This window comes from Paraglaciecola sp. (genome assembly GCF_039964565.1).
Classification (GTDB): Bacteria; Pseudomonadota; Gammaproteobacteria; order Enterobacterales; family Alteromonadaceae; genus Paraglaciecola.
The window spans coordinates 173,014-230,684 of sequence record NZ_JBDVXF010000028.1 but is presented as its reverse complement, the minus strand read 5'-3'; the positions used below and the strand labels follow the sequence as shown (position 1 = coordinate 230,684).

Sequence of the window (57,671 nt, the reverse complement as noted above, 5' to 3'; positions counted from 1 at the left end):
AATCAATCTATCAGAGTTTTCGATGAGCAACCCGGCAATGCAATAAGTAATAGACTTGAGGAAGATATTCGAAATCTATTTACTAAAGAACACGACAAAAAAATGCAAGAAGATCAAACGCGACAAATTGAAGTAATTTTGTCTGACAGCAATGGTAGTTACACAATTTGCCTCTACCTTAGAAAAGGCAATAATAGGGTAACAGGTAATAAATATTTCAATACCGTCGACATAGTGCTTGATCTATGTTGGATGGTTTCAAAACATATCAATTCTTTCACTGAAACTAGAGCTATTACAAAAGTGCCGTTCTCACGCCCTAATTTGGAGGACCCTACTAGGCACGTCAGAAAACAGCAATCAGATCACCCCATTAAGAAAGAGCAGCCAGCATCGCAGCCTTCAGAACCTGAGGACAGTGCGCCGACGATACAAGAGTCACCTGCTGCGACCGCAGAAAAACAACAAACAGATGTGGTTGACGCACTCGAAAAACTGGTTAAATTACACGCTCAGGGGCATTTAACAGATGAAGAATTTAGTTTAGCGAAAAGTAATTTATTGCAGTAAATTTCGCCTGCCGTTACCTTGTAATGGTAGCGAGCTCTTGTTGGGTATCAATATCAAGAGCGGCCTCTGGAATATCGACACTCACAATTTTATCTTTATTTTGCCGAAGAATGGATTTGGCCCCCTTCTCCCCACTTAATTCACTTAACTGATAGAAAAAATCTTGAGGAAAGATACAAGGCGCACCAAGATTGCCAGCGTATTTTGCCGCAACAATATTTTTTGGAAATAGTTTTGATTTAGCTAGCAACCCTAAAATCATAGGTCGAGTGACTAATACTTGATCGGCTAAGCCAACCAACACATGTGTGGTATCCGTTGCGAGTAGAGATATACCTTGCGCTAACGTATGCCCCATACCTCTTTTCCAAGTAGTAATTTCTTGTTTATTAATACTTTTGGGCAGCGCTTCTGTAATCACAGACGCGTTAGCGCCCAACAGTACATGCCCATCAGATATATCAGGGATCCAACTGCCATTTTGACGATACTGCGATAAACAATGACAAATCATAGGTTGTCCGTATATATCAGCGAGTTGCTTAATGCCCGAAAATCGTTTGCTTTCACCTGCTGCCAACAGAATAAGCTCAATTTTCATTGGTTTAAAATGCCACTAATAGACAAGCCGTCGGCTTTCTCCAAAACGGCATGTGCCTCTGCTAACATCGACAAGGCAATGGATTCAGGTAATTCTCCGCCTAGTCTTAACCCAACTGGGTTGGCTAAGGGTTTAGATAAATCGCTTCTCGACAACTCAGCAATAGCTAATACTCGGTCGGTACGATGGGTAGGACCTAATAATCCTACGTATTTGGCGCTGCTACCTTGCACCAAGCGCAAAGCAGCTGCATCTAACTTAATATTATGAGTCAGTATAAGTGCAACATCGATTTGACCGAGCCAAGAAGCCGAATCGAGTTGTGCGATAGGTTGACGAATAATCTCAGTAGCTTTTGTGAAATATTCAGGCTTAGCATAACCAACCCGAGGGTCAACTAGCAATACTTGCCAGCCTAGTTCACAGGCCATCGCAACCAAAGGTCTTGCATCGACTCCCGCTCCGAATACTGCTATTAATGGCGCTGGGTTAAGTCTGTGTACAAAAAGCTGAGGGCTCTCTTTGCTGGAGGAACTGCCTGTGTCAGTATGACTTTTTCCAATCACGCGTACTTCATTAACCGGCAACCCTTCATCAACTTGTTGAACGTATTCAACTTCTTGTCTAGCTTCTAAATAGTGATTTAATTCTTCGAGCTTCAGGTAATCGTTTTTTGCATGAACCGGTTGCAATAAAATTCGCACCATTCCTCCGCAGCCAATACCTAATTGCCAAGCCAGATCTTCTTCTTCGCGCATATCGTACTCTATAATACGGCTACGTTGATTTTCCCAGCATCGCCTTGCTTGGCGCATAATATCTGACTCTAAGCAACCTCCACTTAATAAGCCAAAGTATTGCCCAAGGTCATTGATCAACATCATGGCACCTGCTTTTCGATAGGAAGAACCGTCTGTTTCTATAATCGTAGCCAATACCCATAATTGCTTATCTCGATTAGCGGTCCAGTGCCTTAATAACTGGCTTATCCTATTAGACATCTGAGTTATTCTGCCGATTCTTTCGTAAAGGGTACTTTAGGTTTTCGAATATCAATCACCAGAGTTTCAGAAATTTTATCTTGAATAGCTTGTCGATTAGGATCCCAAAAGACCTGTAGAAATCCAGTCAAACCCGTCGCTAATCCGGCAGCATATCCACCATAACGACCGAAACTTTCCCACAGGTTCAAAGGTTTATTGTCCAGTTTAATCACTTTCATCCCGAGTAACCTTTTACCCGGTGTTTGTCCACGCCACCATGCAGTGAATATACTAAAATAAAAAGCCGCCCAACCTAAACCAAGACCTAATTCTTCAATCCACTCTTTTAGACGTGCGAACAACCCTTTTGGTTTTTCGATGTTTGTGCCGTCAGAAGTTGAATCCCCTGCTTCTACGACTGCTGGCTCTAGCTCTACAACTGCTGGTTCTGTTAACTCGGCTGCGATCCCTGCATTTGTTTGTACTAATGTTTGTGTATCTAAAAATTGCTTCAAATACGCTTTAAGCTGCTGTTCTTCGTCACTGTTAATAGAATCCGCCACACCAGAAGTAAAGCCCTCGACTATCTCATCTATAGTATTTTTGTCTAATCCTAAGGTAACCACATCTTCTATTAAATCTTCACCTAAACTTTGCATACATTGCAAAGCAGGTTCACATTCACCTTCCCGAATTTGTTGTTTTGTTGCTTTAGCATCCATTAGGTATTTTGCTGTTAACGCGATGAGTTCAATGCTGTCTTCGATATTATCATTTTCGATAATGGCAGAAGGGCTATTCTCAACATCGTCAGCAGCACTGTTGTCATTAAATTTATCAAACAGACTTGTGGCCACTACAAACAACAACATAGCGACCAATAACCGCAATAAAATGCGCACAGCATTAAAACGTTTTTTAGTTTTTAAGCGATTTCCAGCTTTGAAAAAGGTCCATGCGGCGATAGTAGCCAAGACCAAACTGCTGACTTGAGTGAGTAGGCTTACCAAAAACAAATCGATTAACATGCCAAATCCTCTACGAAATGGCCCTGCTAACGGTGTGCCCAATAGATCATCTGCCACAAAGAACGCGTAGGGTGTCACAATTTGTCGCGTTTCTTTGCGACTTAAATGACTGTTTGCTTTGTTAGCGTCTGAGGATCCTGCCTCTTTTTCTGCGGATAATTGCGGGTCCAATTGTTCAATTTTTAAGTCGCTGTGTTTTTCCATTATCGGTTATTTTATCCGCTTCTTTTAGTTAGGCTTTTAATCCCCTCTCCTATTCCATCTAACGTGAGGGGAAACATTCTTTCAGTCATCAATTCTTTCATTATGCTAATAGAAGCATAATAACTCCAATATTGACTGAGTTGTGGATTAAGCCATATTGCATGTTCGAAGTGATTAAGTAAACGTTGCATCCAAACCGAACCTGCTTCTTCATTCCAATGTTCTACACTGCCCCCCGGATAGGTAATCTCATACGGCCCCATAGTGGCATCACCTACAAATATTAATTTGTAGTCTGCACCATATTTGTGAATGATATTCGCAATAGGAATGACCTCACGATCGCGCCTCTTGTTATCTTTCCACACACCTTCATAAACACAATTGTGAAAATAGAAATATTCGAGATGTTTAAACTCAGTGTGAACCGCTGAAAACAACTCTTCACATTCTTTAATGTGCGCGTCCATCGAACCACCCACATCAAAAAACATTAAGACTTTTACAGCGTTGTGACGCTCTTGAACCATGTGAATATCAAGTAAACCTGCATTCTTAGCGGTTGAGCCTATAGTAGTAGGTATGTCCAATTCTTCAGTTGCACCGGTACGCGCAAATTTACGCAATTTTCTAAGCGCAACTTTTATATTACGGGTGCCTAGCTCAACATCTCCCGCAAGATTCTTGAACTCGCGTTTATCCCAAACCTTAGCCGCAGAAAAATTCCTGTTTCCTTGCTGCCCTATGCGTACGCCTTCTGGGTTGTAACCATTAGCGCCAAAGGGAGAGGTACCTCCCGTGCCAATCCATTTATTACCACCTTGATGGCGTTTTTCTTGTTCGGCTAAGCGCTCCTTGAGGGTTTTCATCAGTTCTTCAAGACCACCCAAAGCTTTAATTTGCGCTTTTTCCTCCTCGCTGAAATGACGGTCCAATGCGTTTTTTAGCCATTCTTCTGGAATATCTTTACCAAATAAATCAATACTTTGTACACCTTCAAAATAGTCAGCGAAGGCTCGATCAAATTTATCGTACTGGCTCTCGTCTTTAACCATTGTCAATTTTGACAATATATAAAAATCATCAACACTCGCAAAAATCACCCCTTTTTCAAGGGCGCTTAGCAAATCCAGTAGCTCTCTTAGACTAACTGAAAGGCGGTATTCTCTTAGCTTGAAAAAGAAATCAACTAACATTAACGGCGCGCCATAAAGACCAATTTTTCAAACAAATGAATATCTTGTTCATTTTTTAACAGTGCACCATAAAGCGGCGGTATACTTTGTTTACCATCTTTATTTTGCAACGCTTCAGCTGGAATATCTTCGGCAACCAATAATTTTAACCAATCAATTAATTCCGAAGTAGAGGGTTTTTTACGTAAACCAGGAACGTCACGCAAGTCAAAGAATGATTGTAATGCTTGATTGAGTAACACTTTTTTAATTTCAGGGAAATGTACATCTACAATCTGGCGCATTTCATCAGCATCGGGAAACTGAATATAGTGGAAGAAACAACGGCGTAAGAAAGCATCTGGCAGCTCTTTTTCGTTGTTAGATGTAATAATAACAATGGGTCGTTGCTTGGCTTTAACTAGCTGTTGAGTCTCATACACAAAAAACTCCATTTTATCGAGTTCCAACAATAGATCGTTTGGAAACTCAATATCCGCTTTGTCTATTTCATCAATCAATAAAATGGTACGTTTATCAGTATCAAACGCCTGCCATAATTTACCTTTAACTATATAGTTGCCGATATCATGGACTTTTTCATCACCTAACTGCGAGTCTCGCAATCGCGAAACTGCATCATATTCATACAATCCCTGCTGTGCTTTAGTCGTTGATTTAATGTGCCACTGAATCAAATTTGCGTCTAAACTTTTTGCCAATTCCTCAGCTAGCATGGTTTTGCCCGTACCAGGCTCTCCCTTAATTAACAAAGGTTTTTCCAAGGTGATTGCCGCGTTCACAGCAAGTTGCAACTCTCGACTAGCAATATATTTCTCTGTTCCACTAAACGCCATTTAAAACCTCAAAACAAATTAACAAATGATTAACCATAAGATATAGCGAAAAAGCACTTTAAATAAAGCCTCCCACCCTTACCTCTAGGTATGAATGTCATTATGATAAAACAGTTTTAGGGGCTTTATGTATCAATAATATTTATAGGGCCAGTTGTTGTTTTAGCTATATATAAGAACAACACCCCACAGAATTACTAATTGACGGTGAACTAATCAGGGTTACACTGTAAAAATAGAAATAATAAGCAAGGAAATCACTATGCAAGTATACGACGATAATTCACTCGCCATTGGCAAAACACCGTTAGTCAAACTCAACCGCGTTACAGGCGGTAACGTTTACGCAAAAATTGAGTCAAGAAATCCAAGTTTTAGTGTTAAATGCCGTATAGGCGCCAATATGATTTGGGACGCTGAAAAGAAAGGACTGCTTAAACCAGGTAATGAAATTGTTGAGGCGACGAGTGGCAATACCGGAATTGCACTAGCATTTGTGGCGGCCTCTAGAGGCTATAAAATCACGCTAACCATGCCTAGTTCTATGAGTCTAGAGCGTCGTAAGTTACTCAAAGCTATGGGGGCTAACTTAGTCTTAACTGAGGCACCCAAAGGTATGAAAGGAGCTATCGCTGCGGCCAATGAAATCGTAGCATCGGATCCGTCGAAGTATATTCCAATGCATCAATTCGAAAACCCTGCCAACCCAGAAATTCATGAAAAAACCACAGGCCCTGAAATTTGGAATGATACAGACGGAAAAATCGACATTTTTGTTGCCGGTGTAGGCACAGGTGGCACGATTACAGGAACGAGTCGTTACATTAAAAATACACAGGGTAAAGCGATTACCACAGTAGCTGTAGAGCCAACCGATTCTCCTGTAATTACTCAAGCCAAAGCGGGAACTGAACTGACTCCTGGACCTCACAAAATACAAGGTATAGGTGCCGGCTTTATCCCCGGAAATCTAGATTTGGATATAGTTGATGCTGTTGAGCAAGTGAGCAACGAAGAATGTATGGCGATGACACACCGCCTGATGAAAGAAGAAGGTATTTTAGCGGGTATTTCTTCTGGAGCGGCTGTGGTGGCGGCGAAACGTTGGGCTGAGAAACCAGAAAACGCAAACAAGAACATTGTAGTTATTTTAGCCAGCGCGTCAGAACGTTATTTAAGCAGCCCTTTGTTTGCTGGTGAATTTTCTGATTCAGAAAATATCCAATAACGATTAGTTTTATTGGTTGAAGATCTAGTAATTAGATAAAAATGGGAGGCTTATGCCTCCCTTTTCTTTAGATGAGGCAATAAACAGGATAAGATTATAATTATTACGATATTTCAATGAAAAATACGGGACCTAACATGCTACGGAATTTCTGCTTTTTACTAGTATTTGCAATGCTTTTTAGTGCATGTGATAAAACACCTCCTAAACAAGGCGGCGGTAAATTTGGAATGTTAGATAAAGGCAACCCTGAATTTGCTGCCATTGAATTTTTCGATCACATATATCACAGCAAAGGAATCGAAGGGGCGATTAGTTTAAGCACCCCAAAAATGGAGCGACTCTTACGTTCCTACCATACTAACAAAGGTGTCCAAAAACATATATTGAATATGCGATTTGATAGCGTCACAATTCAGCCTAGGTCTCGCAGTGCGGGTAGAAATGAGTTCGCAAAAGATGCCGAAATATCATTATTTTTTGAAGGTGAATTAGATGGCGAGGTTTTAAAAGATATGCGTCTTGTGCAATTAGTCAAAATAGGAAAAGACTGGAAGGTTGATGTAGTGAGTTTAAACTAAAGCGCACTACACCAACTTATTTTTACGGCTAACCACTAAAACCCAACAGCCACACCTTCTCTTCTAGGGTCTGCACCACCTATTAACACTTCATCCCTTAACTGAATGCCGTGGATCCCGCTATTTAGATCTAAGACTCTAACCTTGTGCCCCATTTTTTCTAAAGCGGGCTTTATCGCTTCTATTTCTGTGCCTTTTTCAAGTGCGGTATAATCGTTTCTATTGGTTACTTTAGGTAAATTAATGGCTTGTTGAATATCGAGTCCCCAATCCAATACTCCCATAATAGTTTGCGCCACATAGCTCACAATACGACTCCCTCCAGGTGAACCTAATACGAGTCTAAGCTGCCCTTCGGCATCAAAAACCATAGTAGGGCTCATTGCACTACGGGGGCGTTTTCCTGGCTCAACTCTATTTAATACAAGCTCTTTACCTCTGTAGGGCTTAAAAGAAAAATCCGTCAATTGATTATTCAACAAAAAACCGTCAACCATCACGCCCGATCCGAAAGCAAACTCTATACTGGTCGTCATTGACACAGCATTACCCTCTTTATCAATAATACTAAAATGACTCGTATTGGGCTGTTCGAAGGTTTGACCTTTAGAAAAATTCATAACAGGAAACGGTTTACCCGCACTTACCCTACCCATATCCGAAACAAGATTTATGTTTCGAGCGCGGTCTGCTAGATAGCGTTTACTTAATAACGCACCAAACGGGAGTTGGCTAAAATCACTGTCGGCAATGTACATTTCTCTATCGGCATACGTTAACCTAGATGCTTGAGTAAATAGGTGCACTGCCGGCACGGAGCCTACCGAATATTGCCCAAGATTATAGGGTTCAAGTGTACGTAAAATCTGCAATACACTTATCCCACCCGAGCTCGGTGGTGCCATACCACAGACTTTATAACTGCGATAACTGCCACATACAGGAGATCGTTTGATGGCTTGATATTCGCTAATATCTTGGGCTGTCAACTTACCAGGATTGATAATCGAGAATTGTGCAGCCTTGGCGATGTTGCTCGCTATACTACCCTTGTAGAAACTATCGGCACCCTGTTGCGCTATCGTTGTTAAGGTTTTGGCTAAAGCCGGATTCTTTTTGATGGTACCTTTTGTTAGCGCTTTTCCACTAGGGTAAAAATACACCGACGAGGTCCTAAACTGATTTAAACCCGGATGTATTTCACGGGCTAACAATGATGCAAGACGATGCGAGACAGTAAAACCATTTTCTGATAATGAGATACTATCGTTAAATAATTCAGACCAAGCCAGTTTTCCAAATTCTTTGTGTGCCATATCTAGCGCTTTCAATACCCCAGGCACGCCTACTGATTGTCCGCCAACCACGGCGTCTATCCATTTAACTGGTTTGCCATTTTTAAGAAATAAATCCATTCTTGCTGCTGATGGTGCAGTTTCCCGACCATCAAAACTGTGTAATTTCTTGGTTTTATTATCCCAGTACAATAAAAACGCGCCGCCACCAATGCCTGATGACTGAGGCTCAACTAGCGTTAACATGGCCTGAATCGCTATGGCTGCATCAATTGCACTTCCACCTTTAACTAAAACGTTTTTTCCTGCCCAAGATGCATAGGGATTGGCAGCTACCACCATAAACTCTTCGGATTCAAATGCGCTTTTTTGTTGCAGTCCCGTTGCCGCCTCAGGCTCTCTATCTTCACGTTTTTGTTTACCTTCAACAGATAAACTTAAGGAAAGGGTTAAACAAAGTACAAAGAGTTGTTTTATTGCAAGCACAACGGTTCCAATCAAAAATCAATAGGCAAGAACACTAACGAGGCGAGGATAGTTTTGCAAATAGATATCGCGATTAGTAAGTCATACTTTTGTCTAATAAGCACAAAACGCCAATAACTGGCACTAACTTATTGAGTGGAAATTAGTTAATATAGGTTATCAACAACTCATAAAAACCCCACTTTGAACCTACCTATTCAGCCAAAATTTAGATACGCACCACTGTTAATTGCCTTCATTAGTATTATTCTATTCATGATGGAGCCCACGAGCAGCGATTGGTTAGCTTATGATCGGCAGCAACTTGATAATTTTCAGTGGTGGCGGCTTTTAAGTGGTCACTTTCTGCACACCAACAACGTACATTTGTTGTTAAACCTTATTGGGTTGTCTTTATTGTGGGCCTTGCATGGTCAGTACTATGCAACTCTTAGGTATCTTTTAATATTTGTATCGTTGTGCCTAGGGACTTCAGCTGGACTATATTTATTTTCGCCACAAATGCAGTGGTATGTGGGGCTTTCTGGTGTGCTCCATGGCATGTTTATATTGGGTGCATATTTTGACATCCGCAACAAACTACGAAGTGGCTGGATATTATTAGCTGGGGTATGGCTTAAAGTCATGCATGAACAGATCTACGGAGCCAGTCAAGACGTTGCAAAGTTGATTTCAGCGAATGTAGCGATAGACGCTCATTTGTTCGGCGCCATCTCCGGTAGCCTAATAATTGTGTACTATTTATTACGAAACTTTCAAAGCAAACAGCATGAAAAGCTCAAATGAGTTGATTGGCCAGTGTTTATGTAAAAAGGTCAAAATCACTGCAACTAATGTTGTACTTCATATGAATGCTTGTCATTGTTCGATGTGCAGCAAGTAGTCCGGTAGCCCTTTGTTATCTGTTGATTGTGGCCAAACGTCATTTTACAAGGACAGAACTATATCACCACTTATGGCTCGTCAGAATGGGCTCAACTAGGATTTTGTCAACAATGCGGTACGCATTAATTTTATAAGTTAAAACAGATTATTAGGAATGTTCGAATCGAACCCAAACTATGACTGCTGAGGAAGTGTTCGCTGCCTATAGCAACAAAGATTGAATCAAGTGCGCCCTATGGGATAATCAAAGATCCATAGGGCGTAGCTTGTATTTACAAGTTAGTTTCAAACAATTTGTATATTCTTCTGTACTCGTCTAACCATGAACTAGGTTGCACAAAACCGTGTGATTCAACCGGATAGATTGCCGTCTCAAAATTCTGTTTTTCTAATTCAATTAAACGCTGAACTAATCTCACTACATCCACAAAAAACACGTTACTGTCTATCATTGGAGCATTAATAAGCAACGGCTTTTGTAATCCTTCAGCAAAATAGATAGGTGAACTCCTTTCATAAGCTATGGGATCGACATCAGGGGTGTTGAGTATGTTGGAAGTGTAGCCGAAGTTATAGTGTGCCCAATCACTAACAGGTCGCAATGCCGCCCCCGCTTGGAATAGTTCCGGCTCTTTAAACAGTGCCATAAAAGTCATGAAGCCCCCATAAGAACCACCGTAGGTTCCCACTCTTTGAGCATCTACATCTAGGTTGTTCACTAACCAGTTAACACCATCTTGTAGATCTTGAATTTCTGGTGTACCCATTTGCCGGTAAATAGCTGTGCGCCAATCTCTGCCATAACCAGCAGAAGCTCGATAATCCATATCAAGCACAACATAGCCTTGCTGAGCCAACAGGTTATGGAACATAAACTCTCTAAAATATCCCGACCAACCTAAATGTGAGTTTTGTAAGTACCCCGCCCCATGATTAAACACTACTGCTTTATATTTCTTACCGGGCTGTTTATTTTTGGGAGCATACACCCGTGAATATATAGGTTGGTTTGTGTGTGACGATTTAATTGGCACAATATCAGGCGCTAACCAATCGATATCTAAAAATTCCTGACTTGTTGTGTGTGTCAGTTGCTGTACTGACGGCGCAGAGACTGATTGCAAATATAATTCTGGAGGGCGGACCAAACTAGAATGAGTTAACAATAATGACTGTTCATCTGGGCTCAATTGATAATCTGTCATACCGTTTAGATTGGTTACTGATTCCAAACTGACGTTATCTAAATTGACACGGTATATTTCGTAAATGCCTGGGTGTTTTTTGTTTCCCTTAAAATACATATATTGGTCGTCTGAGGTTAACGTTAACGAATCGACCTCAAAACTCCCAAAAGTCACTTGTTTCGCCGAAGCATCTAATGGCTTAACATAAAGATGAGAATATCCACTTTCTTCAGACAAGTAATACAGATCGGTACTAGTGTTTAACCACCCAAAACTATTAAATCTATAATTGATCCAGGCGTCATCATGCAAACGATGTTGGTTGACTAATGTAGCCTCACTTAAACTAACGGTATTAAGCCACCTATCTTTGTTATCCCAAGCTTCAAGCATGATTGCAACGTTTTCACCACTGCTATGCCATTGGATAGCGCCATTTGCACCATTTAGAAGTTTTAACTCCCTTGGCAAACGATTAGCTTCATAAGTCTCCCCTTTCGCCTCAGCGTTTTCTCGCTTCACTGCCTCCAATACGTCTTCATTATAACCCGGCAAGCTGTTATAGCTTAGTTTACGTTTATCACGACTTTCTAAATTCACTAACCAAAGATTCTGATTAATAGGCTTTGTATCGGCGACTCTAGGGCGTACATCAACTGTCGCGATCCTGCCGTTTTCGTTAATGTAATTCGGCATGATGTCATCGGCTTGACGCACACTTGAAGCGGCGCGCTCCGCTAATACCAACCATTTCCCATTCGGAGATAGACTCACTGATACCAATTCGTGGCCGTGAGGGAAATAAAACTCACTCGGGGCAACCGTGGTATTTTGTCGCGCCAGCTTTTGCGCATTTTCGAAGCGTGATTTTTTTTGTTGACGTTTTAAGGCCACCACTTCAATTAACTGTTGCTGTTGCTGAGCAATGTAGTCTTCGGGCAGTTCTAATGCTGTTGGTTCATCAGTAAATTGCCAGCTTACCAACTGTTCATACAAGCCAAGTTCAGGGTGAATCGCATAAATTGCGTTACCACTTTGGAAACTTAAACGCCCATCGGTTAAAAATTTTAAATTATAAGGCTGTCGATTGTCTTTCGTCAGTTGTTTTAGCTCATTACGACTGAGGTTCTTAATAAAAATATTACCTTCAAATACCCAAGCAGCAGTATCTTTTTTTGGATTCAACACCCTATTTTTATAGGCATGTAAATGTAATTGCGACAGTTCAACTTTGGTGCCATTTCCTGGTTCATCTAAGTGTTTTTGCCAAAGAATGTTCTGAAGCGAAGCTTGTTGTTTTTGTTGATAAAAAACACTTTGGTTGTTATCAGACCAATATGCAGAGGTAGGTTGACGTCCTATCCAATCAGGGTCAGCCATAATTTGTTGTAACGTTAATAACTTTGATTGGTGCTTTGCTGCAACCGTCGCAGCTTTAATTATTTGTGCTTTTACCGGTTCTATTTCTGCGGTTTGTATAGACGGGGTTTGGGTTGCAGAACATGCCGCTAGGAGACAAACAACACCGGCGAATATTAGTTTTTTTCTATTCAGTTTTGACACACACTAAGCCTTACACAATGTTTAAATGGAAATCTCTGGAGTATTAGACCGTACTCATGGGACATTTGGCAAAAATAAAAACTCAATAAATCATGAATGTAATGAATAGTTGAGTAATATAAAATTTACATTTTCGCTATTATGAACAACAACGGGTTAATTGTCATACGATGAGAACAACCGTAACTTCAACATCATATTCGCTGTTTCGACAGCACATTCAATCCCTTGCTTGCATTACAATAGTCACAAATAAAAACGGCAACTAAATAGTTGCCGTTTTTATTTCAAATTCTAAATGCCCGTTAGCTTAGATACCCGCCATCGACCACTACAGTTGTGCCAGTCGTATAACTAGAAGCATCTGAAACAAGGTACAAAACCGTTCCTGCCATTTCATCTGGCTGCGCGGTTCTGCCTAATGGGATTTGCATTAGTGCGGTTTTTAGTATTTTATCATTGCCGGTTAATGCAGAAGCAAATTTAGTTTCGGTCAACCCCGGTAATAAGGCATTCACTCTTATGTTTAAGCCGCCACATTCTTTGGCAAAAGCTTTAGTCATGCTGATAACCGCAGCCTTAGTAATGGAATAAATCCCTTGTCCCATACCGGGCGATATACCATTAACAGATGCAGTATTTAAGATAACTCCACCGCCCTGCTCTTTCATCATTTTACCGGCTGCTGTAGACATGAAAAAGTAACCGCGAATATTTACATCAACAGTCTTATCGTAAGCTGCTAAATCAGTATCTAATATATGACCAAAATAAGGATTGGCGGCCGCATTATTGACTAATATGTCTAGGCGACCATATTGCTTGGAAATTTGTTCGAAAACATTATCGATTTGCGCCATTTCACCTACATGACAAGCGATAGCAACAGCATCACCACCGTCATCACGAATACTTTGAGCAACGGCTTCGCAACCGTCAATCTTACGGCTAGATACTATCACTCTGGCGCCATAAGCAGCTAACAATCGCGCAATAGACTCACCAATACCACGGCTTGCTCCTGTTACTAATGCCACTCTACCGGTTAAATCAAAAATATCTTTTTTCATACATCTCTCTCTTTGAATTCGTCTCAAACTTTTAAATATTAATCAGCGTCTACTTTAAGCACTAATTTGCCCATGTTTTCGCCATTAAATAACATCAATAAGGTTTCAGGGAAATGTTCAATACCTTTGACAACATGCTCTTTAGCAACGAGTTTCCCTGCAGCGATCCAGCCAGCCATTTCGGAGGCAGCTTTCGAATAGTTAGCCACATTATCAAACACCACAATGCCTTCCATTCTGGCCCTGTTCACCAATAAGGCCAGATAATTAGAGGGACCTTTAACTGGTGTTGTATTGTTGTATTGACTGATAGCGCCACAAATCACTATGCGCGCCTTCATGCGTATTTGCGTTAACACATCGTCGAGAATATCGCCGCCAACGTTATCGAAATAAACATCTACACCTTTTGGGCACGCAGTTTTAAGGGATTTTTTGACATCTTCATTTTTATAATCAATGGCAGCATCGAAGCCCAACTCGTCAACTAAATACGCACATTTATCCGCGCCTCCAGCAATTCCGACAACCTTACAGCCTTTTATCTTAGCGATTTGCCCCACTATAGATCCAACCGCTCCTGCTGCACCAGACACCACTACAGTTTCTCCTGCTTTAGGTAAACCGGTATCGAGTAGACCAAAGTATGCTGTCATTCCAGGCATCCCTAAGACACCTAAATATCGCTCTAATGGTGCTAAACTAGGATCAATTTTGTGAAGCCCTTCAGTACCTACGACTGCATACTTTTGTACACCACAATGACCGTAGACGTAATCGCCTTCCGAAAATTCCTTACTCGTTGACTTAAGTATCTTACCAACTGTACTGGCTCGCATTACCGCACCAATTTGTACCGGCTCTATATAGGACTTACCATCGTTCATCCAGCCACGCATTGCCGGATCCAGTGAAATATACTCTACTTGTACTAAAACTTGATCGTCAGCTAACTCAGCCACTTCAGTTTCAACAAAATCCCAGTTTTGGGGAGTCGGTGTTCCAACAGGCCGTGATGCTAATAAAAACTGTTTATTTTTCATATCTCTTCCGTATTTAATTAATTTCTAACAAGATAAAGGGCAACTTAACTAGAACCATTGTGCTTGCATTTCACTGCAGCTGTCGTCCATCTCATTAAGTAGTGCGATATCTCGCTGAACCAATGGTAGCTCCCAACGTACAAAATATTTGGCAGCCTGCACTTTACCAAGATAGAACGCCTTATCATCTTCAGTTAAGGTCGCATCTTGCAGCGCTTTTTCAGCCACATTGGCTTGGCGGATCCACATCCAGCTCATTACTACTTGACCAAATATATTCATGAAACAAGTAGCGTTGGCTAACAAAGTAGGTAATTTATCAGACCTTAGATGTTGTCCAAGCATAGGTAATAACGTTTGCATTTGTTGAATATAAGGCAGCAATTCAGCGACCAATTGCTGACTGTGTTTACCTTTTACTTGCGCAAAATCGGCTTCCATTCGTTGTTGCAGCAGTTTTAAACCTGAACCATTGGCTTGCCAAAGTTTACGGGTTAATAAATCCAACGCTTGAATACCGTTGGTGCCTTCGTGAATCGGGTTCAGTCTATTATCGCGCCAGCATTGTTCAACTGGATATTCGCGGGTATAACCCGAACCACCTAACACTTGTATTGCTAAATCATTGGCTTTAGGCCCAAATTCAGACGGCCAAGCTTTAACAATAGGAGTTAACAAATCTAATAACTCACTGGCTTGCCTTTTTTCATCTTCTGAACTCAGCGTGTGAGAATCATCGACTAAGCGCGCAGCGTAAAAACACAGCGCCATAGCCCCTTCAACATAAGATTTTTGTGCCAACAACATGCGTTTCACGTCACCATGTTCGATAATATTGGCGGGTTTATCAGTGGGTTTGTTATTCGGCGCTACGCGACCTTGGGTTCGTTCTTTCGCATATTCGAGTGAATATTGATAACCACTGTAACCGACCATTGCGGCACCAAATCCTACCCCCAAGCGCGCTTCATTCATCATTAAGAACATGTAGCGCAGACCCTGATGTTCTTCGCCAATTAAATAACCGTGACAATCTTGATTTTCACCAAAACTCAAAGCGGTAGAAGTGGTTCCCCTGTATCCCATTTTATGAATAAGCCCAGCTAAGGCTACATCATTTCTCTGTGCCGGATTGCCCGCTTCATCGAGGCGAAACTTGGGCACCACAAATAAAGAAATACCTTTAACGCCAGCCGGTGCTCCTTGGATTTTCGCCAACACTAAATGCACTATGTTGTCTGACAATTCGTGATCGCCAGCTGAGATAAAAATCTTATTTCCTTTGAGTCGATAGTTGCCATCTTCATGTTTAATCGCAGTGGTATGAATATCAGCCAAAGACGACCCAGCATGAGGCTCAGTTAACGCCATAGTACCGGTAAACTCACCTGTTAACATTTTTGGCATAAATGCGTCTTTAAGCTGCTGTGATGCAAAATTGCGAATTACGTTCGCTGCCGCAATGGTCAAAAAAGGATAACCGGTACTTGAAGGGTTGGCAGCCATAAAATAACCGGCACAGGCGGTCATAATCGTTTCTGGTAATTGCATCCCGCCTTCGTCAAAGTCAAAGCGCCCAGCTATCAATCCTGACTCAACATAGGCATCAAATGCTTCTTTGACCTCGGGGATCATGTGAACTTTTTTACCGTCAAAAGTCGGTTCATTCGCATCGGCTTTGGCATTATGAGTAGCAAATTTCTCTGTCGCTATTTTATTTGCTATGTCCATAACTGCATCGAAGGTTTCGCGGTTATGTTCGGTAAATCTTTCGCGTCCAAAAAGGCTTTCTGTATCCAATAATTCGTATAATTGAAACGATAATTCTTTACGTTTAACAAGTTCGTTGTTCATATAGCTTAACCTTCACCAGTAATTACAGTTAAAGACTGTAAATGAAATAAATTATAACCATAGATTGACAAAAATATTACTTCGCTATTATTGTCATATATGACATATTAATGGTCATTTAAGACAGATATCACGAGTGGTTATTTATGCCCAATCATTGCACTTATTCACTGTGTTTAAAGTAACCATTTTAGGCTTTGATCAGGCCTACGCAAGTGCCATTACTGGTGCATTAGACCTATTCGCTCTGGCTGGAGTAACCTGGCAGCGTATGCAAGGCCAACAACCTTCGCCTTTCTTCGATGTGCAACTTGCTTCAATAAAAAAGCGACCTGTCCGTTGTATTAACCAACTGCTTATTAATAGCCATGTGGCTATCGAAGATGTTGCTCACACCGACCTTCTATTGATCCCCACTATTGGAGGTGAAATCGTTAATGTCATCAACCACAATCGAGGATTATTGGCACATATTCAAAAGCATTTCGAAAATCACTCCGACATTGCTAGTAATTGCAGTGGTGCATTTTTATTAGCCGAAGCTGGCTTATTGGATGGTAAAGAAGCCACCACCCATTGGGGATACGCAAGCCTGTTTAAATCTCGCTATCCTGAGGTTAATTTATGTGCGGAAAAGATGATCACCTCGGCGCAAAATATCTACTGTTCTGGTGGAGGCATGGCGTGGTTCGATCTAGCGTTAATGTTAATTGAACGTTATTGTGGCCACGACGTAGCCACCACCACAGCTAAAGCCCATGTCATCGACATTTATCGCGGCGAACAAGTTGCCTACGCCAATATTCTTGCAAAAAAATATCATCAAGACCCAGATGTATTAACCGTGCAAGAATGGTTAGAAGCGAATTACAATCAGAAAATTGCAGTAAGTGATCTACCTGCCTTGGTTAACTTATCTTTAAGAACCTTTAATCGACGTTTTAAAAAAGCCACTGAACATAATCCACTAGAATATTTGCAAACACTAAGAATTGAAGCTGCCAAAAAGCAATTTGAAACGACTCACGATAGCGTTGAACGAATTATTACTCAGGTGGGTTATGACGACCTCAGTTCTTTTACTAGGCTATTTAAAAAACATACCGGTTTGTCTCCCAGTCAATATGCTAAAAAATTCAAACGGTTATAACGCCTAACAAAAAGTTGCATGTTTTTTGCTCTATAATTAATACTGCGGTTGCTGATTGTAATAATGAGTCAGTAAACTCGCCTAAGCGTATTGGTACAACTAACATTGACCAATAAAAACATTAAATATCAATAGGTTGTTAAATTTGCGATATTTTTAGTGATTATTAGTTGAATGCATCAATATGAAACAACGCTGCACATTTTTTGAACATTTAGGTTAGTGGCAACCTAAATCGATAGTTTAATTTACACATTAGTTTTACAGGAGAAAGACCATGGCTTTTAAAAAACAATATTTGAAATCTAAAGCAGAGTGCAAAGTGACATTCAAATTGTCAAAAGAGCAGGCCCATGCCGCTAAATCTGTGCGTTTAGTAGGCGATTTTAACGAGTGGGATCTTTCAACGACACCGATGAAGAAGTTAAAAAATGGTGACTTTACTACCACTATCAATTTGCCTAAAGATTCAGAATATCAATTTCGATATTTATTAGATGATAAAGAGTGGGAAAATGACTGGGACGCAGATGCCTATATACCGTCAACGGTTGCGTTTGCAGATAATTCAGTGGTACAGGTTTAACTCATTAAATGTTTAAGGTGGTACCGTAAACGATATCACCTTTCTCATTTGTTTTATGTATCTCAACCGTTTTGGTGCCAGCGTTTTTTTGCTAGAGCTGCCGAGAGTAATAAAACTCGAATATATATGGAGTTAGAGGTAAAGTTTTATTTCTGAGAATTAGACGACCTAACAGTGCTTAACATGTGGTTGTATCATTCCCCCCACTTCAATCACTTACTTAGCCGTATAAATCGATGTATTCAACAATCGTTAATTTTTAAGATACTTATCAAGTGATTTCTGAAGTTGTCCGTCGAACTTATCGTATTTCCCACACCCATTGCTTCGACTCCAGCGCGATGCACCCTTATATATTTTATCATCAAGTGCCGTTTGAGTAATTGTAAAACAAGAATCGCCTAATAAAATGGTGGTCTCATCTGGCCCAAATTCTGAAAGCACCACTATATCTGAACCAACAGGTGCAAATGAGGTACTCAGTTGTTTCAATTTTTGATTGGTGCTTAAAGGACCGGTTCTACTGAGCAATGGTTTAGGCTTTTTAAATTCTCTTAGGGCAGATCCCGAAAGTTTGTTAAATTCCTTTTCATTTAAATTTTTAATGTAACTAGACTCGCCAATTCTTATATTGTCTGACGGGGATACTATTTCCTTTTCTGCTCGAGTCAACTTCTCATTAGTTAACCTAGTATTCGTTGCCAAACCTTTCTTTTTTGAAATTTTAGTCTGAGTGTTTATCTGCTTAGTTACATCTGTTCTAGGACGTTGAACGCTTGTTACCTCGGATAAACTGCTCGACGAGGTTTGTACAGGAAGTGACGCAGATTTTAACTTTCTATTGAACACGTAACTTTTTATAGGTTTATGTTCAAATTGGTTGCGTTGATTAGGTGATGTAAATATTGAAAAATAAAAAAAGAGTAGGCCATGAATTAGAAGAGATAACGCTACAAAGCCTATTTTCCTTAGCACAATTAAATTCCATAAACTAAAAATACAATCCTTAAGGTTGTGAACTCCGCTTTCTTAGAAAGTTCCCATTACAGCATGTAATTAAACAGTCTTCAGAAGTGGGGGTTAACCTTGGTAGTTTGCTATTCAGAGCAGTCGAGAGAACTTTTACACTGCTGATTACTCTACATCCATTAATCGAATGGAAAGATCAAGGACGTATATGAAAACTAATATGAAAAGTAGTGTGGTTAACCTAACAGTATCCGCAGTTATGTTGTCGTTGGTGGGTTGTATGAGCATGCCCACAGCAACTATGTATAAAATGTCTCAGCTATCAATATTGGGGATCAATCCGAATGAAATAAGCGTCGCTATTCGAACCAACGAACTAATAGAATTACAAAATGGAGCCGTCGAAATAGGATTAACAACTCAATCGAAGGGGTTCATAGATGGAAGTACAAAAAGTGAAAACCATGAAAAATTATCGTCGTTTGATTACAAGTATAAATTTCCAGTCCAGGTGTTAGATATGACTAGTGTGACCGGTTCCCCCTTATTATATAAAGGCATGCAAGATGGGGAGCGTATTACCATATTGAAACTTTCTAAAGACGATGCAGACCTGATGACTGATGCTATAAACCGAGTAAAAAATTATAAATCGCAGGGTGTGAAAGTAACTGGCGGGATTTCGATAGGTACCAATAGTCATTGCTTTAAAAACCTCGATAAATTTGAAGAGCTCGAAGTAGATTTATTTTTAAAAACAGACGTAAAAGATGGCTTTATGCTATTTCTAGATGACATAGATATTATCGAAGAAGCTAAAGAACTTAAGATTAACTTCACCACTAACCATCCATGCCAACCGGCTCAATAAGTTGACTTAAACCAACTAGGTTTATTAACCATTCGATTACGATAATTATCCGCGTACAAAAAAGCCATGACGTTTCAGTCATGGCTTTAACCAGTATTTATCTATGTCACTTATGTCGCTTATAAAGCGGCTTCTAGCTCAGGCAATACTTCAAACAAATCACCTACTATACCGTAATCAGCCACTTGGAATATTGGCGCTTCTTCGTCCTTGTTGATTGCAACAATGACTTTTGAGTCTTTCATTCCGGCTAAATGCTGAATCGCACCAGAAATACCCACAGCGATATATAGGTTAGGTGCTACAATTTTACCTGTTTGTCCTACTTGCATATCGTTAGGAACAAAACCTGCGTCTACCGCTGCTCTTGAGGCGCCCATCGCAGCCCCGAGTTTGTCTGCAATACCGTCAAGAAGTTTAAAGTTCTCGCCATTTTGCATACCACGACCACCTGAAATGATAACTTCAGCTGCAGTTAATTCAGGTCTTTCGGATTCTGTTAATTCAGCAGAAACAAAGGAAGATTTATCCAATGCTTTTTGTACATCGCAAGCTTCAACTGGTGCTGAATTGCTTTCTCCAGCCGCATCAAATGCTGCAGTTCGTACCGTAATAACTTTAATGCTATCGCTAGATTGCACAGTAGCAATGGCATTACCTGCATAGATCGGGCGGACAAAAGTATCTGCGCTTTCTACCTTGATAATGTCAGAAATCTGCGCGACATCTAATAACGCGGCCACTCTAGGCATAAAGTTTTTACCGGTTGTAGTGGCGGCTGCCAATACATGGCTGGCATCTTTACCTAACTCAGTGACTAAATCAGCGATGTTTTCAGCCATTTGTTGAGCATAATCAGCACTGTCGGCTAACAATACTTTAGCCACACCGTCTATTTTAGCGGCTTGCTCTGCAACAGCTCCACACCCAGATCCAGCAACTAATAAGTGTATTTCGTCACCTAACTGTGCTGCGGCATGCATAAGTTTATGAGTTTCAGTTTTTAGCTGTTCGTTGTCATGTTCTGCGTATACTAAAATAGCCATTAGATCACCTTCGCTTCATTTTTCAATTTGTCTACTAGTTCAGCAACATCTGCCACTATAATTCCACCTTTACGCTGCGCAGGCGGCTCTACTTTTAAGACCTTCACATTTGATGTTAACTCAACGCCAAAATCAGCAGCCGATTTAACGTCAAGCGGCTTACGCTTAGCTTTCATAATGTTGGGCAAAGAAGCATAACGAGGTTCGTTTAATCTTAAATCTGTTGTTACCACGGCCGGCAAACTTAATTCAACAGTCTGCAAACCACCGTCAATTTCACGAGTCACTTTGACTTTACCTGCGTCAACTAAGACTTCTGAAGCAAATGTGCCCTGAGGCATGCCAGTTAAAGCCGCTAACATTTGACCTGTTTGGTTATTATCTGAGTCGATAGATTGTTTACCCAAAATCACTAGGTCAGGCGATTCTTCTTCTACTACTTTTTGCAATAACTTAGCAATTTGTAATGAATCAAGTGTTAAATCCGTATCAATTTGGATACCGCGATCAGCACCTAATGCCAATGACGTACGAATCTGTTCTTGACAACTTTTATTGCCAACAGATACCACTACAATTTCTGTAGCCACACCCTTTTCTTTTAAGCGAACCGCTTCTTCTACCGCAATTTCACAAAAAGGATTAATCGACATTTTGGCGTTAGTTAAATCAACGGCACTATTGTCTGCCTTAACCCTGACTTTTACATTGTAATCAATGGCACGTTTTACTGGCACGAGTATTTTCATTTTCACCTCTACTTACAGACTTTCAGGTATCAAGTTTATAATTCGAGTTAACTAGCGACTCAAATCTGGTTGGCGACAATTTACTTTGTGTTGACGTTAACGTCAACTTCGATGTCCTTTTGTCATAGATCATTTTTAGCAGCTCTTTTAAGGGGTATTATATGTCATAGTATAGTCCTAACAATCACTTAATTATTTCTATCTCTTAGCCTTAGAATTAAATTAAACCATTGTTATATATGATTATTTTACGTTTTCACCAAAAAGTGAATCACTTATATTTGGTTGTTAGAAAACCTATCAATGGTCATTTAAAAGGCTTTTTCTGGTACAAAAGCAGTCATATTCCGACTAAAAATTGGTTATGAATAAGCTTTACGAATATTTATTTTATGAATAGTTAAACACATTTTTGTGAATAGTTAATACAAAAAGAGGACAAACAAGTGGAACGAGAATCGATGGAGTTTGATGTTGTTATAGTCGGTGCTGGCCCTGCTGGTCTATCAACTGCTTGTCGGTTGATGCAAATTGCTCAGGAAAAAGACCAAGAGTTAATGGTTTGTGTGGTTGAAAAGGGTTCTGAGGTGGGTGCACATATTTTGTCTGGTGCGGTATTTGAGCCTCGTGCGTTAAACGAATTATTCCCAGATTGGAAAGAAAAAGGTGCACCACTGAATACCCCGGTCACCGCAGACGATATTTATTGGTTAAATAATGAAACCAAAGGAACGAAAATTCCGAGTTTTATGTCTCCAAAAACTATGCACAACGATGGCAATTATATTGTCAGCATGGGCAATGTTTGCCGCTGGTTAGCAGAACAAGCAGAAGCGTTAGGCGTTGAGATATTTCCAGGTTTTGCTGCGTCAGAGGTGCTGTATAATGAAGACGGTAGTGTTGCCGGTGTAATAACTGGTGATATGGGATTAGATGAAGAAGGCAAGCCGAAAGACTCCTTTATGCCCGGCATGGAATTAAAGGCCAAATATACAGTATTCGCAGAGGGGTGCCGTGGACACCTTGGAAAACAACTAATCGAAAAGTTTGCCCTAGACAAAGGTCAGTCTCCACAACACTATGGTATTGGTTTTAAAGAGATTTGGGATATCGATCCTGAAAAACATCAAGAAGGTTTAGTGGTGCACACTGCTGGATGGCCAATTACCGACGCCACTGGCGGTTCTTATCTTTACCATGGCGAAAATAATCAAGTACTAGTTGGACTTATATTAGACCTCAACTATAGCAACACTCATTTAAGTCCATTTGACGAATTCCAAAGGCTCAAACATCATCCGGTATTTAAGCAATACCTCGAAGGGGGTAAACGAGTCTCCTATGGCGCACGAGCCATTGCCAAAGGCGGTTTTAACTCTTTACCAAAAATGACCTTTCCGGGTGGTTTATTAGTAGGCTGCGACGCAGGTACTTTGAACTTCGCCAAAATCAAAGGTAATCACACTGCCATGAAGTCGGGGCTGCTTGCTGCTGAAACCATTATGGAAGCGCTAACGGAAGTGGATGCCGCACCTTCTCAAGAATTAGTGAATTACACTCAAAAATTTAAAGAGTCATGGCTATATGACGAGTTGTTTAGATCTCGAAACTTTGGCCCTGCCCTACATAAATTTGGTACTTTTATGGGCGGCGCGTACAACACTCTGGAGCAAAACTGGTTTAGAGGTAATTTACCATTTAATTTCAAAGATGACGTTGCCGATCACGTGTTACTCAAGAAGGCCGAAGATTGCGTCAAAATCGATTATCCAAAACCCGACGGTGTCTTAAGTTTTGATAAATTGTCTTCAGTATTTTTGTCTAATACTAACCATGAAGAAGAACAGCCCTGTCACTTAAAATTAAAAGACAGTTCGATTCCGATTCAGGTAAATTTACCCCAATATGATGAACCAGCACAAAGGTATTGTCCGGCGGGTGTTTACGAAATAATTGAAACAGAACAAGGTGATAAACAATTGCAAATTAACGCCCAAAATTGTGTGCATTGCAAAACTTGTGATATCAAAGACCCAACCCAAAATATTACCTGGGTAGTGCCAGAAGGGGCCGGTGGTCCTAACTATCCAAATATGTAATTGTAACCATGGTAGCGAGTTTATGCTCGTTACCACTTAAGTATCGAGTAAGGAATTGAAGTTACTTTATGAACAAAGTGAATTACCAAATACATTCTGATTCAGAACACAAACCTTGGCTAATGTTGATTCATGGGTTATTTGGGAGTTTGGATAACTTGTCTGCACTTCGCAGACAATTCACCGATACCTATCAAGTGATATCGATCGATTTGCCCGACCACGGAAAGTCGGCTTTTACCCCACAGATTAGTTTTGAGTTGTATGCCAATCGGATCTCAGAACTCCTCAATGACTTAGAAATTAAGCACCTCACTCTAGTTGGTCACTCATTAGGTGGCAAAGTAGCGATGCAGCTGGCCCTAAATCAAACAGAAAAGGTCAGTCGATTAGTGGTATTGGATATTGCACCAGTTAAGTATTCAGCTAGGCATAACAATGTTTTTGCAGGGTTAAACAACGTTGATCTTAAACAGATTACTAGTCGTAAAGAAGCTGATAGTGCTCTATCACAATATGTCGAAGATGGTGCAACAAGGCAATTTTTATTAAAAAGCTTGTACAACCAGGACCAAAGTTGGGGTTGGCGCTTTAATCTAAAACAATTGCAACATGACTATGCAATGATATCGGCGGCAATAACTTCTGATACTCAATTTCTAGGTCCGGTATTATTTATTAAAGGCGAACATTCGGACTACATTTTGCCTCAACATAAACAAGCGGTTTTACAGTTGTTTCCTAACAGCGAGTACAAAATGGTCAGTGGTACAGGCCATTGGCTTCACGCAGAAAAACCTGAGTTATGTGGCAAAATAATAAGCGCATTTTTATCTAAATGAGAATACCTGCTATTTGGACAATTCTCATAGTTAAGACTCTATGTTAATATGCGCCAGATTTTTAAGTGAGTAGAATAAAACCCATGTTAAGTGAGCATTACGAACAAATAGAAGCCTTAGGTTTAAACCTTGCCATTGTTGGTCTGTTTTTACTCATGGCTTATGTAGTTCATGACATACTTAAAAAGAATAACGTGCCACTCATTGGCAAAGTGGTTGTGTACTTTGTCCTGTTTTTAGGTGCAGCAGGATTTATATTTAAGGGCATTATGCAATGGGTTCTCGAAAGCTAATATAACCTTTAGCTTTGGTTAAACCCGATTGAATTTATATATAGAGGAATAAGTAATAATGGCAAGTGTGGGGCTATTTTTCGGCAGCGACACTGGCAATACAGAACATATTGCTAAGATGATCCAAAAAGAACTAGGCAAAAATCTAATCGATGTAAAAGACATTGCCAAAAGCAGTAAAGAAGATATTGCTGAATATGATCTGTTACTTTTCGGTATTCCGACTTGGTACTATGGCGAAGCACAGTGTGATTGGGATGACTTTTTCCCTGAACTAGAACAGATCGACTTTGAAGATAAATTAGTCGCAATTTTTGGCTGCGGTGACCAAGAAGATTATGCCGAATATTTCTTAGATGCGATGGGTATGGTGCGAGACATAGTTGAAGCTAAGGGTGCTATTTTGGTAGGCCAATGGCCGACAGAGGGCTATGATTTTGAAGCATCAAAAGGCATGGCCGATGACAATCATTTTGTGGGATTGGGAATTGATGAAGACCGTCAACCTGAACTCACTGAACAACGAGTCAAGCAGTGGTGCAAACAAATTCACGATGAACTTTGTTTAGCTGAACTAGCCTAATGAGCAAAAGGAGCTATGGCTCCTTTTTTATTAACTAACAGGGTAAATAGCTTTTAAATCAAAATAGGTACCCTATAATGACATCACAGTTTTATTATTAAGTAAGCTAATGGATCAAAATAAAGAATTGAAAAAAGCGGGGTTAAAGATCACCCTTCCTCGCTTAAAAATCTTAGAGATATTACAACTCCCTGAAAACCAACACATCAGTGCCGAAGACGTATATAAAATTCTCATTGAGCATGATGAAGATATTGGATTAGCTACAGTTTATCGGGTACTCAACCAATTTGACGACGCTGGTATTTTAAACCGTCACCATTTTGAAGGTGGTAAGTCTGTATTCGAGATTAGCCATAAAGAGCATCATGATCATTTGGTGTGTTTAAAATGTGGCAAGGTAATTGAGTTTGAAGATGAGGTGATCGAAAAGCGCCAAGAAGAAGTCGCCGAACGTCATAATATAAAACTGACTCATCACAGTTTATATCTATACGGCGAATGTAAAGAAAACTGCGACGCCGATTAGACTCTTTGCGTTGATTATTACAAACATAAAGCCGCTATTTATGCGGCGTTTTTTTTTGCTAATTACTCTACCGACTGACTTGGCATTAGTGATTTTTGATGAGCCAGAAATCCTACAACTAACATAAACTGCGCTGCGTAATAGGTGCTCATTATCCAGAATGTCTCAAATGGAACCGCAAAAATGAATTTATTAACGGCGATAAAGGAGTCTGAAATAATAAACACTACTGCACCCAAAACCGCCCATTGCATAGGTAACTTTGATTGAATTGCTAACAATCCCATAGTAGCAATAGCCAACAAATAAACGATTACTGGTAGCAGCAACTCGCCTAGTTGTGGCATCAGTAGCCAAATCATAAACACCATATACACAACCATGACTACACTTAATGGCCAACGATTCGTGATCCCATTCCAAGTTCGGCTAAACAAAAAGCCATAGCTAAGTTGAGCCACTAAAAATGCAGCCACACCATAGATAAACTCATCTACTGCAAGTAAAAGATCGCCACAGCCACTAAATATTAATGCAAACAATAGGACAGAACGGGACTGGCTTGGTGCTGTTCGTGACACAGCAATGGCTAACAATAAAATTGGGATCACTTTAAGCAGCCATAAAAAGTTTTCTACAAAGTTAACACTAACCAGATACGCCAACGAAAAACTCATAAAAGCAAGACGCATATTTTTAGACATATTTATTCGCTTCTTTAATTATTATTTTAATTAAAAGTCACACGACACAGACGTCTGACAACCATCAATATTGCCAAGCCCTACTAAAATGTCGAGTTACTTGAGTATTCATGATAACAAAATCGACATCTTGATAACCCAATAAGTGAGAGTTTAAGTCGTTGATAAGTTTGCATGATTTTTACCAACTTCGCGCCTAAGTTATAGTGATTCACAGACATTTTCATTAACTAAAAATTAAGGTAATTATGAATTTTGCAGAATTCGCAGCGTCTCGTAAGAGCGTTCGAGGCTTTACAGATAAAGCCGTCTCTAAAGAAGTGGTCGATGCAGTCATCAATGCCGCTAAGTGGGCACCTTCTTCGTACAATACTCAAACATGGCGTATACATGCAGTGACAGGCGATGTGCTCGATAAAATTCGCGATGATAATACTAAAAATACATTAGCCGGAAAACCTCATGTTCGTGACTTTCCATATAAAGAGGACTATGAAGGTATAAATAAGCAACGTCAGATCGATGTTGCTATTCAATTATTTGAAGTAATGGGAATTACAAGAGAAGACAAAGAAAAACGTATGGAATGGATGATGCGAGGTTTTCGTCAGTTTGACGCCCCTGTCTCTCTAGTCCTAACTTATGATAAATCCTTAGAGCCTGCAGGGATTACGCAATTTGGATTAGGCTCTTTGGCTTACGGCATCGTACTTGCCGCTTGGGATTTAGGATTGGGATGTGTCATAAACGGTCAAGGCATTATGCAATCTGATGTTGTGCATAAACACGCCAATATACCCGATAACGAAGCAATCATGATTTGTATCGCTATGGGGTATCCAGATCCTAACTTTGCCGCAAATGCGGTACGTTCAGTGCGGGCAGATAACGAAGAGTTTGTGAGTTACCACGGATTTTAAATGTCTCCGTTTAGAACAATAAAATAGACTGTATTCGCAAGTATTGCGGTTAACTTAATAAAAGCATAACCGCAATTATTTCGAAACACTTCTACCGCACTACTCTCTCTATAATTTACCCCTTTGATAGTAATATTTTCTTGTAAATCGGAGCATGGACGAGGAAAGCCAAGTCCAAATTCGTAAAAATATATTTACATTTCTACTCATTTAACAACAAATTCGACCTAACTTAAAAATCCCTATGGCGGGAATTTTTTAATGAAATACTCTAAGCTGCTGCCTTTAAATTTTCTAGTGAACGCGCCTAAATACCAGTTAGCAGTAACCACTAAAAGACACTAAATAGAGGGATTAATAATGGCAGACTTATTTGAAAACCCAGCGGGTTTAGACGGATTTGAATTTATCGAATTTTCTTCTCCAGAGAAAGGGCAATTAGAAAAAGTGTTTTCAGCAATGGGGTTTACCCATATTGCCAACCACCGTACCAAAGATGCACAGCTATGGCGTCAAGGCGGAATTAATTTGATCGCTAATTATGAGCCAAAATCTGCCGCTTGGTATTTTGCTCGCGAACACGGGCCATCTGCTTGTGGCATGGGGTTTAGGGTAAAAAACGCAGTTCAGTCATATAAATATTTATTGGCACAGGGCGCAGAGCCCGTAGTGATTGAAACCGGCCCAATGGAGCTTCGCTTACCCGCAATTCGTGGTATTGGTAACGCCATTATTTATCTTATCGACCGTTATGGCGACGAATTATCTATCTATGACATCGACTTTAATTACATTGACGGAGTTGAGCGAAATCCAGTAGGCGCAGGTTTTAAAGTAATCGATCATTTAACCCATAACATTTATGGCGGTCGTATGAAATATTGGGCAGACTTTTACGAAAAATTGTTCAACTTCCAGGAGATTCGATTCTTTGACATTAAAGGTGAATACACAGGTTTGACCTCTAAAGCGCTAACTGCTCCCGATGGCAAGATCCGTATACCTCTTAACGAAGAAGGTGAAGGTGGTAAAGGCCAAATAGAGGAGTTTTTACGCGCATTTAATGGAGAAGGGATCCAACATATTGCCTTTAGTTGTGATGACTTAGTGGCATGCTGGGATCGTCTCAAAAATATGGGAATGCCATTTATGACGGCGCCGCCCAATACTTACTATGAGCTACTTGAAGGGCGCTTGCCCAATCACGGCGAGCCAGTTGATCAATTACAAACTCGTGGGATATTAATGGATGGCACAACCGAAGGCGGGCCACGATTATTGCTGCAAATATTCTCTGAAACCCAACTCGGTCCGGTTTTCTTTGAGTTCATTCAACGTAAAGGTGATGACGGCTTCGGCGAAGGAAATTTCAAAGCGTTATTTGAGTCCATAGAACGTGACCAAATTAACCGAGGGGTGCTAAATACCTCTAATGAAACAGTAGAAAAAGCGCCAGTTTAATTTATCTATAGAGGCCCATTGCGGAGTCAATTTGCTCCGTTATGGGCATCTCGAAAAACGGTTAGCCACGCAGATTAATCGCCGATATAAACTCGTTACCACTGCGCAGATTTGTCAAAATCACTGGCTTTAGCCTCAATCCATTTGTCACCTTGGGTAGTGGTTTCTTTTTTCCAAAACGGTGCTCGGGTTTTTAAATAGTCCATTATAAATTCATTGGCATGATAGGCAGATTGTCGGTGCTGGCTAGTCACGCCAACAAAAACGATTTGGTCTGAAACACATAACTGCCCTACTCTGTGAATAACTGAAACGCTGCCTAGCTGCCACTTTTTCCGAGCTTGTTCTACAATTTGATTTAGTACTTTTTGGGTCATTGCAGGATAATGTTCTAAAAACAAACCTGTCACAGCTTGCGCAAGATTGGTATCACGCACTAAACCGACAAAAGTCACTAATGCACCGTCACTGTTGTTACTTTCTCTTAATTTTTGATATTCATGGGCAAAGTCAAAATCCTGAGTTTGCACACTAATATGGGTAAAATGGCTCATATGGTGTCCTAACCACCGGTGACTGGTGGAAAAAAGGCAATTTCGTCACCGTCGTTTACAACGGTATCCTCACTACTCATTTCTTGATTAACCGCCACCAAGGCCATACCGTACTCCAAATACTCAGTCCACAAATTGCCTTTTAATTGCAACAACTTGCGTACTTTGGCCACTGTATCAATAGAGTCTTGATTTTGACTAAGTTCAATTCGTAAACAATCAGTTTCCAGTATTTCTTTCAAATGCCCAAAGAACAATATCGTTAACACGACCAGTCTCCACTTTTACCACCTTGTTTACTTAGCACTCTAATATCACTGATTTGCATATGGGGATCGACTGCTTTACACATATCAAATAAAGTCAAAGCCGCAACACTTACCGCTGTTAACGCTTCCATCTCAACCCCGGTTTGCCCAGCTAATTTGCATAAGCTTCGAATCCGCACTTTTTGGAGCTCGTCTAAGGTTTCAAATTCAATTTGTACTTTAGATAACATTAAGGGATGGCACAGCGGAATTAATTCACTACATTTTTTAGCCCCTTGAATACCAGCGATACGGGCAATCGACAACACATCACCTTTGGCGTGAGTGTTGTCTTTTAACATAGTAAAGGCTTGAACTGACATGGATATATACCCCTCGGCTTCGGCTTGTCTTTGGGTAATTGCTTTATTGGTGACATCTACCATATTTGCTTTGCCGTGTTCGTTTACATGGGTTAAGCCGTTATTTTGATCATGCATACTGTACTTATCCTCTAGTGGTACAATTAGCGACAGCATTTTTTAAATGCACAACGAAATTACATGGCCTATGTGTCGAATCGAGCTGTTCCGTTAATATACCTGTCCACGCCGTTTTACATGCTCCTGTTGAGCCAGGCACGCAAAAAATCGCGGTACCATTTGCCATTCCTGCTAATGCTCTTGACTGCACAGTTGAGGTACCTATTTCTAGGTAAGATAAATGTCTGAATAGCTCGCCAAACCCTTCAATTTCTCTTTCAAACAAAGGTAACACGGCTTCAGGAGTGGTATCTCTGGGAGTAAATCCAGTACCACCTGTTATGACAACAACCTGTATGTTTTCAGAGGCAATCCAATTCGAAAGCACCGCTCTAATCTGAAATTTATCATCTATGACTATTTGTTTTTCTAAAACATTGTGACCATCATCAGATGCTGCCATTTTTAGATACTGACCAGACGTATCGTTTTCTTCACTACGCGTGTCTGACACAGTTAACACCGCAATATTTAAAGCTTGTTTGTTAGTGATATCAGTCACTGACATGATTACTCCTTAAACTTAGGTTACCCAGCGCAGTATTGTTGCCACTGCGTTGGAGTATTGATATTTTCTAATCGAGATGTTTTCAAGGGTGCTATTTGACTACCATGCAACACATCCAGCATTGTTTTTAGCGAATACTGACGTTTTTTAGGAGCATCAACTATGGCATCTTTTTGCCCACCTAGTTGACTAGTCAAATACTGATTAAACTCTATTGTTATCGGTATATATAACGGTAGAAAGCACGACTCAAAACAACATAAACTGTTATTTTTTCTGCCCATTTTTAACAGATAGTTAAAGTCCTCAATACTTAAATCAGGCATGTCTACCGCTGCTACTATTAGCTCGTCGATATCTGAATATCGGTTTGTAATTTCGGTCATGACACCATGTATACCTGACAAAGGCCCGCAATTTGGAATTTGATCGGCAATACCTTGACGATGCTGTTTTCCACTAACAAACACTTTGTGATCACATATCGATGCTAATTGTTGCTTTACATACTCAAGCAGAGATTCTTGGCTATGAGGCATGGTTAAGATACTTTTATCTGTGCCCATTCTACTCGATCTGCCACCCGCGAGAATGGCCCCAGCTAACATAGCGTTAAGTTCTTAAAATACACGGCTGATTTCATATGTTTTACCTTAGCCACCCAGCATAGCTAAATGTTTAGTGGCACCGGTAAAACCATCTTGTAACCAATGTGTGGCTTCTTTATTACCGAGCAACTCAACCAACTTAGTTTGCAATTCACTACTATCCGCGGCTCGCAAACTCGGTCTAATATCAAGTCCTTGGTCTGCAAACAAACACAAATGTAATTTTCCAGTTGCAGAAATCCTTAAACGATTACAACTCGCACAAAAATCCTTACTATAAGGCATGATCAATCCAATTTTCCCCTGATAATCAGAGTGAAAAAATTCTTGCGCGGGGCCTGCTGCTTTATCGCGGATTAATTGACCCCAACCACTTGCCAGTAATTGCTCTTTAATAGGTAAACCGGAGACATGATTGTGGTTAAAGAACGCTTGATTGTCACCTGTTTGCATCAGTTCAATTAATCTTAACGTAACCGGGGTTATTTTTAGCCAAGACAGAAAGTGCGTTAGCTCTTGTTCATTATACTGTTTCATCAACACTGCATTGACTTTCACTTGCACACCCAAGGCGATAGCTTTGTCGATACCACGTAAAATTGTTTCGAGCTTGTTGTGACCAGTAATGGCTGCAAACATGCGTGGGTCGAGACTATCAATACTGATATTTAGAGAATTAAGCCCTGCATCGACCCATTTGTGGATATCCGATTCTAGCTTGTAACCATTACTCGTCATGGCAACATGCTGAATATTGGGCGCCAAAGCACAGGTTTCTATGATTTCTGGTAAATCTTTTCTAAGGGAAGGTTCACCACCAGTAATACGAATTTTACTGGTGCCTAAAGAGGCAAATCCATTCACCAAGGTTTTAATTTCAGGCAAGGTCAAAAAATCACGATCTGAATCGCAAGCATAACCATCAGGTAAACAATAGTTACATTTAAAATTACACACATCTGTAATAGACAGCCGCAAGTAATGGAAACGGCGCCCAAATTTATCTTCTAACATTTTATTTAACACCTTTCCAAAATGAAGTGACTCAAAAATTAGGACACTTACGGGAGGCAGCTCGATTTCTCTTGCAACCCTGGCGAATCAGCACTCTTGCTAGATTCACGGCTAAAACACCTTGTCATGGATTTAGGTGAGATAGCTCGGAGTTATACACGGGTTATTTGATTTAGTTATCGAATAACAGCGGTGTATTTGTAACACATAAATGCATATTTGTAATGAGAATCTATGCTGTGTTTTGGTGAAACTCGATATATGGCGCTAGGTTTTTAGAGCAAGATGGCACATATGTTGTAGATATTTATCTAGCATACGCATGAATGGCTAAATACGAAGCACTTTTAAAGTGCAAAATAAGAGATTTTATAAGTCTATGATCAATACGTTTATCAACAAAAACAGGCTCTCTAGCGATTTTGTTAAAATCGCGAAGGGTTATTTTATTCCTCTCGCAGAGGAAATTAAAACGCACCAATTAAGTGCAAAAAGCACTTATTTTGTTGGTATAAATGGTAGTCAGGGGTCCGGTAAGTCAACCTTATCTGAGTTTTTAAAAGAATACCTCAGCGAGACTTATGGGCTTAGCGTTGTTGTAATGTCACTTGATGACTTCTACTTTAGCCGCATAGAACGACAAATAATAGCGGACGACGTACATCCGCTATTTAAAACGCGAGGTGTTCCCGGCACCCATAATATGTCTTTAGCAAAAACGGTATTGCAGAATTTAAAAAAACAACTGCCTACCACCATTCCGCGATTTAATAAGGCAACTGACGATCCTCATCCGATATCTGCGTGGACCAAAGTAAACGGTGCAGCCGATATTGTCGTTTTTGAAGGCTGGTGTTGGGGAGTGGAACCACAAACTTACGAACAATTAAAACAACCGGTCAATACTTTCGAAGCCGCAGAAGATCCCAACTCTGGCTGGCGAAATCACGCGAATTTACAATTGTCTCTTTCGTATTTACCTTTATACGGTTTGATGGATAAATGGGTGATGTTAAAAGCCCCATCATTTGCTGACGTCTATGCGTGGCGCTTAGAGCAGGAGCAAAAGCTGAAAGACGTCACAAGTGATAAACAAACATCTGGCATTATGGATGAAAAACAAGTGCTACGTTTTATTCAGCACTATCAACGTTTAACTGAACACGGACTCAGCACTTTACCAAAAAAATGTGCTCATGTGTTTGAACTGAACTCTTCTCGAGCCATCATTGGCCATAGGATTAAAAAAGTCGATGCTTAACAATGTTTTAATTTTTTCGGATTTAGACGGCACACTACTTGACCATCATACTTATAGTTTTGCAGCTGCATTACCAATGTTACAAAAACTTCGACAAGCCAATATTCCTGTCATTGCTAATACCAGTAAAACCTACGCAGAACTGACAGAATTGAGAACCCAAATCGGCTTGGACGGTCCTTTTATAATAGAAAACGGAGCCGCGGTTTATATCCCAATCGCTTTTTTCAAAAGCCAACCCATAGGTACCATAGAACGAAATGGCTATTGGGTGAAAGAGTTTTCTAAACCGAGAAGATATTGGTTATCTTTAATCGGAAAGTTGCAGACTCGCTTTTCGGGAGAGTTTAATTATTTTTTCAATATGTCCAATGAGGAAATAGTCGCAGCAACTGGGCTTTCAGTTGAACAGGCCAAATTGGCGGCCTCCCGTCAATATGGAGAACCGATCTTATGGTTAGGTAATGACGCATCTAAAATTCAATTTATCCAAGCCATCAATGAATTGGGCACCAAACCACTGCAAGGAGGGCGCTTTCTACATCTGTCAGGCCCATGTGACAAAGGCCAAGCACTCACTTGGTTAAGCAAAGAATTCCAAAAGCAAGAATCCATTGAGCACTGCAATACAATCGCCTTGGGAGACGGCCAAAATGATATTGCCATGTTAGAGGCTGCTGATATTGCGGTGCGAATTCTATCGCCCGCTAATGCTCCACCTGAATTAACAAAACAAAATAATGTATACACCAGTCAAGCATATGGCCCAATTGGTTGGGCTGAATGTCTAGAACAAATAATTTTTAATCATTCACAATTTAACAAATAGTACGGAGATTTTATGGCTGATTTTTATCAAAATGGCATAGTCACGACTTTACACAATTTATCTGAACGACCTATTGAGGCGCTAGAAGCAGAACTTCTAGCGTTTTCGAAAAAGCGCCCCATGGCACTGATTCTTCCCTCTTTATTTTCCGAACTTGAAGGTACTGCACTACCCAATATTATCGAGCATATCACTGACGTTCCCTACCTTTCGCAAATCGTAATTGGTTTAGATAGAGCGAATCTTGAACAATACCAACACGCCCTCAAATTTTTTGGCACTTTACCGCAAAACCACAGAGTGTTATGGAATGATGGGCCCCGATTAAAAGCGTTAGACGCAAAGTTAAATGCGTTGGGGTTAGCGCCGAAGGAATTGGGTAAAGGTCGCAACGTCTGGTATTGCATGGGATATGTTTTAGCAACAGGAAAAGCTGAGTCAGTTGCGTTGCACGATTGTGACATTTTAACTTACGACAGAGGTCTGCTTGCGCGGTTAATATATCCGGTTGCCAATCCTTTGTTTAATTATGAGTTTTGTAAAGGTTATTATGCCCGAGTGGCAGATGGAAAAATAAACGGAAGGGTTTCAAGGTTGTTGGTGACGCCGTTAATTAGGGCCTTACAAAAAGTGGTAGGCCACAATGAATACCTCGAATATATGGATAGCTTTAGGTATCCCTTAGCAGGAGAGTTTTCATTCAGGCGCGATGTATTAAACGATATCCGTATACCTAGTGACTGGGGTCTAGAGATTGGGGTGTTATCTGAAATGCAACGTAACTACTCTCACAACCGTTTATGTCAAGCCGATATTGCCAAAACTTACGACCATAAACATCAAGATTTGTCAGCAGATAATGATCAAGGTGGGCTTTCTAAAATGTCTATCGATATCACCAAGGCTTTGGTTAGAAAACTCGCCACTCAGGGTGAAACCTTCTCAACTGAAACATTTAGATCATTAAAAGCGACCTATTACCGTATAGCCTTAGATTTCATAGAAACCTACAACAACGACGCCGTTATAAACGGCTTAAAGTTAGATATTCACAGCGAAGAAAAGGCAGTTGAGCTATTTGCGAGCAATATTATGAAAGCCGGTGAGAGTTTTCTAGATAATCCCATGGAAACGCCATTTATTCCGAGTTGGAATCGTGTGGTCAGTGCGATGCCAGATGTTTTGGAGCAACTAAAAGACGCAGTAGAACAAGATTTCTTAGAGTTTAAGCAACCTTAAGGGGCAATAAATGTTATCGGTTTTAGAACAACTAACAGAGCGTGTTGAGCACCACTTAGCCGTTATATATGAGGATATTGAACTACAAACTCAGTATCCAGAGCTATGTAGGCAGTTATTGCGCACGATGCGCATTGATAATGGTGAAGTATTGATAGAGCCAAAACGTCACCACAATAATTGGGACCAACGGGATGTTATGCTGATAACCTATGGTGATAGTATTGAAGAAACGGGAGAAAAACCGCTTCAAACTCTGCATCATTTCCTTAAAGATTACTGTGGTGACGCCATAAATAGCGTACATATATTACCTTTTTTTCCATATAGTTCAGATGATGGATTTTCAGTCATCGATTATTCCACAGTCAATGAATCACTCGGCAATTGGGACGACATCAAGGCTATAACCAGTGATTACCGAGTGATGTCTGACGTAGTGATTAACCATTGTTCATCCAGAAGTTTATGGTTTCAGAATTTTATAAAAGGAGAAGGACCTGGAAGTGACTTTTTCTATACGGCATCCCTAGAAGATGATGTATCTAATGTCGTTAGGCCACGAACATCTGACTTACTGCGCTTAACCGAAACAAAAGATGGTGAAAAACAAGTCTGGTGTACATTTAGTCATGACCAAGTGGATTTTGACTTTAGGAATCCAGTGGTTTTGGATACTTTTGTATCAATTATACGTCAGTACCTTGATATGGGGATCCGCATATTTCGTTTGGACGCGGTGGCGTTTCTTTGGAAAAAGATTGGTAGCAGCTGTATTAACTTAGAACAAACTCATGAAGTAGTGCGTTTGCTACGAACGTTAATAGAACATGCAGTAAGCGACGCAGTTATCATCACCGAAACCAACATCCCCAACAGACAAAATCTCACTTATTTTGGGAATGCCAATGAAGCACACGGGATCTATAACTTTTCATTACCACCTTTACTCGTCAATACCTTAGTAACAGGCTCATGTAAACACTTGAAATCTTGGTTGGGCAGCATGCCCCCATCACAAAATGGCACGTTCTTTTTTAACTTTATTGCTTCACATGATGGCATAGGATTACGTCCAGCTGAGGGTTTACTTGAAGATCAAGAACTCACTACGTTAGTCAATACTATGCAAAATTTTGGCGGCAGAATTTCGTGGCGTACCTCTGAAGAAGGTAAACAAAAGGCTTATGAAATCAACATTGCCCTTTACGATGCACTTCAGGGCACAATTAAAGGTACTGATAAGTGGGGACTAGACAGATTCATATGTGCTCACAGCATTATGTTTGGACTTGAAGGCATTCCGGGAATATACATCCACAGTCTGTTAGGTACTGGAAATGACTATGAAAGGGTTAAGAATACTAGCCACAACCGCTCTATCAACCGCCACAAATGGAACTACGCCGAGTTACAAGAACAGCTCGCGGCACCCTACAGTCAACATAGCAAAGTCCACTGTAGGATGATCAAACTACTGAACATCCGTAAACAACAGGCGGCCTTTCATCCCAGTGCCACACAGTTTACGTTGCAGCTAGGAGAACAAATATTTGGTTTCTGGCGTCAAAGTACTGACCGAAGGCAAAGCATATTTTGTATCTATAATATCTCTGACGAACCTCAGGTCATTCGGTTGAGTGATCTTAACTTAATTGGAACCGACCTTTGGTTTGATCTTATCAGTGATGAAACAATTAGTTTAGAAGACTTGGAATGCCAACTGACACCCTATCAAGCGATGTGGATTTCTAATATTAGCAGTTAACACAACACTTTAAATCACTAACAAAAGGCTTATGTTGCACATAAGCCTCACCCTATCCCATTGATTATACTGATTTATATTGAATCAATTTGAGATCTGTCTGGTTCCAAAGACAGATAAGAGTTAAATTCTCGTTAAATTCCCATCTAACATCCCCATAAACCCATAACTATTTGATTTTACTAGTTTAATTTTTTATGGCACGGCCCTTGATATAGCAATAGTGAGTAAAGTGAATGAGGTCTAATTCTGCACTGCCTCTGATTACTTTTGAATATACTCAATTAACGTTTCTAAACAACAAACAGGCAACTTTCGCTGTTTACTACTTATCTAAGCTTTGTCGTTTTAAATATGATTTAAAAAATAGACAAAAAAGGAGTCAATGTATGAAGAAGTTAATACCACTGTTCGCGCTGACGTTTGCATCTATGGCAATCATTGCAGAAGAGGATCTTATAGCAAAACTAGATACCGACAACGATGGTCGTATTAGTATCGAAGAAGCGGCAGAAGACGCCGCTTTATCAGCCATGTTTTCTGAGCTCGATACCAATAAAGATGGCTACCTGTCACCTAACGAATTAGAAAATAAGTAGATTTAGTATGTATTTGCAAGAGGTTGTAACAACACGTGCACCAGCAGCCTCTTAAATTTGTAGACATAATTGGTAAATAAAGGAATAACCCTATGAAAAAATTAATATTGGCATCAATCGTTTCGTTTGCAGCTTTTAATGTTTTAGCGGACCCTGGCGCAATGGCCATTCATCCACTAGATACAGATAAAGATGGTCTAGTCAGTGTCGACGAGGCCAAAACAGACGACACCTTAAGTGCCATTTTTTCGGAACTAGATGTCAACCAAGATGGTTATTTGTCTCAAATGGAGCTTGAGGTTAAAACTGAAAACGAAATTGATTAGATGTTTCCTAGGTTGAAGTGAACTCAGTAAAAAACCCACCAAACAACTACGTTTAGTGGGTTTTTATTATTCAATTGGTAAATAACTGCTAGCGCCCCACTCGCACCAGGAGCCATCATACACTGCTAAGTGCTTGTATCCAGCTTCACTGGCTGCCAAAGCTAAGATACACGCTGTCACTCCAGAGCCACAACTAAACACTAACTCCTTGTCTTTCGCTACTCCTAATTCAGCAAAAATAGCCTTTAACTTATCCCGAGACTTTAGATTCATATCTTCAATACAGTCTGTAAAAGGTAAATTAATTGAAGTAGGAATATGGCCTGAGCGCAAACCTTTACGTGGCTCTTGTTGTGTGCCCTTAAAACGTCCTTCGCTTCTGGCATCGAGCACAATGAGACTGTCTAAATGTCGAATTATGGTTTCGGCAGTTACAAAACAGCGGCTATCATAATTGCCAGTAAAACCTCCTTTTTTACTGGCTGGAATCAGGTTCGCAACACTGGGCATTTTTTGCTGCAACCAATTTGGTAATCCTCCGTCTAGTACATAAACGTTTTGATGTCCCATCGCCTTAAACATCCACCATACTCGAGGGGCGCAATACATCCCCTTGTTGTCATAAATCACAATTACGCTTTCGTCGTTGATACCTAACTTTTTCACCCCTTCACTGAAACGCGTTTCATTAGGCATACTATGGGGCAAATCAGAACCCAAATCACAAAACTCTGTTTCAAAATCAAAAAACTGCGAATTAGGAATATATGCACTTGGGCTGTCTTCCTGTTTACCCGTTACTGGATTGTCCATCTGGGTGTATAACACAACGAGATTGGGCTGGTGAAGATGCTCATTTAGCCAGTCGTGGGTAACCAAATTGGTGTTGGGTTGCATGTTGGTATCCTCAATAGATAGGTGCAGTTAACAACATTTTACGTTGCGTTTAATTGCGTGGCTATTCATTAATTTTTACCTGCTCACTGCACTGATCCCTGCGTTAATTCCTGCACCAAGCCAGTGCCGACAGTCTCGTTATATCTCAATATATGAGTTATATATGTGAATAGGTTATAAAATACATATAATTTTCAATATGTTACAGGAAGGAGATATAAACTGACTAATTGGTCGAAAAATTGCTTAGAGATGTAGTAGCGCTCTATGCCAATAACCACAATTAGGTACCCAATTTATATGTTATTCAAGAATGAAATGCTTTACGGATTACACGACAAACCTAAAGTATTACATTGCATCAACGCAGCTTTACAGCATGTGATGGCATCTTTTATAGGTATTATCACTCCGACCCTAATCATAGCTTCAACATTAGGACTTAGTGCAGAAATACCTTACTTAATTAGCATGGCTTTGATGGTTTCTGGAGTCTCGACTTTTATTCAAGCCAAAACTATTGGTCCTATTGGTTGCGGCTTGATAGCGGTTCAAGGTACCAGCTTTACCTTTATTAGTGCCCTACTTGTCGCCGGATTAATGGTTAAAGAACAAGGAGGTAGTAATGATGAAATACTCGCCATTATGTTTGGAATTTGTTTTTGGGGAGCATTTGTAGAAATAATATTAAGCCGTTTTATTGGCCATCTAAAGTCTATTATCACACCACTCACTACAGGTATTGTTATTACCACTATTGGGATTACTTTAATAAAAGTTGCTATAACAGACATGGCGGGGGGATTTGGCGTCCATGATTTCGGTGCGGTGGACAACATACTTTTAGGTTTTACCGTTTTAGTGATAGTAGTTGCTTTGAATACCTCAAAACACCCAATATTACGTTTGTCGGCAATTTTCTTAGGTATGGTTATTGGATGTATTATTGCATGGTCACAGGACCTTTTATCTTTCGATGAAATGGTTGCGATGCCTCTTTTCAGTTTTCCTCAACCATTTAAGTACGGATTCGACTTTCAACTAGATGTATTTATTCCTGTTGCGCTAGTATATTTTTTAAGCGCAATTGAAACATCAGGAGACCTTACTGCAAATAGTCTATTTTGCAATCAACCTATTACAGGGCCTAAGTATATAAAACGTATTAAAGGTGGAATTTTAGGCGACGGATTTAATTCGCTATTAGCGGCAGTGTTTAATAGTTTTCCAAATACCACTTTCGGACAAAACAACGCAGTGATTCAAATGACTGGAGTTGCAAGCCGTCATGTTGGATTTTATATCGCTGGATTATTGGTGTTATTGGGATTGTTTCCGGCTATAGGCGCCTTTATTCAACTTATGCCAAAAGCCGTATTAGGGGGCGCCACTTTAGTGATGTTTGCCACAATTGCCGTTGCCGGCGTGAAAATATTAACCACTGATACAATCGACCGCCGCAAAAGTCTAATCATTGCGACGTCCTTAGGTTTAGGTTTAGGGGTGATGATGGTGCCAGAAGCCCTAACACAATTGCCACCTCAGGCCGCCAATATATTATCTTCCTCCGTAACAGTAGCGGGATTTTGTGCGATTATTATGAGTTTGCTCATACCTGAAAGCAATTCACAGCCAAGCCCATCTGAAATCTAGTATTTTGAGATCCTAACAATGCAAAACCAAACATTATGGTTAAAATCACCCAGCGCGATATTTACTGGTAACCAACTAAATGCTGATAACGGCGTCGTTATCCATGGAGACAAGATAGTTGAACTAGTCCCATCGGGAATGACACCTAGGACTGTCATTGATAGTTATGTCGATTGTAGTAACAAAGTCATAATCCCGGGCCTTATCAATACTCATCATCACTTTTACCAAACCCTTACTCGCGCTGTTCCTGGGGCACTCAATAAACCGTTATTTCCTTGGCTTCAATACCTCTATCAAATATGGAAAAATTTAGACGAAGATATGATCTATACCGCTACACAATTAGCGGGTTTGGAGCTTATGTTATCAGGTGCCACTTGCATCGCAGATCACCATTACGTTTTCCCAAAGGGCCTAGAACAGGCTATTGATATTCAAGTTGAAGCGATCAAATCATTAGGTTGCCGTGCCACGTTAACCCGAGGCTCTATGAGTTTAGGGAAAAGTGCCGGAGGATTGCCTCCAGATAGCGTCATTCAACACGAAGATGTGATCCTACAAGACTGCCAAAGATTAATATCAAAATACCACGACAGCAGTCCAGAAGCTTTTATTCAAATAGCCTTGGCTCCCTGTTCGCCCTTTTCCGTCTCTACTTCGTTAATGAAAGATACAGCGCAGTTAGCCGAAATAAATAATGTTTTATTACATACTCACTTGGCCGAAACCGAAGACGAGAACAATTTTTGCTTGCGTCAATATGACATGCGCCCTCTGGATTATTTAGAACACTGCAATTGGCTAAGTGACAAAACATGGTTGGCCCATGGGATCCACTTTAACCAAGATGAAATAAGGCGGTTAGGCGAAGCTAAAGTGGGCATTGCTCATTGTCCAAGTTCAAATATGTTATTGGCTTCGGGTATTTGTCCTACTGTTGAATTAGAAATAGCTGGTTGTAACGTTGGTTTGGCCGTAGATGGTTCTGCATCAAACGATTGTTCCAATATGATCCAAGAAGTTCGTCAATCAATGTTGCAACAAAGGTTACGTTATGGCGCTGAGGTTATCACTGCCGAGCGCGTATTAGGCTACGCCACATCAGGCTCCGCAAAAGTATTACATCGGCCGTCGTTGGGCCAATTTGCAGTAGGAAAACAAGCAGACTTGGCCGTTTTTAGTTTAGATGAATTACGTTTTTCAGGTGTAGGGAGTCCTTTGGATGGATTGATTACCAGTGGCGCGTATCAAGTGGAAAAATTAATGGTGGCTGGACAATGGTTAATTGAAAATAGTGCACATAACTCACTACTTTGTGATCAACTGATGGCAAAGCATCAAAAATTAGCTAAACAAATTCAAAACTCAGGATTGGTTTAACGACCCTATGTTTTTAGTAAGCACTTAGAAGGTGCAATCTACAAACAATTGTTTTGCTTTGGTGCGCCATATATTTATACTAACAAAACAACTGGCAATTATTTTACCAAAACGATCTCCTGACAATAAAAAAATATTTAATCTTTTCAATGAATTAGATAATAACTTCAGAACCAGACCAGTTGGACAAGATCTTGGCATCGTTCATGCAAAAATAGTTTCAATACACATAAAACTTAAAAAACTAAACTATGGGTTGATTAGGCCAAAGAGTCTAGCAACTAATAGCCAAGCTACTACCTGGGATCACTAGAATGACAAAACCAACTTTTATAACTAATCCACTAGCTAAAGCCGTTGCTATAAGCTTGGCCACCTTAATACCGCTTCAGGGAATAGCCCAAGAAACTGAAACTGAGGATCTTGAACGGATTGAAGTAACAGGCTCATTAGGTAGCTTACCGGGACAAGATGTTGAAGCAGTATTTGGCTTTGGCAAATCAATTCTAGAAACACCTCGTTCAGCTTCAACTATCAGTGAAGAACAATTAGAAAGGTTTTCTATTGGCGATATCGATGAACTGGTTGCATTTGCACCCGGTACTTATACCCAATCATTTTTTGGTGTTGCAGGCTCGCTAGACGTGCGTGGTACACCAGGTGAAGCATACTTTCGTGGCGTTAAGCGCTTAGACAACCCTGGTAACTACCCTACTCCTATTGGCGCATCTAGCCGAATCGATATAGTGCGAGGTCCTGCTTCACCTATTTATGGACCCGCCAAAATTGGTGGTTATCTAAACTTTAACCCCAAATCAGCCAGTGCGAGTCGCGGTCAATATCTAGATGAAAATGCTGGTGCTATCTCATACACTGGCGGTAGCTGGGATAAAAGCGTATTAACTGCTGAGGTAGGCGGACCAGCTTCAATTGGTGATAAAAAAGGTGGGTTTTACTTATACGGTGAAGTCGAAAACTCAGGAAGTTATTACGACAACAGTGGCACAGACCAAACGATATTACAGGGCTCGTTTAATATCGATGTTACTGACAATTTACGATTTGAAATGGGAGGCATGCACCACCTATACGACGGTAACCAAGTCGCAGGTTGGAACCGTTTAACTCAAGACTTAGTTGACAACGGCACTTACATTACCGGTACCGCAAAACCCCTAGATACTGACAACGATGGTTTAATCTCTCATGATGAATATGGTGCGGTAAACATTGCTGGAGCAGGCTTTTTCTATGCTTATGCACCAGGGTTCACCGATGCCGACGCAACTGAATTAATGCAACTAGATAACCCTGGTACCACTACATTAAAAGGTAACCAAACTCTCGTTTCTTCAGATGACGTGTTACTCAACACTGTGGATACCTTGTATTTCGACATAATGTATTACACAGATAGCGGCTGGGAAATCAAAAACCAGTTATTCTACGAAGCATACGACAATCTCAATGAAAATGCGTATGGCTTCTCGCAAATGCATGACAGTTCAGTCATTGAAAACAAATTGGTGTTTGCGAATATGTACGAGACCGAGTCTTTTGTCGCTCAAGTACAGTTGTCACCGTCAATTCGCCACACAGAATTTATGCATGCTGACGATTTCACCTATGAATATTTCAACCGTCGCGACCTAACGGGACCTTCTACGGCATTGGACAAACGTCAATTGTCAACGCGTATCAATGATAATTTCGATAATTATGATGTAGGTCACTATACCGATTTGGGTATCGCGGCTATGACTGACCTAACTTGGGATTTTGGGCTTAACATTGTATTAGGCGTGCGATACGACAGCATAGACGTTAAAACAACAACTCGTGGTGATTTATTATTGAGCAAAGTACCAGTTGCGACTGCTGAAGATACCTTTAGTGGTACTTCATGGAATGCGAGTATTTCATACAAGTTTGAGTTTGGCCTAATTCCCTATTTTACCCAAGCTGAACAAGCAACTATCGTAGCGGGTCAAGGGGCAGAAATTGGTTATGGACAACTGATTGATGACGAAGGTAATTCCTTTAATGGCGCATTTGATACATCGACACTAACAGAATTTGGTGTAAAAGGATCATTCTTAGATGATAGCTTGTACTTTGCTATAGCGTCATATGAACAAGAAAGAACCGACTTTAATGCCCAAGCCATAGTAACCAATGCAACTACATTAAACGAAGGTACTGAGATTGAACTTCGTTGGGTGGTTGACGATCAACTAGTGGTTACAGCCGGTTATACCAATATGAAAGTGTATAACTTAACAGCATGGAATAACGGTGAAGGTGGTTCACTATTTGGTTTCTTAGGACTGGAAGACTTAACAAGCTTAACAGATCCGTCATTAGTGCTTGGTGGTAACCCTATTGGTTTAACCCTGATACCTAGTGCAGCAGATGGTGGAACTATCGAAGATGCACGTAAGCAAGGTATTCCTGAAAACATCTATACTGCCACTGCAACTTACGATTTCCAAAATGGATTTACTATCAACACTAGTGTTATTCGTGCTGATTCAACCTACTCAGGCTTTTCTAAGAGTGTAAGTTTACCGGCCTATACTCTTGTTAATGCTGGTATTTCATACACAACAGATACCTGGTCAGCTAATCTTTCAGTTAAGAACTTAACTGATGAAAAATACTATCGCGCAAACTTCCCAGATTTGTTCGGTGCACAAATTGTATTACCAGAATTGCCGACCAGCTATCAAGCGAAGTTCAGCTACAAATTCTGATATCCTTTTATCAAAATACTATATAGGGTAAATACGTAATGTATTTACCCTTTTTTATTGGCAGAAAAAACTATGTTTACCCGATTATTACGTTTCAAATTCTTTGTGTTATCCGCATTCACCTTGTTGGCAAGTTGCGCTGAAACAAGCGTTCCTGTTCAACATCAAAATAGTCTAGCGCCACCAATTAAAATTAAAGTGGTCGTTGTCACTATGTTTGAAATTGGCGCAGACCAAGACGATAAACCTGGAGAATTCCAACTCTGGAAAGCAGGGCAAAAATTACAGACCTGTTTGCCCTTTGCTGTTTCCCACCATGATATTTGTATTAACCCCAATACTGGCGTAATGGGCATAGTGACCGGCATGGGCACAGCAAAAGCGGCCACGGCCATTATGGCACTAGGGTTAGATCCGAGATTTGACTTGACCCAAGCATATTGGCTAGTGGCTGGGATAGCAGGCTTAGACCCCGCTGATGCATCTATTGGTTCGGCGGTATGGTCCACATGGTTGTTAGATGGTGACTTAGCCCATCAAATCGACGCTAGAGAAATACCTGATGAATGGACAAGTGGTTACTTTCCGCTATTTACCACTGACCCATTGTTAGAGAATCAGACCATAGATCCCAATCAATTCAATCGACACGGACAATCAACTAACGGAGAAGTATATCAACTTAACCCTGAGTTAACCGAATGGGCCTACACACTGACCAAAAACGTTAAACTAAACGATTATCCAATGATGCAGGCGTTACGTGACAAATACATCGGTTATCCTAACGCCCAAAAACTACCTTTTGTATTAAAAGGCGAACATTTAGCGGCTTCGACTTTTTGGCACGGAGAGTTACTCACACAATGGGCAAATGACTGGACCCACTATTGGACAGCAGGTCAAGGCAATTTTGTAAGTTCAGGTATGGAAGATACCGGCAGTTTTCAATCCATGATTTATTTAGACAATGCCAACAAAGTGGATAAATCTCGATTTATGGTGCTGCGCACTGGCAGTAATTATTCAATGCCTCCCCCTGACATGTCTTCTATTGAGAATCTAAAAGCAGAAAGCGGCGAAAATGGTTATGCGGGCATGCAATCTGCGCTCGAATCTGCTTATTTGGTAGGCAGTAAAGTAGTTGACACTATAGTGGCTAATTGGTCAGCATACCAAACCGCTCTACCCTATGAAGTATTGGAAACTGAAACCAGTGTTAAGCAGCAACCATTAATCCAAACGCAGCAAAAATCAGCCGAAACTACGCAGCATTCCGGTGCTCCAAATAACCACAAAATGTTAACGGCGGCGGAACTCGCAGCATCACTCAACCTAGAAGCCCATGTCGAAGGAGGCTATTTTCGACAAACCTTTAAGGCAAATCACCGTCCTAAAATCACGACAGATATTGGCGATAGAGTGACTATGACCAGCATTTATTACCTGCTGAGCAAAGAGTCTCCCATTGGTCATTTCCATATGAATCGGTCAGATATCATGCACTATTTTCATACCGGAGATCCTATTACTTACTATATGTTACTTCCAAATGGTGATTTAGAAACCATCGTTCTAGGGCCTGATCCGACTGCTGGTCATCAAATGCAAATGATGGTTAAAGGTGGCACATGGAAAGCGTCGAAAATACCCGTTGATGGAAAGTATGGATATGGATTGATTGGAGAAGCAGTGGCACCGGGGTTTGAATATGCTGATATGCAATTGGGTCAAAGAGCTAAGCTTTTAGCGTTGTTTCCAAAGCATAAGCAATTGGTGACTGAACTTAGTCGCGAGTAACGGGTCGACTTTACAGCCGCATCCTGTGGCGTAGTCAACTTTTAATTAACGATTCAATCAATTAAGCGAGTAAATCAATATGAAACGTCTTGGTATTTCAATTGTTGTCTTGTGGTCTTTTCTTGCCGTCACGTTTTACTCAGTCAAAATTAGTGCTCAAGAACAAGACCCACTTAATTTTATGAATCAGCAATTATCCGCACAATTACTCAATGAAGTCACGGCCTTGAGTGATACAAAATTGGTAAAAGCTCAAGCAGAATTGTTGCGTAAACATTATCAAGCGTTAATCGAAAGTGGATTTAGCAAAGACGAAGCAATGCGGCTTGTCATTGCGATGGCATCGCAACATAAATGTCAATAATAAGGCTTCAGGGCTTAGTACTATCTAAGCTAAGCCCAATTTCATTCTTTGCAGACCCGTTTCACACCCGTGCCAATTTATCCAACCAATGTATTTTGCGCTCTGACGCCATAAAACTAGCGTTAAAACTATTTTTTACTAACTGTTCTAAATGATGTTTTTCAATAGGTAAATGATCGATAATTGCAAAAAAATTGTCATTTAAATAGCCCCCGAAATAACTGGGATCGTCGGCATTAATAGTCGCCATTAACCCCAAATCAAGCAATTCCAATACATTATGCTGCTGCATATGTTGAAACACTTTTAACTTAGTATTCGATAACGGACACACGGTAAGTGGATGTTGCGAATGGCTTAAAAATTCAATTAATTTCGGGTCCTCAATACTACGCACGCCATGATCAATACGATGTACGTCCAAGGCATTAAGCGCTCCCCAAATGTAGTCGGCCGGACCTTCTTCCCCTGCGTGGGCTACCCGTTTCAAGCCTAATGCTTTGGCCTTGTTAAAAACCCGAGTAAACTTCTCAGGGGGATTACCTAATTCACCACTGTCTAATCCTACTGCGGTGATATCACTTAGATAAGGAGTGGCAGCTTCTAAGGTTTCTATGGCACTTTGTTCCGATAAATGTCTTAAGAACGACATGATCAGTAAAGATGACTGCCCCCATTCTTGTTTGGCTTGTTGCATCGCCCGTATAAACCCAGGCATAAATATATCAAAACCAATACCACGCTCAGTGTGTGTTTGTGGGTCAAACATAATTTCGACATGTACAACATTGTCTTCCTTACATTTAAGTAAATAACTCCACATTAATTGATAGAAATCGTCTTCCTCTTTAAGAACCGACGCGCCCAAATAATACAGATCTAAAAAGCTCTGTAGATTGTTAAAGTCATAGGCCGCTTTCACCTGTTCGATATTTGCGTAAGGTAAGGCTACTTGGTGTTTTTCTGCTAGCGTCATCATTAATTCAGGCTCTAACGACCCTTCAATATGCAGATGTAACTCTACCTTCGGTAACTCAGCAATCCATTGCTTCAACTCATTTTTGGTCATTTTCCACCTGATTACGTTGGATTTGTTGATAAATTATTGTTGTTGTCTGCACCAAAACAAGTAACTTAGCTAAATGTTGGTGCAATATTAATGAAGCTAACCTCATATTCTCGAATTATTGGCATCAAAACAAAGGGCTAGTGTAAAAATATATAAAATTATATCCTCGTCAGATACCATCTAACCTATGTTACCAGCATAAATCAGACCAAAGCCAGACTAAATGGTCAGCTTTTTGCACAATGCTTGTAAATTACACTAGTAAAATAAAATTATAAAAATAATGTCACATCAAAACCAGAGCGCTAAGTATGACTAATTTTCTCGATCACGTTTTTAAACTTAAAGAAAAAGGCACTAACCTTAAAACTGAATTTATTGCTGGGTTGACCACCTTTGCAGCTATGTCTTATGTGTTAGTAGTGAACCCAAGCATATTAAGTGCCGGTGGTATGCCAATCGCAGGACTCATTACAGTGACTGCAATAGCTGCGTGTCTGGGCTCATTATTAATGGCCTATATGACCAACTACCCTATCGCGATGGCACCAGGAATGGGGCTTAATGCATTTTTTGCCTTTACCATTTGTTTAACGCGAGAAATTCCATGGGATGCAGCCCTAGGCATAGTGTTTTGGAACGGAATTTTATTCTTAATTCTATCTCTTACTGGGGTAAGAACCAAGATTGCCGAAGCGATTCCAGCAGCCCTCAAAATTGGTGTGCAGTGTGGTATCGGTTTATTCATCGCATTTATTGGGTTAAAAAATGCAGGATTAGTCGTAGATAACCCCGCTACTTTCGTGTCAATTGGTGATCTGTCTGAACCAGCAACGCTATTGGCCTTAGCTGGCATTATATTAACTATTGTGTTGGTAATAAGAAAAGTCACAGGGGCTATCCTAATTTCTGTCATAGTGTTAAGTGTAGCGGGTGCATTTATTCCAAGTGGAGACGGATACCTTACCCAACATACGGATCAGTTTGTTGGTCTCCCAGATAGCATAAGCAACACATTTTTTGCTATGGACATTATGTACCCCATTGAAAACCTTGCGCAGACTTGGGACCTAATATTTGCACTTCTGTTTGTTAATATGTTCGATACCATAGGCACGTTAATTGGCGTGTCTCGCAGAGCAAATCTTTTAGATAAACAAGGTAAACTTCCTAAAATGGGCAAGGCGATGACCGCCGACGCCGTGGCAAGTGTTGTGGGCGCCGCCGTAGGAACCTCTCCTGTGACTTCTTATGTAGAATCAGCAGCGGGTGTTTCAGCTGGTGGCAGAACGGGGCTCACCTCAGTATTTGTTGCGCTGTGTTTTATGTTGGCATTGTTTCTCACCCCCTTAATGAAAGTTATCCCATTGATGGCAACCACACCTGCACTAATTATGGTAGGAATACTCATGATGGACTCTTTTAGACAACTCGACTTTGATGATCTTACGGCGCTGGCAACTGCTACAGTAGCGCTTCTAGCGATGCCACTGACGTTTAGTATTAGTGAGGGTATTGCCCTAGGGTTTATTACCTATGTAGGCATAATGTTGGGTACCGCGAGGTATAAACAGGTCACTTTAATCACCTATGTTATGGCAGCAGTATTTGTATTGCGATACGTGTTAGATTTGAAATAACCTAAATTAAAGGGCTTAACACTGCTTCCCTCAACAATTTACTCATTGGGGCATAATTGTTAGAGGGAAGTGGCTCAAAATACCGTCCAGCACTGGATGCATTAAATTGGCGGCTAGATAAATAGTAAGATTATAACCTATTGTTTTTATTAGATTGACTTCATAGGACGCGTTACGTCTTAACCCGATCTCAGGTTAGGTATAGGTAAAATTGCCGAACCCTGTATGATCAATAGTACTAGGCCTATCAAAGGCGCATAGATTGCAAAATCTGTTTTCTCGATAAAATAGGCAAGATAAAAGCCCTATGAAATTAGGGCATATAGCAATCGAATTAGTGGGTGTAATACTAATCCGTAATGAATGCCGATACTAACACTGATAATGAAGCGGTAATGATATGAAAAAACCGACCTATTGGTGAGTCTACTAAGCCGGTTTTATGTCGTTGATTTGTGATTTTATAGGTGGGAATTGTGAGTTTTATAGCGGAAAATTCTGTTTCCAATGCAAGGCAATTTGCTCTCTAGTACAGCACCATACTTGATCGTGACTCTGTACATATTCAATAAACCTTTGCAACGCAGCCATCCTCGCGGGACGGCCTATAATTCGACAGTGTAACCCAATCGACAACATTTTTGGCGCAGTTTCACCTTCGGCATACAACACATCAAAAGCGTCTTTAAGATACTGATAAAACTGCTCTCCACTATTAAAACCTTGCGGGGTGGCAAAGCGCATATCGTTAGTATCTAAGGTGTAAGGCACCATTAACAAGGGTGACGAGTACTGAGTGTCATAATAAGGGAGATCATCTGCATAGGAATCAGCGCAATATAAAATATCATTACGATCAGCTATGAGTTTTAGGGTGTTAGGACTCGTTCTACCTGTATACCAACCACGTGGCTTAGTACCAGTGATAGCTTGATGCAATTGCACCGCTGCATTAATCATCTTCTTTTCTTGGGCTTCAGGCATATCTTGAAAACTAATCCACCGCATAGCGTGACTAGCAATTTCCCAGTTTGCCTCTTTCATGGCGGCTACTGCTTCAGGATTTCGCTGCAGTGCCATTGTGACGCCAAATACGGTGATGGGTAACTTATACCGCACAAACAAATTATACAGTCGCCAAAAGCCTGCACGGCTGCCGTATTCATACATAGACTCCATGCTTAAGTGTCTATCTGAAAAAGCCTGAGCACCAATGATCTCTGACAGAAACGTTTCAGACTGATCATCACCATGTAATACACAGTTTTCTCCGCCCTCTTCGTAGTTAAGTACAAATTGCACCGCAATTTTCGCCTGATTAGGCCATTTAGGGTGAGGAGGAAACTGACCGTAACCAGTTAAATCTCTTGGATATGCGTGTCTCATAAGGCACCTTATTCAAATTTTGATGGAACAGTTAATCCGCAACCAGTCAGTATCAACTTAATCAAATTATTTGTCGCTTCAGCAAAATCGCTTTGAGTCATGGGTTTGCCTCTTAGTTCATTAATTTGCACAGAAAAATCCGCATAATGTTGTGAGGTTGCCCAAATATTGAATAACAAATAATGGGGATCAGTAGCGGCTAACTTGCCCTGATCAATCCATTGTTTAATCACATCAACTCGTCCAGCCATCCAAGAGGCATGTTGATCTTTGAAAAATTCGTTTAAATTAGGTGCACCATTGATTATTTCTAGTGCAAACATTTTGGATGCATAAGGGCGACAACGAGATATTTCCATTTTATCCGCGATGTAATGCGCCAACACTTCAGCGGGATCATCTCCCACAGTCGCTTCATCAAAGCGACTATTCCATAATCGAAGAATATCCTCCAACAGCGCTAAATATAACGACTCTTTAGATTTAAAATAATAAAGCACATTGGTTTTAGGTAATTGTGCTCTGTCAGCTATTGCCTGAACACGTGCGCCTTTAAACCCGTGCAATGCAAACTCCTTTTCAGCGGCATTGAGTATTTTGTTGCGGTTAAGCTCACCAATGCTTAGTTCTTTGTAATTCGTACTGGCAGACATTTATTATTTGGTTTCCCTTTAAGTAAAATATTTACAAACTCTATCTGTAGACACAAAAATATCACCCAATCTTAGGGATTGCTAGAATCATGACAGCAAAACAAAATGACTATTGTTATAACGATCGGCATTTTAATTGCTTTCATCAATAAAAACTAAACCGTAAATCAAAGACAACTTCTGGTTTAAGTCAATCATACAAGAATTGTTTTTGATAACCACAAAAAACTTGACCAAATAGTCTAGTTTTTATTGTAATTGACACCACTAGTCGGATAAAATGACGATACAATTCCATTTTGGGGCGCCACATGATCAGCTTTTTGCTTAACAATGAAATCACTCACATAGATCAAACTAAAGCTGACTTAACTTTACTTGAATATTTGCGCGATCAACAAAAACTCACGGGCACCAAAGAAGGCTGTGCGTCGGGAGATTGTGGGGCTTGTACCGTGGTATTGGCTGAGGTGGTGAATCATGGCAAGAATACAAATGATAGCCTTGAATATCGAGCCATTAACAGTTGCGTGACTTTTTTATCTGCATTGCATGGCAAACAATTAATCAGTGTTGAACACTTATCCGAACAGAAAAAATTACATCCAGTGCAACAAAGTTTAGTTGAACATCATGGTTCCCAGTGCGGATTTTGCACACCTGGTTTTATCATGTCGATGTTTGCTTTGTACCAAAGTCCCACGCAACCCGATCGCGAAGGCGTGATTCAAGCACTCTCAGGAAATTTATGTCGATGCACTGGATATCGACCTATAATCGACGCCACGTTAAAAGCCTGTGAAAACAAGATAGTCGATAAGTTTCAAAAAGTAGAACCTGAAACCATCAATCGATTAAAAGACATTACCAAGCAGAATATCAGCACTTCGAATTTAATAGTGCCAACCTCTAGAGAAGCTCTAGCGTCAGCTAGAGCGACATATCCTGACGCAAACGTGTTTGCAGGTAGTACAGACTTAGCATTACAAGTGACTCAACAACTCAAAACCTACGAAAAGCTGATTGCACTAAGTGCGGTGCCGGAATTAAATGAACTGACTGAAAACGAGCATGGTTTATTAATTGGTGCGGCCCTACCCTTGGGTAAGCTTGAATCAAAGCTGCTTCAACATTTTCCGCAATTATCGGAATTGTTATGGCGTTTTGCAGCCACACCTATTCGCAATCAAGCGAGTCTGGGTGGCAATGTCGCCAATGCTTCTCCCATCGGAGATATGCCGCCGGCACTATTGGCACTTAACGCTAAGATCCATATAGACGATGGCGCACAAAAAAGAATCATCCCAGCAAGCGAGTTCTTTTTAGACTATCGAAAGACTGCATTAAAACCATCACAATGGATAGAGGCAATCTTTATTCCCTTCACCGCGCAAAATAATTACGTTCGCGCATATAAAGTATCTAAACGTTACGAAGATGATATTTCTGCTGTATGTGCGGTGTTTAATGCCGAAATCATTGATGGAAAAGTACACAGCATTAACAACGGGGTTGGTGGTGTTGCAGCGATTCCTGCATCAGTAACAGCGCTAAGCGAAGCCCTGAATGGCGAACTTTGGTCAAGTAAAAAAACCTTTGAAACGGGCAACGAGATACTTAAACAAGCGTTTTCGCCTCTAGATGATGTGCGAGCCAGCAAAAGCTATCGAATTGCCATGCTGTGTAATTTATGGAAACGATTTTGGTTAGAAACCAACCAGAGCACCCAAAAAATTGAAACGCGAATTGTACACATTCCTTCAGCCACTTCGGAGATGCCTGATGCGTAAATTAATTGAGCAACCAGGAATTGACACTGCTATGCAAGGCGCTGCTGGGAAATCCCATAAACACGAAAGCGCGGCGCGTCAGGTAAGTGGTCAAGCACGTTACGTAGATGACATGCCTGAGGCTACAAATCTGCATCATGTTGCCATAGGTGTAAGTCCTGTCACTGCGGGAACAATCACCTCTATCGACTTATCACAAGTCAAAAGTAGTGCAGGTGTAATAGACGTTATTACTGTCGAGGATATTCCCGGTCATATAGATATTGGTCCGGTTTACCCCGGAGATCCGTTGCTGGCTAACTCTGAGATCTTGTATCACAGTCAGCCAATATTTGCGGTTTTAGCGAGCAGTGTAACCTTAGCTCGTCAAGCGGCATTAAAAGCGAAAATTGCTATTGCTGAATCTCAAGCTTGTTTGAGCGTTGGACAAGCCAAAGCACAAGACAACTTCGTTCATCCGCCACATTTTATGCATAGCGGTGATTTTGAAACGAGTTATCAACAAAGTCCGATTCAGATCGAAGGCAAAATGTTGATTGGTGGCCAAGAGCATATGTATCTTGAGGGGCAAGTATCTATGGCTATCCCTGAAGAAGAAGACCGTATCTTGGTATACACATCTAGCCAACACCCTAGTGAAGTACAAAAACTCATTGCAGAAGTGTTAGATATCAAACTTCACAAAGTGGTGGTAGATATGCGCCGTATGGGTGGTGGATTTGGCGGTAAAGAAACCCAAGCCGCGCAGTGGGCATGTATAGCCGCAATTTTGGCGAGCCGAAACAAAGTAGCAGTCAAACTCAGGCTACCGCGGATGTTAGACATGATGGTAACCGGAAAACGTCATCCTTTCGAAAACCGCTTTAAAGTAGCAACAGATAATCAAGGATTGATCCAAGCCACTCATGTGGAGATAAACGGCAACTGTGGGCATTCGCCAGACTTGTCCAACGCCATAGTCGATAGAGCGATGTTTCACGCTGATAATGGCTATTTTCTAGCTGATTCTTATATTGAGGGCCACAGATGTAGAACCAATCAAGTGTCTCACACTGCCTATAGAGGTTTTGGTGGTCCCCAAGGCATGATAGTAGCAGAAGCCATGATGGACGCTATTGCTCGAAAATTAGGTAAAGATCCCTTAGCTGTCCGTAAACTTAACTTGTATGGAAAAGACAACAGAAACACCACGCAATATGGGATGCAGGTAGAACACAATCTATTGGCTGATCTCATTGATAAATTAGAAGCGTCTTGCGATTACCAATTGCGCCGTAAGCAAATTACGGAATTCAACAAAAGCAGTCCGCTCATTAAGAAGGGCTTATCCCTAACCCCCGTTAAATTTGGGATTTCATTTACCGCAAAACATCTTAATCAAGCCGGAGCATTACTGCATATCTATACCGATGGCAGCATGCAGATTAATCATGGCGGTACCGAAATGGGACAAGGACTACACACCAAAATTGGGCAAATAGTTGCAAATGAGTTTGGTGTTCCCTTGTCTCATGTAGAAGTCACATCGACTCGAACCGATAAAGTGCCTAATACCTCGCCTACAGCAGCATCTAGCGGTACTGACTTAAATGGTAAGGCTGCTCAAAATGCGTGTTTGGCCATAAAACACCGACTCGCTGATTTTTATGCAGAGCAAGTAAAAGGTGATCCTAAACAAGTTGTTTTCACCGAACAGTATGTGGTCCTAGGCGACGAACAAATCGCCTTTGCTGAGTTAATTCAGCAAGCCTATATGAAGCGAATATCCCTTTCTGCAACAGGTTTCTACAAAACCCCAAAAATTCACTACGATCGCAACACAGGTAAAGGCAGACCGTTTTTCTATTTTGCCTACGGTGCCAGCTGTTCAGAAGTATCTGTTGACACTTTAACAGGTGAATACAAAGTTGACAGGGTCGATATACTGCACGATGTGGGTAAAAGTTTGAATCCAGCCATAGACATAGGCCAAATTGAAGGTGGTTTTATTCAAGGTATGGGTTGGTTAACCAGTGAAGAATTATTGTGGGACGATACGGGTAAACTGACAAGTAATAATCCCGCCACTTATAAAATACCGGCTATCGGTGATACCCCAGAAATATTTAACGTGGATTTGTATCCTCGAGCGAATGACGAAGACAGCATTTATCACTCAAAAGCAGTAGGTGAACCGCCTTTTATGTTAGCTAACTCTGTTTGGTGTGCCTTAAAAGACGCGATTTCCAGTATAACTGATTATCAGATTGATCCCGTGTTGCATCCTCCCGCTACACCTGAAAAAGTCTATAACGCCATCGAACAAGCGCAGACTTGGGTTGAGAAGCAAGCATGAGTCTACCGATTAAAACGTGGTACGACGCGTTAAATCAGTGCCAACAACAAGGTAAAAGTTATGTGTTAGTCACATTGTTGGCCACCGCAGGCTCAACCCCCAGAAACGGTGGCAGTAAAATGCTGGTATGTGATGACACAACGTTCGACACCATTGGCGGCGGACACTTAGAGTTTGAAGTAACCAAACAAGCCCGTGAATTGCTACAGCAAAACAGCACTACGCAGAAAATTGAGCATTATCCATTGTCCAGCAAGTTAGGACAGTGTTGTGGTGGCGCTACCAATGTATTGTTTGAGGTATTTCAAGATCACACGCAGCATATTGCGATATACGGCGCTGGCCACGTATCCAAAGCATTGGTGCCTATTTTAGCGCAGTTGCCCTTGCAAATTAGCTGGATCGACAATCGACAAGAAATACTAGAAGACTTAGCCCAACAACCCAGTAACGTAAATTTACGCTTTAGCGAACAACCCGCCACAACCATTGCGAACTTACCCAACAAATCTTGGATAATGGTGATGACCCATAACCATCAACTAGATTTTGAAATTATCGAGGCCGCGATTAAGCGCAACGATATCGACTTTGTTGGCATGATAGGCTCAGATACTAAAGCAAGACGTTTTAAAACACGGTTAGCCCACAAAGGATTTGCTGCTCAAGATAGCCAGCGTTTAATTAGTCCTGTTGGCGTATTAAGCATTCCTGGCAAACGCCCCGTCGAAGTTGCAGTTTCTATGGCAGCGCAGCTGATTCAACTGCTTGACAATAAAACCCTAACAACACAACAGCAACAACAAGCTTGGCGTGATAACAAACAACTTATTCAATCCTTAACGCGTCAACCAGAGTCCGAATCATGAATTCCCAAGCAGTGATATCAGTAGAAAGCCTCAATCAGTTAACTCAATCAGACGCACAACTATGGTTTAGCCATTGCTGTGCAGCGCCTAGTTGGTATCAAGCAATGGAAAAAGCGCGACCATTTACCGATATTGAGCAAATTAAAGATGTGGCCGAAAAGATATGGTCTA

At 40.7% G+C, this 57,671-nt stretch carries 54 protein-coding genes and 1 riboswitch (2 of these 55 only partly in view); of the genes, 30 read left to right on the top strand and 24 right to left on the bottom strand.

Going from position 1 to position 57,671, the window contains the following annotated elements; genetic code table 11:
• Positions 1–570 carry the final stretch of an SHOCT domain-containing protein gene (locus ABJK37_RS11840; protein WP_348353721.1) on the top strand. 1,425 nt of this gene lie to the left of the window's left edge, so the window shows 570 of its 1,995 coding nt (coding positions 1,426–1,995); its start codon lies off the left edge, out of view; its stop codon occupies positions 568–570.
• 13 nt (positions 571–583) lie between these two features.
• Here the strand turns inward: ABJK37_RS11840 and ABJK37_RS11835 are convergent, their stop codons facing one another.
• The 5 genes from ABJK37_RS11835 to ABJK37_RS11815 are packed head-to-tail and all read right to left on the bottom strand — an operon-like array spanning position 584 to position 5,418.
• Positions 584–1,171 carry a nucleotidyltransferase family protein gene (locus tag ABJK37_RS11835; protein WP_348353719.1) on the bottom strand — a complete coding sequence of 196 codons (588 nt, stop codon included), beginning with the start codon at positions 1,169–1,171 and terminating at the stop codon, positions 584–586.
• Complete coding sequence (locus ABJK37_RS11830; RefSeq protein WP_348353716.1) at positions 1,168–2,172, bottom strand: XdhC family protein; 1,005 nt, start codon at positions 2,170–2,172, stop codon at positions 1,168–1,170. Before ABJK37_RS11830 ends, ABJK37_RS11835 begins: the two co-directional genes overlap by 4 nt.
• Positions 2,173–2,177: 5 nt before the next feature.
• Positions 2,178–3,386 carry an RDD family protein gene (locus tag ABJK37_RS11825; protein ID WP_348353713.1) on the bottom strand — a complete coding sequence of 403 codons (1,209 nt, stop codon included), beginning with the start codon at positions 3,384–3,386 and terminating at the stop codon, positions 2,178–2,180.
• 11 nt (positions 3,387–3,397) lie between these two features.
• Positions 3,398–4,582: a hypothetical protein gene (locus tag ABJK37_RS11820; protein ID WP_348353710.1), complete on the bottom strand. Its 1,185-nt coding sequence runs from the start codon at positions 4,580–4,582 to the stop codon at positions 3,398–3,400.
• Positions 4,582–5,418 carry a MoxR family ATPase gene (locus ABJK37_RS11815; protein ID WP_348353707.1) on the bottom strand — a complete coding sequence of 279 codons (837 nt, stop codon included), beginning with the start codon at positions 5,416–5,418 and terminating at the stop codon, positions 4,582–4,584. Before ABJK37_RS11815 ends, ABJK37_RS11820 begins: the two co-directional genes overlap by 1 nt.
• A gap of 262 nt (positions 5,419–5,680) precedes the next feature.
• Here ABJK37_RS11815 and cysK point away from each other — a divergent pair, with 262 nt between their 5' ends.
• Together cysK and ABJK37_RS11805 are read left to right on the top strand one after the other, a co-directional pair.
• Positions 5,681–6,646 (top strand): cysteine synthase A, encoded by a 966-nt coding sequence (gene cysK, locus ABJK37_RS11810; RefSeq protein WP_348353704.1) that lies wholly within the window; start codon positions 5,681–5,683, stop codon positions 6,644–6,646.
• 173 nt (positions 6,647–6,819) lie between these two features.
• Positions 6,820–7,227, top strand: coding sequence for a hypothetical protein (locus tag ABJK37_RS11805; RefSeq protein WP_348353701.1), 408 nt, complete (start codon positions 6,820–6,822; stop codon positions 7,225–7,227).
• Between the two features lie 35 nt (positions 7,228–7,262).
• Here ABJK37_RS11805 and ggt read toward each other — a convergent pair whose 3' ends face one another.
• Positions 7,263–8,999, bottom strand: a complete 1,737-nt coding sequence (ggt, locus tag ABJK37_RS11800) for a gamma-glutamyltransferase (protein WP_348354433.1) — start codon at positions 8,997–8,999, stop codon at positions 7,263–7,265.
• Between the two features lie 264 nt (positions 9,000–9,263).
• Here ggt and rrtA point away from each other — a divergent pair, with 264 nt between their 5' ends.
• Complete coding sequence (gene rrtA, locus ABJK37_RS11795) at positions 9,264–9,794, top strand: rhombosortase (RefSeq protein ID WP_348353699.1); 531 nt, start codon at positions 9,264–9,266, stop codon at positions 9,792–9,794.
• Positions 9,795–10,165: 371 nt separating this feature from the next.
• Here the strand turns inward: rrtA and ABJK37_RS11790 are convergent, their stop codons facing one another.
• The 4 genes from ABJK37_RS11790 to ABJK37_RS11775 all read right to left on the bottom strand — a co-directional run bounded on the left by ABJK37_RS11790 (position 10,166) and on the right by ABJK37_RS11775 (position 16,610).
• Entirely contained in the window at positions 10,166–12,643 is a 2,478-nt protein-coding gene (locus ABJK37_RS11790) for a prolyl oligopeptidase family serine peptidase (RefSeq protein WP_348353696.1), read from the bottom strand.
• A 305-nt stretch (positions 12,644–12,948) separates the two neighbouring features.
• On the bottom strand, positions 12,949–13,713 hold the full coding sequence (locus ABJK37_RS11785; RefSeq protein ID WP_348353694.1) for an SDR family oxidoreductase: 765 nt from the start codon (positions 13,711–13,713) through the stop codon (positions 12,949–12,951).
• 38 nt (positions 13,714–13,751) lie between these two features.
• Complete coding sequence (locus ABJK37_RS11780) at positions 13,752–14,756, bottom strand: NADP-dependent oxidoreductase (protein ID WP_348353691.1); 1,005 nt, start codon at positions 14,754–14,756, stop codon at positions 13,752–13,754.
• Between the two features lie 48 nt (positions 14,757–14,804).
• Positions 14,805–16,610, bottom strand: a complete 1,806-nt coding sequence (locus ABJK37_RS11775) for an acyl-CoA dehydrogenase (protein WP_348353688.1) — start codon at positions 16,608–16,610, stop codon at positions 14,805–14,807.
• Between the two features lie 172 nt (positions 16,611–16,782).
• Here ABJK37_RS11775 and ABJK37_RS11770 point away from each other — a divergent pair, with 172 nt between their 5' ends.
• On the top strand, positions 16,783–17,760 hold the full coding sequence (locus tag ABJK37_RS11770) for a helix-turn-helix domain-containing protein (RefSeq protein WP_348354430.1): 978 nt from the start codon (positions 16,783–16,785) through the stop codon (positions 17,758–17,760).
• A 277-nt stretch (positions 17,761–18,037) separates the two neighbouring features.
• Complete coding sequence (locus ABJK37_RS11765) at positions 18,038–18,346, top strand: isoamylase early set domain-containing protein (RefSeq protein WP_215928341.1); 309 nt, start codon at positions 18,038–18,040, stop codon at positions 18,344–18,346.
• Between the two features lie 252 nt (positions 18,347–18,598).
• On the opposite strand, the gene ABJK37_RS11760 is transcribed toward ABJK37_RS11765, so the two are convergent.
• On the bottom strand, positions 18,599–19,051 hold the full coding sequence (locus ABJK37_RS11760) for a hypothetical protein (RefSeq protein ID WP_348353684.1): 453 nt from the start codon (positions 19,049–19,051) through the stop codon (positions 18,599–18,601).
• Positions 19,052–19,523: 472 nt separating this feature from the next.
• On the opposite strand from ABJK37_RS11760, the gene ABJK37_RS11755 reads away from it, so the two are divergent.
• A complete protein-coding gene (locus tag ABJK37_RS11755) occupies positions 19,524–20,186 on the top strand; it encodes a hypothetical protein (protein ID WP_348353681.1) in 663 nt (220 codons plus the stop codon).
• A gap of 119 nt (positions 20,187–20,305) precedes the next feature.
• Here the strand turns inward: ABJK37_RS11755 and ABJK37_RS11750 are convergent, their stop codons facing one another.
• Both ABJK37_RS11750 and ABJK37_RS11745 read right to left on the bottom strand, forming a co-directional pair.
• Positions 20,306–21,232, bottom strand: a complete 927-nt coding sequence (locus tag ABJK37_RS11750; protein WP_348353678.1) for an FAD-binding protein — start codon at positions 21,230–21,232, stop codon at positions 20,306–20,308.
• Positions 21,232–21,981: an electron transfer flavoprotein subunit beta/FixA family protein gene (locus ABJK37_RS11745; protein WP_348353676.1), complete on the bottom strand. Its 750-nt coding sequence runs from the start codon at positions 21,979–21,981 to the stop codon at positions 21,232–21,234. Before ABJK37_RS11745 ends, ABJK37_RS11750 begins: the two co-directional genes overlap by 1 nt.
• 461 nt (positions 21,982–22,442) lie before the next feature.
• On the opposite strand from ABJK37_RS11745, the gene ABJK37_RS11740 reads away from it, so the two are divergent.
• The 5 genes from ABJK37_RS11740 (at position 22,443) to fur (ending at position 26,327) form a co-directional block, all read left to right on the top strand.
• A complete protein-coding gene (locus ABJK37_RS11740) occupies positions 22,443–24,080 on the top strand; it encodes an electron transfer flavoprotein-ubiquinone oxidoreductase (RefSeq protein ID WP_348354427.1) in 1,638 nt (545 codons plus the stop codon).
• A gap of 68 nt (positions 24,081–24,148) precedes the next feature.
• On the top strand, positions 24,149–24,922 hold the full coding sequence (locus tag ABJK37_RS11735; RefSeq protein ID WP_348353673.1) for an alpha/beta fold hydrolase: 774 nt from the start codon (positions 24,149–24,151) through the stop codon (positions 24,920–24,922).
• Between the two features lie 83 nt (positions 24,923–25,005).
• Positions 25,006–25,215: a DUF2788 domain-containing protein gene (locus ABJK37_RS11730; RefSeq protein ID WP_348354424.1), complete on the top strand. Its 210-nt coding sequence runs from the start codon at positions 25,006–25,008 to the stop codon at positions 25,213–25,215.
• Positions 25,216–25,273: 58 nt separating this feature from the next.
• A complete protein-coding gene (gene fldA, locus ABJK37_RS11725; RefSeq protein WP_348353670.1) occupies positions 25,274–25,798 on the top strand; it encodes a flavodoxin FldA in 525 nt (174 codons plus the stop codon).
• Positions 25,799–25,907: 109 nt separating this feature from the next.
• Complete coding sequence (gene fur / locus ABJK37_RS11720; protein ID WP_215928355.1) at positions 25,908–26,327, top strand: ferric iron uptake transcriptional regulator; 420 nt, start codon at positions 25,908–25,910, stop codon at positions 26,325–26,327.
• A 62-nt stretch (positions 26,328–26,389) separates the two neighbouring features.
• Here fur and ABJK37_RS11715 read toward each other — a convergent pair whose 3' ends face one another.
• Positions 26,390–27,031 (bottom strand): lysoplasmalogenase, encoded by a 642-nt coding sequence (locus ABJK37_RS11715; RefSeq protein ID WP_348353666.1) that lies wholly within the window; start codon positions 27,029–27,031, stop codon positions 26,390–26,392.
• 248 nt (positions 27,032–27,279) lie between these two features.
• Between ABJK37_RS11715 and ABJK37_RS11710 the strand changes: the two genes are divergently transcribed.
• A complete protein-coding gene (locus ABJK37_RS11710; RefSeq protein WP_348353663.1) occupies positions 27,280–27,951 on the top strand; it encodes a nitroreductase in 672 nt (223 codons plus the stop codon).
• Positions 27,952–28,311: 360 nt separating this feature from the next.
• Positions 28,312–29,412: a 4-hydroxyphenylpyruvate dioxygenase gene (gene hppD / locus ABJK37_RS11705; RefSeq protein WP_348353660.1), complete on the top strand. Its 1,101-nt coding sequence runs from the start codon at positions 28,312–28,314 to the stop codon at positions 29,410–29,412.
• A gap of 95 nt (positions 29,413–29,507) precedes the next feature.
• Here hppD and moaE read toward each other — a convergent pair whose 3' ends face one another.
• The 6 genes from moaE to moaA form a co-directional block, all read right to left on the bottom strand.
• Positions 29,508–29,966: a molybdopterin synthase catalytic subunit MoaE gene (gene moaE, locus ABJK37_RS11700; RefSeq protein WP_348353657.1), complete on the bottom strand. Its 459-nt coding sequence runs from the start codon at positions 29,964–29,966 to the stop codon at positions 29,508–29,510.
• Between the two features lie 8 nt (positions 29,967–29,974).
• Entirely contained in the window at positions 29,975–30,235 is a 261-nt protein-coding gene (locus tag ABJK37_RS11695; RefSeq protein ID WP_348353654.1) for a MoaD/ThiS family protein, read from the bottom strand.
• Positions 30,229–30,714, bottom strand: coding sequence for a cyclic pyranopterin monophosphate synthase MoaC (moaC, locus tag ABJK37_RS11690; RefSeq protein WP_348353651.1), 486 nt, complete (start codon positions 30,712–30,714; stop codon positions 30,229–30,231). The genes ABJK37_RS11695 and moaC overlap by 7 nt, the downstream gene beginning before the upstream one ends.
• Positions 30,715–30,721: 7 nt before the next feature.
• Positions 30,722–31,264: a molybdenum cofactor biosynthesis protein B gene (moaB, locus tag ABJK37_RS11685; protein WP_348353649.1), complete on the bottom strand. Its 543-nt coding sequence runs from the start codon at positions 31,262–31,264 to the stop codon at positions 30,722–30,724.
• Positions 31,265–31,284: 20 nt separating this feature from the next.
• Positions 31,285–31,872, bottom strand: coding sequence for a molybdenum cofactor guanylyltransferase (locus ABJK37_RS11680; protein WP_348353647.1), 588 nt, complete (start codon positions 31,870–31,872; stop codon positions 31,285–31,287).
• A 45-nt stretch (positions 31,873–31,917) separates the two neighbouring features.
• The gene (moaA, locus tag ABJK37_RS11675; RefSeq protein ID WP_348353644.1) at positions 31,918–32,886 is read right to left on the bottom strand and encodes a GTP 3',8-cyclase MoaA; all 969 of its coding nucleotides are present in this window, start codon (positions 32,884–32,886) and stop codon (positions 31,918–31,920) included.
• A riboswitch (molybdenum cofactor riboswitch) is annotated at positions 32,880–33,050 on the bottom strand. Its footprint overlaps the gene before it by 7 nt.
• Positions 33,051–33,265: 215 nt before the next feature.
• Here moaA and ABJK37_RS11670 point away from each other — a divergent pair.
• The 6 genes from ABJK37_RS11670 (at position 33,266) to ABJK37_RS11645 (ending at position 38,908) form a co-directional block, all read left to right on the top strand.
• On the top strand, positions 33,266–34,147 hold the full coding sequence (locus ABJK37_RS11670; RefSeq protein ID WP_348353641.1) for a kinase: 882 nt from the start codon (positions 33,266–33,268) through the stop codon (positions 34,145–34,147).
• Complete coding sequence (locus ABJK37_RS11665; protein WP_348353637.1) at positions 34,140–34,976, top strand: HAD-IIB family hydrolase; 837 nt, start codon at positions 34,140–34,142, stop codon at positions 34,974–34,976. The genes ABJK37_RS11670 and ABJK37_RS11665 overlap by 8 nt, the downstream gene beginning before the upstream one ends.
• 12 nt (positions 34,977–34,988) lie before the next feature.
• Positions 34,989–36,215, top strand: coding sequence for a glycosyl transferase (locus ABJK37_RS11660; protein ID WP_348353634.1), 1,227 nt, complete (start codon positions 34,989–34,991; stop codon positions 36,213–36,215).
• A 10-nt stretch (positions 36,216–36,225) separates the two neighbouring features.
• The gene (locus ABJK37_RS11655) at positions 36,226–37,983 is read left to right on the top strand and encodes a sugar phosphorylase (protein WP_348353631.1); all 1,758 of its coding nucleotides are present in this window, start codon (positions 36,226–36,228) and stop codon (positions 37,981–37,983) included.
• Between the two features lie 389 nt (positions 37,984–38,372).
• Positions 38,373–38,582, top strand: a complete 210-nt coding sequence (locus tag ABJK37_RS11650; protein WP_348353628.1) for an EF-hand domain-containing protein — start codon at positions 38,373–38,375, stop codon at positions 38,580–38,582.
• A 92-nt stretch (positions 38,583–38,674) separates the two neighbouring features.
• Entirely contained in the window at positions 38,675–38,908 is a 234-nt protein-coding gene (locus ABJK37_RS11645; RefSeq protein ID WP_348353625.1) for an EF-hand domain-containing protein, read from the top strand.
• A 66-nt stretch (positions 38,909–38,974) separates the two neighbouring features.
• Here ABJK37_RS11645 and ABJK37_RS11640 read toward each other — a convergent pair whose 3' ends face one another.
• Complete coding sequence (locus ABJK37_RS11640) at positions 38,975–39,805, bottom strand: sulfurtransferase (protein ID WP_348353622.1); 831 nt, start codon at positions 39,803–39,805, stop codon at positions 38,975–38,977.
• A gap of 300 nt (positions 39,806–40,105) precedes the next feature.
• On the opposite strand from ABJK37_RS11640, the gene ABJK37_RS11635 reads away from it, so the two are divergent.
• From ABJK37_RS11635 to ABJK37_RS11615, 5 genes are all read left to right on the top strand, one after another.
• Positions 40,106–41,458 carry a nucleobase:cation symporter-2 family protein gene (locus ABJK37_RS11635; RefSeq protein WP_348353619.1) on the top strand — a complete coding sequence of 451 codons (1,353 nt, stop codon included), beginning with the start codon at positions 40,106–40,108 and terminating at the stop codon, positions 41,456–41,458.
• A gap of 18 nt (positions 41,459–41,476) precedes the next feature.
• Positions 41,477–42,841 (top strand): 8-oxoguanine deaminase, encoded by a 1,365-nt coding sequence (locus tag ABJK37_RS11630; RefSeq protein ID WP_348353616.1) that lies wholly within the window; start codon positions 41,477–41,479, stop codon positions 42,839–42,841.
• 314 nt (positions 42,842–43,155) lie between these two features.
• The gene (locus ABJK37_RS11625) at positions 43,156–45,594 is read left to right on the top strand and encodes a TonB-dependent receptor (RefSeq protein ID WP_348353613.1); all 2,439 of its coding nucleotides are present in this window, start codon (positions 43,156–43,158) and stop codon (positions 45,592–45,594) included.
• 72 nt (positions 45,595–45,666) lie between these two features.
• Positions 45,667–47,394: a cupin domain-containing protein gene (locus ABJK37_RS11620; protein WP_348353609.1), complete on the top strand. Its 1,728-nt coding sequence runs from the start codon at positions 45,667–45,669 to the stop codon at positions 47,392–47,394.
• A 79-nt stretch (positions 47,395–47,473) separates the two neighbouring features.
• Positions 47,474–47,758, top strand: coding sequence for a hypothetical protein (locus ABJK37_RS11615; protein ID WP_348353606.1), 285 nt, complete (start codon positions 47,474–47,476; stop codon positions 47,756–47,758).
• A gap of 61 nt (positions 47,759–47,819) precedes the next feature.
• On the opposite strand, the gene ABJK37_RS11610 is transcribed toward ABJK37_RS11615, so the two are convergent.
• A complete protein-coding gene (locus tag ABJK37_RS11610; RefSeq protein WP_348353603.1) occupies positions 47,820–48,827 on the bottom strand; it encodes an adenosine deaminase in 1,008 nt (335 codons plus the stop codon).
• Positions 48,828–49,138: 311 nt separating this feature from the next.
• Here ABJK37_RS11610 and ABJK37_RS11605 point away from each other — a divergent pair, with 311 nt between their 5' ends.
• A complete protein-coding gene (locus tag ABJK37_RS11605) occupies positions 49,139–50,467 on the top strand; it encodes an NCS2 family permease (RefSeq protein ID WP_348353600.1) in 1,329 nt (442 codons plus the stop codon).
• A 483-nt stretch (positions 50,468–50,950) separates the two neighbouring features.
• Here ABJK37_RS11605 and puuE read toward each other — a convergent pair whose 3' ends face one another.
• Positions 50,951–51,853, bottom strand: a complete 903-nt coding sequence (gene puuE / locus ABJK37_RS11600) for an allantoinase PuuE (protein ID WP_348353597.1) — start codon at positions 51,851–51,853, stop codon at positions 50,951–50,953.
• 8 nt (positions 51,854–51,861) lie between these two features.
• Positions 51,862–52,506, bottom strand: coding sequence for a TetR/AcrR family transcriptional regulator (locus ABJK37_RS11595; RefSeq protein WP_348353594.1), 645 nt, complete (start codon positions 52,504–52,506; stop codon positions 51,862–51,864).
• A 311-nt stretch (positions 52,507–52,817) separates the two neighbouring features.
• Here ABJK37_RS11595 and xdhA point away from each other — a divergent pair, with 311 nt between their 5' ends.
• The 4 genes in view from xdhA to uraD are tightly spaced (each overlapping or abutting the next) and all read left to right on the top strand, a layout consistent with a single transcriptional unit that may run on beyond the window.
• Positions 52,818–54,296, top strand: coding sequence for a xanthine dehydrogenase small subunit (gene xdhA / locus ABJK37_RS11590; RefSeq protein WP_348353591.1), 1,479 nt, complete (start codon positions 52,818–52,820; stop codon positions 54,294–54,296).
• Complete coding sequence (gene xdhB / locus ABJK37_RS11585) at positions 54,289–56,631, top strand: xanthine dehydrogenase molybdopterin binding subunit (protein WP_348353588.1); 2,343 nt, start codon at positions 54,289–54,291, stop codon at positions 56,629–56,631. Before xdhA ends, xdhB begins: the two co-directional genes overlap by 8 nt.
• Positions 56,628–57,500 carry a xanthine dehydrogenase accessory protein XdhC gene (gene xdhC, locus ABJK37_RS11580; protein WP_348353585.1) on the top strand — a complete coding sequence of 291 codons (873 nt, stop codon included), beginning with the start codon at positions 56,628–56,630 and terminating at the stop codon, positions 57,498–57,500. Before xdhB ends, xdhC begins: the two co-directional genes overlap by 4 nt.
• Positions 57,497–57,671 carry the start of a 2-oxo-4-hydroxy-4-carboxy-5-ureidoimidazoline decarboxylase gene (gene uraD, locus ABJK37_RS11575; RefSeq protein WP_348353582.1) on the top strand. Its footprint extends 365 nt past the window's final position, so only the first 175 of its 540 coding nucleotides appear in the window; it begins with the start codon at positions 57,497–57,499; its stop codon lies beyond the right edge, outside the window. Before xdhC ends, uraD begins: the two co-directional genes overlap by 4 nt.

Excerpts from the sequence above, each read along its gene's own strand:
- ABJK37_RS11835 (WP_348353719.1), bottom strand. The coding sequence starts at position 1,171 with ATGAAAATTGAGCTTATTCTGTTGGCAGCAGGTGAAAGCAAACGATTT.
- ABJK37_RS11830 (WP_348353716.1), bottom strand. The coding sequence starts at position 2,172 with ATGTCTAATAGGATAAGCCAGTTATTAAGGCACTGGACCGCTAATCGA.
- ABJK37_RS11825 (WP_348353713.1), bottom strand. The coding sequence starts at position 3,386 with ATGGAAAAACACAGCGACTTAAAAATTGAACAATTGGACCCGCAATTA.
- ABJK37_RS11820 (WP_348353710.1), bottom strand. The coding sequence starts at position 4,582 with ATGTTAGTTGATTTCTTTTTCAAGCTAAGAGAATACCGCCTTTCAGTT.
- ABJK37_RS11815 (WP_348353707.1), bottom strand. The coding sequence starts at position 5,418 with ATGGCGTTTAGTGGAACAGAGAAATATATTGCTAGTCGAGAGTTGCAA.
- cysK (WP_348353704.1), top strand. The coding sequence starts at position 5,681 with ATGCAAGTATACGACGATAATTCACTCGCCATTGGCAAAACACCGTTA.
- ABJK37_RS11805 (WP_348353701.1), top strand. The coding sequence starts at position 6,820 with ATGCTTTTTAGTGCATGTGATAAAACACCTCCTAAACAAGGCGGCGGT.
- rrtA (WP_348353699.1), top strand. The coding sequence starts at position 9,264 with ATGATGGAGCCCACGAGCAGCGATTGGTTAGCTTATGATCGGCAGCAA.
- ABJK37_RS11785 (WP_348353694.1), bottom strand. The coding sequence starts at position 13,713 with ATGAAAAAAGATATTTTTGATTTAACCGGTAGAGTGGCATTAGTAACA.
- ABJK37_RS11780 (WP_348353691.1), bottom strand. The coding sequence starts at position 14,756 with ATGAAAAATAAACAGTTTTTATTAGCATCACGGCCTGTTGGAACACCG.
- ABJK37_RS11775 (WP_348353688.1), bottom strand. The coding sequence starts at position 16,610 with ATGAACAACGAACTTGTTAAACGTAAAGAATTATCGTTTCAATTATAC.
- ABJK37_RS11765 (WP_215928341.1), top strand. The coding sequence starts at position 18,038 with ATGGCTTTTAAAAAACAATATTTGAAATCTAAAGCAGAGTGCAAAGTG.
- ABJK37_RS11755 (WP_348353681.1), top strand. The coding sequence starts at position 19,524 with ATGAAAACTAATATGAAAAGTAGTGTGGTTAACCTAACAGTATCCGCA.
- ABJK37_RS11750 (WP_348353678.1), bottom strand. The coding sequence starts at position 21,232 with ATGGCTATTTTAGTATACGCAGAACATGACAACGAACAGCTAAAAACT.
- ABJK37_RS11745 (WP_348353676.1), bottom strand. The coding sequence starts at position 21,981 with ATGAAAATACTCGTGCCAGTAAAACGTGCCATTGATTACAATGTAAAA.
- ABJK37_RS11740 (WP_348354427.1), top strand. The coding sequence starts at position 22,443 with ATGGAGTTTGATGTTGTTATAGTCGGTGCTGGCCCTGCTGGTCTATCA.
- ABJK37_RS11735 (WP_348353673.1), top strand. The coding sequence starts at position 24,149 with ATGAACAAAGTGAATTACCAAATACATTCTGATTCAGAACACAAACCT.
- ABJK37_RS11730 (WP_348354424.1), top strand. The coding sequence starts at position 25,006 with ATGTTAAGTGAGCATTACGAACAAATAGAAGCCTTAGGTTTAAACCTT.
- fldA (WP_348353670.1), top strand. The coding sequence starts at position 25,274 with ATGGCAAGTGTGGGGCTATTTTTCGGCAGCGACACTGGCAATACAGAA.
- fur (WP_215928355.1), top strand. The coding sequence starts at position 25,908 with ATGGATCAAAATAAAGAATTGAAAAAAGCGGGGTTAAAGATCACCCTT.
- ABJK37_RS11715 (WP_348353666.1), bottom strand. The coding sequence starts at position 27,031 with ATGTCTAAAAATATGCGTCTTGCTTTTATGAGTTTTTCGTTGGCGTAT.
- ABJK37_RS11710 (WP_348353663.1), top strand. The coding sequence starts at position 27,280 with ATGAATTTTGCAGAATTCGCAGCGTCTCGTAAGAGCGTTCGAGGCTTT.
- hppD (WP_348353660.1), top strand. The coding sequence starts at position 28,312 with ATGGCAGACTTATTTGAAAACCCAGCGGGTTTAGACGGATTTGAATTT.
- moaE (WP_348353657.1), bottom strand. The coding sequence starts at position 29,966 with ATGAGCCATTTTACCCATATTAGTGTGCAAACTCAGGATTTTGACTTT.
- moaC (WP_348353651.1), bottom strand. The coding sequence starts at position 30,714 with ATGCATGATCAAAATAACGGCTTAACCCATGTAAACGAACACGGCAAA.
- moaB (WP_348353649.1), bottom strand. The coding sequence starts at position 31,264 with ATGTCAGTGACTGATATCACTAACAAACAAGCTTTAAATATTGCGGTG.
- ABJK37_RS11680 (WP_348353647.1), bottom strand. The coding sequence starts at position 31,872 with ATGTTAGCTGGGGCCATTCTCGCGGGTGGCAGATCGAGTAGAATGGGC.
- moaA (WP_348353644.1), bottom strand. The coding sequence starts at position 32,886 with ATGTTAGAAGATAAATTTGGGCGCCGTTTCCATTACTTGCGGCTGTCT.
- ABJK37_RS11670 (WP_348353641.1), top strand. The coding sequence starts at position 33,266 with ATGATCAATACGTTTATCAACAAAAACAGGCTCTCTAGCGATTTTGTT.
- ABJK37_RS11665 (WP_348353637.1), top strand. The coding sequence starts at position 34,140 with ATGCTTAACAATGTTTTAATTTTTTCGGATTTAGACGGCACACTACTT.
- ABJK37_RS11660 (WP_348353634.1), top strand. The coding sequence starts at position 34,989 with ATGGCTGATTTTTATCAAAATGGCATAGTCACGACTTTACACAATTTA.
- ABJK37_RS11655 (WP_348353631.1), top strand. The coding sequence starts at position 36,226 with ATGTTATCGGTTTTAGAACAACTAACAGAGCGTGTTGAGCACCACTTA.
- ABJK37_RS11650 (WP_348353628.1), top strand. The coding sequence starts at position 38,373 with ATGAAGAAGTTAATACCACTGTTCGCGCTGACGTTTGCATCTATGGCA.
- ABJK37_RS11645 (WP_348353625.1), top strand. The coding sequence starts at position 38,675 with ATGAAAAAATTAATATTGGCATCAATCGTTTCGTTTGCAGCTTTTAAT.
- ABJK37_RS11640 (WP_348353622.1), bottom strand. The coding sequence starts at position 39,805 with ATGCAACCCAACACCAATTTGGTTACCCACGACTGGCTAAATGAGCAT.
- ABJK37_RS11635 (WP_348353619.1), top strand. The coding sequence starts at position 40,106 with ATGTTATTCAAGAATGAAATGCTTTACGGATTACACGACAAACCTAAA.
- ABJK37_RS11630 (WP_348353616.1), top strand. The coding sequence starts at position 41,477 with ATGCAAAACCAAACATTATGGTTAAAATCACCCAGCGCGATATTTACT.
- ABJK37_RS11625 (WP_348353613.1), top strand. The coding sequence starts at position 43,156 with ATGACAAAACCAACTTTTATAACTAATCCACTAGCTAAAGCCGTTGCT.
- ABJK37_RS11620 (WP_348353609.1), top strand. The coding sequence starts at position 45,667 with ATGTTTACCCGATTATTACGTTTCAAATTCTTTGTGTTATCCGCATTC.
- ABJK37_RS11615 (WP_348353606.1), top strand. The coding sequence starts at position 47,474 with ATGAAACGTCTTGGTATTTCAATTGTTGTCTTGTGGTCTTTTCTTGCC.
- ABJK37_RS11610 (WP_348353603.1), bottom strand. The coding sequence starts at position 48,827 with ATGACCAAAAATGAGTTGAAGCAATGGATTGCTGAGTTACCGAAGGTA.
- ABJK37_RS11605 (WP_348353600.1), top strand. The coding sequence starts at position 49,139 with ATGACTAATTTTCTCGATCACGTTTTTAAACTTAAAGAAAAAGGCACT.
- puuE (WP_348353597.1), bottom strand. The coding sequence starts at position 51,853 with ATGAGACACGCATATCCAAGAGATTTAACTGGTTACGGTCAGTTTCCT.
- ABJK37_RS11595 (WP_348353594.1), bottom strand. The coding sequence starts at position 52,506 with ATGTCTGCCAGTACGAATTACAAAGAACTAAGCATTGGTGAGCTTAAC.
- xdhA (WP_348353591.1), top strand. The coding sequence starts at position 52,818 with ATGATCAGCTTTTTGCTTAACAATGAAATCACTCACATAGATCAAACT.
- xdhB (WP_348353588.1), top strand. The coding sequence starts at position 54,289 with ATGCGTAAATTAATTGAGCAACCAGGAATTGACACTGCTATGCAAGGC.
- xdhC (WP_348353585.1), top strand. The coding sequence starts at position 56,628 with ATGAGTCTACCGATTAAAACGTGGTACGACGCGTTAAATCAGTGCCAA.